The organism is Pseudomonas sp. WS 5410 (assembly GCF_012985645.1).
Lineage (GTDB): Bacteria > Pseudomonadota > Gammaproteobacteria > Pseudomonadales > Pseudomonadaceae > Aquipseudomonas > Aquipseudomonas shahriarae.
Genome location: NZ_JAAQWS010000004.1, coordinates 56701 through 112337 on the forward strand (window position 1 = coordinate 56701; position 55637 = coordinate 112337).

The window sequence follows — 55637 nt, forward strand, 5'->3', positions numbered from 1 at the left end:
CACACCGGCGTGGGCATGAGCGTGGGGCCGGCGCTGGCCGAGCGCAATATCACTGAACTGTGGGGGCAGGCGTAATGAACGCTGAGCAGGTGGTCGCTGAAGTCTTTGGCCTGTACGAGCAGCATGGCGCTGCCGATTACATTGGCGAGCCGGTGTCGCAGATCGAGCATATGTCCCAGGCCGCGCAACTGGCCATGGCTGAAGGCTTTGACGATGAAGTGGTGCTGGCGGCGTTCTTCCACGATATCGGGCACATCTGCGGCCAGGGTGAGGAGAACATGGGCGGCTACGGCGTGGTCAGTCACGAACGCCTGGGCGCCGATTACTTGCGGCGTGCCGGGTTCAGCGAGCGCCTGGCGAAACTGGTGGAGTATCACGTGCAGGCCAAGCGTTACCTGACCTTCAGCCAGCCGGACTACTATGCGCGCTTGAGCGAGGCCAGCCGCCGCACCCTGGGTTACCAGGGCGGGGTGATGACGGCCGACGAGGCCCGTGTGTTTGAGCAGGACCCGCTGTGTGCGGTGAGCCTGCGCATGCGCCACTGGGATGAGCAGGCCAAGGCAATGCACGTGCCGGTGCTCGACCTTGAGGTGTTGAAGGCCAAGGCCCGGCACCTGCTGGCGGCTTAAGCCTCGTCCAGGCGCTGGGCCAGGGCTTCGATCTGTTCCTGGCGCTCGGCCTGGCTCAACCGTGCATGGGGGTTGAGCGATGACCATTGCGGATGGGCACGCGCCTTGTGCAGGGCCTCGGGCAGTTTGCCTTCGCGCCAGCTCTTGTCCTGCGGGGTGTCGACCTTGATGCTGTGCATCGCCGCATGCCCCCGCAGGTTCAGGGCCTTGAGCAACTGGCGCTGGCGCAGGGCCAACAGGCGCAACACGCTGTCATCCACGGTCAGCTCGCGCTGGCCCTTGATCTTGCCCAGCAAACGGCTGCCGTAGCTGCGCGCGGTTTGCAGGGCGCCCCCGGCAATCGCCCCGGCCAGGGCGGCGGCGCCCAGGGTCAGGCCGCCGACCAGCAAGTCCACACCGGCACCGGCCGCAGCTCCCGCGGCAATCCCGCCGCCGACCCGCACCCCCAGTTGCTTGAGGGTTTCGGGGTTGAACAAATCATCGCCCCAACGTCCGTCCAGCAGCGGCAAGTCGCTGGCAGCGGCGTCTTGCGCACGGAAGCCGTAGAGTTTAAGCAGGGCCTCGACGCAACGCTGTTCGCGCTGGCGCACGGCTTTGCGCAGATCGCTGACGGCTTGCTGTTCATCCTCGATGACCACGCTGCGCCGGCACGCGGCGCAGTCGATCAGCAGCTCGGCGATCAGGCGTGCGGCGCTTTGCTGGCGCGCCTGGCGTTGGGCCTCCTGGTCGAGAATCAGCCGCTCCAACTGTGGCCGTGAGCTTTCCAGCAACAGGGCCAGGCTTTCATACAGCCGCCGCTCGCCATCTTCTGGGGGCGCCACGCTGTCAAAGCGCACCAACGCATGTAGGCCCAGGCGGGCCAGGGCTTCGCGCCAGTCCGGCTCGCGGTGTTCGGCGCTGCTGACAAAGTTGAGCACCGGCAGCAGCGGTTTGCCGCAACTGGCCAGCACTTGCAGCTCGTCGCGGTACTTGGCCAGCACCGGTTCCCGGGCGTCGATCACGTACAGACCGGCGTCGGACGCCAATAACTGGCGTAGCACCTTGGCCTCCTGCTCAAAGCGCTGGCGGGCTTCGCTGCCTTCGAGGAAGCGCGCCAGGCGGGCCGGGCCATCCAGGCGTTCGCCGGGGCGGTCGAGGCGCTCCAGGTAATCGAGCAGGGCGATGGCATCTTCCAGGCCCGGCGTGTCGTACAGCTCCAGCAAGGCTTCACCGTCCACCGACAGGCGTGCGCCTTCGACATGCCGGGTGGTGCTGGGGCGGTGGGACACTTCGCCAAAGCCCACGTCCCGGGTCAGGGTGCGCAGCAGCGAGGTCTTGCCGACGTTGGTGTGGCCGACCACGGCCAGTTTCAGGGGTTTAGTCATGGCCCGTCTCCAGCCAGGTGAGCGGCGCGCAGTCGGCGAAGGGGAGGTCCAGTTGCTGCAAGGCCGTGTGCCAATCGCCGAGGCGCTCGGCATCCAGCGCCTGGCCCGGTGGCGCTTGTAACAGCCAGACCCGGGTGGCGCTGGCGCTGCGGGCCAGCTCGCCAATCAGCGCGAGGCTGCCGCGATCCGGCGAGCGGCGCGGGTCGCAGGCGATCACCAGGCGTGCGGGCGGGAAGCGGGTCAGTTGCTCCAGCAGTTTGTGGCGAGACTCACGGCTGTCGAGGATGCCGGCGTCCTTGACCATGGCCGGAAGTTTGGGCGGCCAGGGGTGCTGGTCGTCGAGTTCGATGGCCACCAGCAGGGCGCCATCGCTGTGCAGTTCGCTGGCACCGCCGCTGACGTGGTGCAACTGCTCAGGCGCGGCATCGCTGACGCCAAGGCGTTCGCTGCTGGGCATCAAGGCATCGCGCAAGTGGCTGTAGCCGGGCAGGTTGAGGTCCAGGCCCAAGGCCGCGCGCCCGCGTTTCCAGCGCCATAGGCACAACAGGGCGAGAATCAACCGGGGCAGCAGGCCATAGACCAGCAACACCCCCACCAGCCATGCAGCCCAGGCCTGGCGGGCGCTTTCGATAGTCAGCGCCGAATCGCCGCTGGTGCGAATCATCTCCACGCTGGGCACGCTGAAGCCGAGCAGTGCGGGCAGGCTGCCCAGGGCCTGGGTCACGCTGACAAAGGTGTCGGCCCCGAGAATGGTGGTTTCCCAGACAAACCCGTAGCGCCGGGTGGCCATCAAGGTCAGCAGGATCACCAGCGCGCTGCACAGCGCCAGCAGCCACAGGCCATTGACCAGCACGCCGACCGCCCAGCGGTTGAGCTTCTGGCGTTGCAGCAGCAACAACAGCGCCGGCGCCAGTTGTGCGGCCTTGGCATCGCGGGCAAGTTTTTCGCTGAGCCACAACCACAGACGGCCGAGGCTGGCGCTGTGTTCTCCTGCAAACAACAGGCCCAGGGCCCAGCTCAGCAGCAGGATCAGGTTCAAGCCCAGCAGGCTGCCCAGGGCCCAGAACACATTGACCGGGGCCTGGCCGTTGCCCAGGGCGGCGAAGGCCAGGCCGGCGCCGCTGACGATGGCCAGCACCATCAGCACCATCAGCGCCAGGCGTGCGCCTTGCAGCCAGTGGAGCAGGGCGGCGCGCAGGCCGTCACGTTCGGCCAGCCACAGTGCGCGGTTTTGAATGCGCGTCGGCAGATCGCCGCCGTGGCTGCGGGCCAGGCGATTGGCTTCCTGGTCTTCCAGGGGGCCAGCGTGTTCTTCACGCAGGCGCACGGTTTCCGTCAGCCAGAGTGTGTGCAGAGGTGTAAGTGCAGTCACGCGCCATCCTGTTGTGTCAGTGAGCCTGGAGCATAACCGCTGGCCCGCGCCTCTGGTATTCTCGTCGCCATGAAAAAAACTCTCCCTTTAAGCCTGATCGCAGCCCTCGGTGAAAACCGCGTGATCGGCGTCGACAACAGCATGCCCTGGCATTTGCCGGGGGATTTCAAATATTTCAAGGCCACCACCCTGGGCAAGCCGATCATCATGGGGCGCAAGACCTGGGATTCCCTGGGTCGACCGTTGCCGGGTCGCTTGAACATTGTGGTCAGCCGTCAGACCGATTTGGTGCTCGAAGGTGCGGAAGTTTTTCCGTCCCTCGATGCAGCCGTTGCGCGGGCCGAGGCCTGGGCGTTGGAGCAGGGCGTGGATGAGCTGATGCTGATCGGCGGCGCGCAGCTGTATACGCAGGGGCTGGAGCAGGCGGATCGCCTGTATTTGACGCGGGTGGAGTTGAGCCCGCAAGGGGATGCGTGGTTTCCGCAGTTTGATACCCGCCAATGGAAGCTGGTGTCGAATGTGCAGAATCCGGCTGAAGGTGACAAGCCGGCCTATAACTTCGAAGTTTGGGAAAAAGCCTAAAAGCATCGCGGGCAAGCCCGCTCCCACCGTTGAACCGGTTTCTTCAGTAAAAATCGGTCAACTGTGGGAGTGGGCTTGCCCGCGATAGCGGTCTATCAGGCCTGCGCCAACTCAGCATGCTCATCGGCATTGAGCAGCTCTTTATCCGTCTGCTGCATGATCTGGCTGGTAATCGCCCCCGCCGTCATCGAACCATTCACGTTCAACGCCGTACGGCCCATGTCGATCAGCGGCTCCACGGAAATCAGCAGCGCCACCAACGCCACCGGCAAGCCCATGGCCGGCAGCACGATCAGCGCGGCAAACGTCGCACCGCCGCCCACGCCCGCTACACCGGCCGAGCTCAGGGTCACAATCGCCACCAGGGTGGCGATCCACAGCGGGTCCAGGGGGTTGATGCCCACGGTTGGCGCCACCATCACGGCCAGCATCGCCGGGTACAGGCCGGCACAGCCGTTCTGGCCAATCGTCGCACCAAACGAGGCGGCGAAGCTGGCGATGGACTGCGGGATGCCCAGGCGGCGGGTCTGCGCTTCGATGCTCAGCGGGATGCTCGCCGCGCTGGAGCGGCTGGTGAAGGCAAAGGTCAGCACCGGCCATACCTTGCGGAAGAAGCGCAGCGGGTTGATCCCGGCCAGGGACAGCAGCAGGCCGTGGACCATGAACATCAGCCCCAGCGCCAGGTAGGACACCAGCACGAAACTGCCGAGCTTGATGATGTCTTGCAGGTTGGAACTGGCGACCACTTTGGTCATCAGCGCCAGTACGCCGTAAGGGGTCAGCTTCATCACCAGGCGCACCAGGCGCATCACCCAGGCTTGCAGGGTGTCGATGGCGTTGATCACTTTCTGACCTTTTTCCACGTCGTCCTTGAGCAGTTGCAGCGCGGCAACCCCCAGGAACGCGGCGAAGATCACCACACTGATAATCGACGTCGGCTTGGCCCGGGCCAGGTCGGCGAACGGGTTTTGCGGGATAAACGACAGCAGCAACTGCGGGATATTCAGGTCGGCGACCTTGCCTGCGTAGTCACTCTGGATCACCTGCAGGCGCGCCAGCTCCTGGGTGCCGGCCACCAGGCCTTCGGCGGTGAGGCCAAACAGGTTGGTCAGGCCGATACCGATCAGCGCCGCAATGGCGGTGGTGAACAGCAGCGTGCCGATGGTCAGGAAACTGATCTTGCCCAGGGACGCGGCGTTATGCAGGCGGGCCACGGCGCTGAGGATCGAGGCGAACACCAGCGGGATCACGATCATCTGCAACAGTTGCACATAACCATTGCCCACCAGGTCGAACCAACTGATCGAGGCCTTGAGTACCGGGTGACCAGCACCATAAATGGTGTGCAGGATCACACCAAAAACCACCCCGAGCACCAGTGCCAGCAGGACCTTCTTGGCCAGGCTCCAGTGGGTGCGACGGGTTTGGGCCAGGCCTAGCAGTAACGCCAGGAACACCAGCAAATTGAGAATCAGCGGCAGATTCATTGAAGCTCCAATTAAATGGCTGCCAGTCGCCTGAGCGTGCGACTGCGAACCGGAAAGCCTAACAGCTTGAAATATATTGATTTAATACCTTTATGGAATGACTACTGTCGTTTTTGGAATAAGGCTTTGGCGCCCAGACGTACGCCGGTGGCGGTATCAGGACGCAGACGGTCGCGCTGGCGCCGGGAACGGTCATAAGGATTTGTTAGCGTTTATGCCTTTCACTCAGGGAGAAAACGCACATGAAGCTCGCGCCGAGACTGTTTGCCGCCGCGCTATGCCTGGGGCTTGTCAGCCAGGTCATGGCCGCCACCGAGTTGAAACACTGGCCGGCACCCGCCGCCAAGCAACTCAACGAAATGATTGCCGCCAACGCCAACAAGGGCAATTACGCGGTGTTCGACATGGACAACACCAGCTACCGCTTCGACCTCGAAGAGTCACTGTTGCCGTACATGGAAAACAAGGGCCTGATCACCCGCGACAGTCTCGATCCGTCGCTCAAACTTATGCCGTTCAAAGACACCGCTGACCATAAGGAAAGTCTGTTCAGTTACTACTATCGCCTGTGCGAAGTGGACGACATGGTCTGCTACCCGTGGGTTGCCCAGGTGTTTTCAGGCTTTACCCTCAAGGAACTCAAGGGCTACGTCGATGAGCTGATGGCCTCCGGTAAACCGGTGCCGGTCACCTACTTCGAAGGCGACGTGGTGAAGAACATGGAGGTGCAGCCGCCGAAAATCTTCACCGGCCAGACCGAGCTGTACAACAAGCTGATGGAAAACGGCATCGACGTGTACGTGATGACCGCTGCCTCTGAAGAGCTGGTGCGCATGGTCGCCTCGGATCCGAAGTACGGCTACAACGTCAAGCCGCAGAACGTCATTGGCGTCAGCCTGTTGCTCAAGGACCGCAAGACTGGCGAGCTGACAACCGCCCGCAAGCAGATCAGCGCCGGCAAATACGACGAAAAGGCCAACCTCGGCCTGGAACTGACCCCCTACCTGTGGACCCCGGCAACCTGGATGGCCGGCAAGCATGCGGCGATCCTCACCTACATCGACGAGTGGAAAAAACCGGTGCTGGTCGGCGGCGACACCCCCACCAGCGACGGCTACATGCTGTTTCACGATGTGGACGTGGCCAAGGGTGGCATCCACTTGTGGATCAACCGCAAGGACAAGTACATGACCCAGATTAACGGCATGATGGCCAAGCATGCGGCGGCCCAGGCCAAGGAAGGGTTGGCGGTGACGGCGGATAAAAACTGGGTGATCGTCAAGCCCGACGAAATCCAGTAACCCTGTGGGAGCTTGCCAGCTCCCACAGTTGATCTCCTGTGGTTTGGCGATTCAGGCAGGCAAAAAAATGCCCCGCACTTGGCGGGGCATTTTTATGGGTGGGGCTTACAGGCCGTCGAGCATGGCCTTGTTACGCACCGCACCCTTGTCGGCACTGGTGGCCAGCAGGGCGTAGGCCTTCAGGGCGGTGGTGACTTTGCGCGGACGCTTCTCCACCGGCTTCCAGCCTTTCTTGTCCTGCTCGACCCGGCGTGCCGCCAGTTCTTCATCGCTGATCAACAGGTTGATCGAGCGGTTCGGAATGTCGATCAGCACCTTGTCGCCATCCTGCACCAGGCCAATCGCGCCACCGGCAGCGGCTTCTGGCGAAGCGTGGCCGATGGACAGGCCCGAAGTACCGCCGGAGAAACGCCCGTCGGTCAGCAGCGCGCAGGCTTTGCCCAGGCCCTTGGACTTCAGGTACGAGGTCGGGTAGAGCATTTCCTGCATACCCGGGCCGCCTTTCGGGCCTTCGTAGCGGATGATTACGATGTCGCCTTCTTTCACTTCGTCGGCGAGGATGCCGCGTACCGAGCTGTCCTGACTTTCGTAGATCTTGGCGCGACCTTCGAACACATGGATCGACTCATCCACGCCAGCGGTCTTCACCACGCAGCCGTCGAGGGCGATGTTGCCGTACAGCACAGCCAGGCCGCCTTCTTTGGAGTAGGCGTGTTCGACACTGCGGATGCAGCCGTTTTCACGGTCGTCGTCCAGGGTGTCCCAGCGGGTCGACTGGCTGAAGGCCGTCTGGGTCGGGATACCGGCCGGGCCTGCCTTGAAGAAGGTGTGCACGGCTTCGTCGTCAGTCAGGGTGATGTCCCACTTGGCGATGCCCTCGGCCAGGGATTTGCTGTGCACGGTCGGCAGGTCGGTGTGCAACAGGCCGCCACGGGCCAGGGAGCCTAAGATCGAGAAGATCCCGCCGGCGCGGTGCACGTCTTCCATGTGGTACTTCTGGATGTTCGGCGCGACCTTGCACAACTGCGGCACGTGGCGGGACAGGCGGTCGATGTCGCGCAGGTCGAAGTCGATCTCGGCTTCTTGCGCTGCGGCCAGCAAGTGCAGGATGGTGTTGGTGGAACCGCCCATGGCGATATCCAGGGTCATGGCGTTTTCGAACGCCTTGAAGTTGGCGATATTGCGCGGCAACACCGACTCATCGTTCTCGGTGTAGTAACGCTTGCACAGCTCGACGATGGTGCGGCCGGCCTGCAGGAACAACTGCTCGCGGTCGCTGTGGGTGGCCAGGGTCGAACCGTTGCCCGGCAAGGCCAGGCCGAGGGCTTCCACCAGGCAGTTCATCGAGTTGGCGGTGAACATGCCGGAGCACGAACCGCAGGTCGGGCAGGCGCTGCGCTCGTATTCCGCGACCTTCTCGTCAGAAGCGCTGGAATCGGCGGCGATGACCATGGCGTCAACCAGGTCCAGGCCGTGGGAGGCGAGCTTGGTTTTGCCGGCTTCCATCGGGCCGCCAGAGACGAAAATCACCGGGATGTTCAGGCGCAGGGCGGCCATCAGCATGCCAGGGGTGATCTTGTCGCAGTTGGAGATGCAGACGATGGCGTCGGCGCAGTGGGCGTTGACCATGTATTCCACGGAGTCGGCGATGATCTCGCGGCTCGGCAGGGAATACAGCATGCCGTCATGGCCCATGGCGATGCCGTCATCCACGGCGATGGTGTTGAATTCTTTTGCTACGCCGCCAGCACGTTCGATCTCGCGGGCGACCAGTTGGCCCAGGTCCTTGAGGTGGACGTGGCCCGGTACGAATTGGGTGAACGAGTTGGCAATCGCGATGATCGGCTTCTTGAAGTCGTCATCTTTCATCCCCGTGGCACGCCACAGTGCGCGGGCGCCGGCCATGTTGCGGCCATGGGTGGATGTTTTCGAGCGGTAATCTGGCATTGGAGCACTCCGGGCGGCTAATCAAGTACTAAAGGGGAGTGAGCTTCTAATTGACGACTGGAACACCCGAAAAATGGCCGTGTGTCCGGAAGTTGCCACTCGCATCGCGGGATCGCCGCTTGCTTGGGCCTCGAGCTCATAAACCCGCCGGGGGATGACTGGCGATGAATAGGGTCGATTCTACACCGCTGGCGTCGGGAGGGAATGGCGAGAAGCATGTCCCGGGGCTTTATCGCCCGACCCTCGTATTTGTCAGCCAGCCCCAGAGGCTGAAGGCGATGAAGCTTGCGGCAATGGTCATCAGCAAATGCGTTCCGGTTTGCGCAAGGGCGGCACTGCTGATCGCGGCCGTGAGGAACATGATGCTGTTGCCCGCCGAGGCGGCCGTGCCCGCGCTGCTTGAGAACAACAGCATCGCCGCCGAAATCGCCGCCGGGCGCACCAGGGTCACGGCCAGGGCGCTGATCAGCATCGGGATCAGCAGGGTTATGGTGGTGATGGCGTCAAGGCTGACGATCAGCATCAGTAGCACACCGGCCACCAGCAGTAACCCCAGGCCGATATTGATTTGCCGGGACAGCGAGATGCGTTTTTGCAGAAACGAGGCCACCACGCCGCCTAGCAGATAGGCCACGCCGTAGACCATCAGCACCAGGGCGTACTGGTATTCGGAGAGTTTCAGCCCATCCATGAACATCAGGGGGGTGACACTGATCAAGGCGAAGTAGCAGGCGAACACCAGTGCTGCGATCCACCAGTAGCGCAGGAAGTCCCGGTTGCCGGCCACGGCTTTCAAGGTGGCGATGATCGACACCGGTGCGCGATGGGGGCTGGCGGACTTGGACGGCAGGATGCACAGCGCATGGATCAACATGCCCAATGCCATCACTGCGAACCCGTAGAAGCTGCCTTGCCAGTCAAAGGTGGTTTGCAGCCAGGAGCCGATCAGCGGCGAAAGGGCGACGAACGAGCCGCTCAGGGTCATGTAATACAGGCGCACGCGAGCCCGGTCCTGCTCCTCGAACAGGTCTTCCACCAGGGCGTGGCCCAGCACGAAGAAGCCACAGCCCATGGCCTGCACGCTGCGAAACAGCAGGAAGGTCAGGTAGTCCGATGCCAGCGTGCAGCCTATCGCCCCCAGGATCGACAGTGTGATGCAGCCAAGCAGGACTTCCTTGCGCCCCCATTTATCCGAGAGTGGGCCGGCGATCAGTTGGGAGACCGAAAAAACCAGGGTAAACAGGCTGATGGACAGCGCGACATTGGCGCTGGGCGTGTCGAACCTAGCGGCGAGGGCCGGAAATGAAGGCAGCAGGATATTGATCGGGAAGAAGCTGATCAGGGCAATGCAGGTGATGAGGATGAAGCGGGAAAGATACTGGCGTTTGGCTGGGCCATCGAGGACGGGCGAGCAGGTGGAATCAGACATTGTTTTTGTTTTCCGCAGTGAAGCCAGAAACCGATACTAGTCTGCAAAAAGTGGAATTCAATCAAAACCTTTGAAGGGAATTTCCTGGGGGGGCGCGTGGCTGGCGACGGTAGGAAAAATCTTTCTGACACTGCACAAAAAAAGGTGGGAGCTGGCAAGCCCACTCCCACCTTTGATCTGCATGTTACTTAGCTATTGGGCAACAACCGGCACGTAATGCTCTTGATATAGCGCGTCTCGGCAATCGCCGGGTGCACCGGGTGGTCCGGGCCCTGGCCACCACGCTCCAGCATCTGGATATTACGGTCCAGGTGGCGGGCGCTGGTCAGCAGGATGTTTTGCAGGTCGTCTTCCGGCAGGTGCATGGAGCACGAGGCGCTGACCAGGATACCGTCCTTGCTGAGCAGGCGCATGGCTTGCTCATTGAGGCGGCGGTAAGCGCCTTCGCCGTTTTTCATGTCTTTTTTGCGTTTGATGAAGGCCGGTGGGTCGGCGACGATCACGTCGAAGCGCTCCTCGCTGGCTTTCAATTCTTTCAACGCTTCAAACACGTCGCCTTCGATGCAGGTCATCTTCTCGGCAACGCCGTTCAGCGCGGCGTTGCGCTCTACGCCATCCAGAGCAAAGGCCGAGGCATCGACGCAGAACACTTCACTGGCGCCAAACGCGGCAGCTTGCACGCCCCAGCCGCCGATGTAGCTGTACAGATCGAGAACGCGCTTGCCTTTGGCATACGGGGCCAGGCGTGCACGGTTCATGCGGTGGTCGTAGAACCAACCGGTCTTCTGGCCCTGGATCACCGGGGCTTCGAATTGCACGCCGTTTTCTTCCAGGGCAACCCATTCAGGGACCAGGCCGAACACGGTTTCGACGTAGCGGTTGAGGCCTTCGGCGTCGCGCGCGGCGGAATCGTTCTTGAACAGGATGCCGCTGGGCTTGAGCACTTGGGTCAGCGCGGCGATCACGTCTTCTTTATGGGCTTCCATGGTCGCCGAAGCGATCTGCACCACCAGGATATCGCCGAAACGGTCGACCACCAGGCCCGGCAGCAGGTCGGAGTCGCCGTAGACCAGGCGGTAGAACGGCTTGTCGAACAGGCGGTCGCGCAGGGACAGGGCGACGTTGATGCGGTGCACCAGCAGCGACTTGTCCAGCGGCAACTTGATGTCGCGCGACAGCAGGCGCGCGCAGATCAGGTTGTTCGGGCTCATGGCCACGATGCCCAGGGTCTTGCCGCCGGCCGCTTCGAGGATGGCCTGGTCGCCTGCCTGGAAGCCGTGGAGTGGGGTGGCGGCCACGTCGATTTCGTTGCTGTAGACCCACAGGTGGCCGTTGCGCAAACGACGATCGGCGTTGGCTTTGAGACGCAGGCTTGGCAGGGACATGACGTCGCTCCGGAAAAAAGAGCGGGAGTATACCCTTTGCGCGCCCGTTCATGTGGGCGCTGGCTTGCCTGCGATGCAGACGGCGCGGTGTATCTGACGTACGGCGGCGATGCAATCGCAGGCGAGCCAGCTCCCATATTGGATCGGGGTCCGGTTCGGGTTTTTGAGGTGTCGGTCAGCTTTGCTTAGAGGTTAGAATTCGCGCCTAGTCCAGAGTATGTACCTATGTCCCAAGAGCTTTCCGCCGAACAGATCCAACAGGCCCTGCAAGGCATCAGCGTGCCGCCCCAACCGCAAATCATGGTGGATTTGCAGATGGAGCAGTACATGCCCGATCCGGACCTGGAGGTGATTGCGCGGCTGATCTCCCAGGACCCGGGCCTCTCCGGCTCGTTGCTGAAAATCGTCAACTCGCCGTATTACGGCCTGAGCAACAAGATTGCCTCGATCCAACGCGCGGTGAACCTGTTGGGCAGCCGCTCGATCGTCAACCTGATCAACGCCCAGTCGATCAAGGGCGAGATGAGCGATGACACCATCGTCACCCTCAACCGGTTCTGGGACACCGCCCAGGACGTGGCGATGACCTGCCTGACCCTGGCCAAGCGCACCGGCTCCCAGGCGGTAGACGAAGCCTATGCCCTGGGGCTGTTCCACGATTGTGGCGTGCCGCTGATGCTCAAGCGTTTCCCGGACTACATGAGCGTGCTGGAAGATTCCTACGCCAAGGCGGGGCCCGATTGTCGGGTGGTCGACACCGAGAACAGCGCGTTCCACACCAACCATGCGGTGGTGGGCTATTACACCGCCAAGTCCTGGCGCCTGCCGGAGCATGTGACCAACGCCATCGCCAACCACCACAATGCCCTGGCGATTTTCAGCGATGAGTCGGCGCGTAACAGCCCGCTGAAAAACCTGCTGGCGATCCTGAAGATGGCCGAGCATATCTGCGCGTCCTATCGGGTACTGGGCAACCAGACGGTGGACCATGAATGGGACAGCATCGGCCACCTGGTGCTGGATTACGTGGGCCTGTCGGACTACGACTTCGAGAACCTGAAGTTGTCGATCCGCGAGTTGGGCGCGCACTAACCTTTCTATCGCGAGACGAATATGCCTGAGCTGCCAGAAGTCGAAACCACCCGGCGCGGAATTGCGCCGCACCTGGAAGGCCAGCGGGTCAGCCGCGTGGTTGTGCGTGAACGGCGCCTGCGCTGGCCGATCCCCGAAGACCTGGATGTGCGCCTGTCCGGGCAGCGCATCGTGCTGGTGGAGCGGCGGGCCAAGTACCTGCTGATTAACGCCGAAGTCGGCACCTTGATCAGCCACTTGGGTATGTCGGGCAATTTGCGCCTGGTGGAAGTCGGTCTACCGGCAGCCAAGCATGAGCATGTGGACATCGAGCTGGAGTCGGGCCTGGCCCTGCGCTACACCGACCCCCGGCGCTTTGGCGCGATGCTCTGGAGCCAGGACCCGCACAACCACGAACTGCTGCTGCGCCTGGGGCCGGAGCCGTTGACCGACCTGTTTGATGGCGAGCGCCTGTTCCAGCTGTCCCGTGGGCGCTCGATGGCGGTCAAGCCGTTCATCATGGACAACGCGGTGGTGGTGGGGGTGGGCAATATCTACGCGACCGAGGCGCTGTTTGCCGCCGGGATCGACCCGCGCCGGGAGGCCAAGGGCATTTCCCGTGGGCGTTACCTGAAGCTGGCGATCGAGATCAAACGCATCCTCGCGGCCGCCATCGAGCGCGGCGGTACGACATTGCGCGACTTTATCGGTGGCGATGGGCAGCCGGGGTATTTCCAGCAGGAACTGTTCGTCTACGGCCGGGGTGGCGAGGCGTGCAAGGTCTGCGGGAGCGAATTGCGCAATGTGATGTTGGGGCAGCGGGCGAGTGTGTTTTGCCCCAAGTGCCAGAGCTGATTGTGTGTGACGGCGGCTGCCGTCATCGCGGGCAAGCCCGCTCCCACATTTTGCTTTGTGAATACCTTCAAGTGTGGGAGCTGGCTTGCCTGCGATGAGGCCCGCCCAGCCACCACAAGGTCTCAGGCCTTGCCGGTAATCAACCGGTACTTCTCCATCAACTGCTCTTCAGTCTCAGGGTGTGCCTCATCCAGCGGGATGCAATCGACCGGGCACACTTGCTGGCACTGGGGTTCGTCGTAGTGGCCGACACACTGGGTGCACAGGTTGGGGTCGATCACGTAGATCTCTTCACCCTGGGAAATGGCAGCGTTCGGGCACTCGGGTTCGCAGACGTCGCAGTTGATGCAATCGTCGGTGATGATCAGGGACATGGAAACTCCTGCCAGGGCGCTCTGCCAAGGCATCTGAAAAACTAATGCGCGCAATTGTGCCGCATTGGCGCCCGCAGTGCGAGCGGGCGCCGGTCGAGCGGTCTTACTTCTTGAAGCGCAGCGTCAGCGCATCGGCGACCGCAGGGTGCACAAACTTGGTGATATCACCGCCCAATGCCGCGATTTCCCGGACCAGGGTCGAAGAAATGAACGAATAACGTTCCGACGGCGTAAGAAACAGGCTCTCAACGTCCGGCGCCAGTTGGCGGTTCATATTGGCCAGCTGGAATTCATACTCGAAGTCCGACACCGCCCGCAGCCCGCGCAGGAATACATTGGCGTTCTGCTCCTTGGCGAAGTGTGCCAGCAGCGTCGAAAAGCCCACCACTTCCACGTTAGGCAGGTGCTTGGTGACCTCACGGGCCAGCTCCACGCGCTGTTCCAGGGGAAACAGCGGGTTTTTCTTGGGGCTGGCCGCGACCGCGATGATCACATGGTCGAACAAGCGCGATGCGCGTTCGACCAGATCGCCATGGCCTTTGGTAATCGGGTCGAAGGTACCTGGGTACAACACTCGGTTCATCGCGTCGTCCTGGCGGAGTCCGTTGGGGAACCGGATGGTATCGCAGCCATCCCGGTCGGCCAAGTCAACTTATTCAGAAGAAAGCACTATAGACACCGCGAATACCTGGTTTTTTCATGCTGTTTTCAGACGTTCGGCCAGCGCCGTCGCCAGTTGCGCGGTCAGGCCGTACACCGAAAGCTGGGGGTTGGCGCCGATACTGGTGGGGAACAGCGAGCCATCATGGATCGACAGGTTGCGCAGTTGGTGATGCCGGCCAAGGCTGTCGGCCACGGCATTTTTCGGCTCTTCGCCCATGGCGCAACCGCCCATCACATGGGCGCTGCCCAGGCAGGTGCGATGCAGCTCCAGGTTCAGGCCGTCGATCAGGCTGCGGGCCTCGGCCAGTGTGCTGACGTAGCGCGCATCGTGGTGCAGTGGCTTGACCGACTTGGCGCCGGCGGCGAACTGGATCTCGGCCATGCTATGAAACGCCCGGCGCAGGCCGTCCCAGGCGTAGGGCGAGACCTCATAGTCGAGCACCGGCGTGCCATCGCCGCGCAGGCCGACGCTGCCGCCCTGGCTGTCGGGGTGGAAGCCGTCCCGCAGCAGCGCCAGCATCGCGTGGGTCTTGGGCAACTGGCTCATGTCCAGGGCGTTTTGCGTGCCATACCCCCCGAACAACGTGCTGGCCAGCGCCGGGTGCAAGGGTGGCGCTTCGAGCTTGTAGGACATTTTACCGGTGGTGCCGTCCTGCCATTGGAAGTGGTCGGAGTAGATCGACTGCGGCGCGCCGTAGAACGGGTTGATCACCTCATCGAACAGCCCCGCGGAAAAATTCACCAGATGCAGGAAGGTGCGCTTGCCCAGGCGCGAATGCGGGTCGGGTGCGTCCGAGCGCATCAACAGCGCCGGGCTGTTGATGCCGCCGCCGGCCAGCACGTAATGCTTGGCTTTGACCGTGATCTTGCGGCCGGTGGGCGCGACGCAACGGGAGTCCATGGCCACGCATTCGAGGCTGGTGATGGTATCGCCACTGAACTTCAAGCGCTCGGCGCGGGCCAGGTAGAGCAACTCGCCGCCTTGCTCCAGGGTCGAGGGAATGGTGGTCACCAGCATTGATTGCTTGGCGTTGACCGGGCAGCCCATGCCGCAATAGCCCAGGTTGAAGCAGCCGCGCACGTTGCGCGGGATCACATGCCAGCTGTAGCCGAGCTTTTCGCAGCCTTTGCGGATCACATCGTTGTTGGGGTTGGGCGGCAGGGCCCAGGGTGCGATGCCCAGGCGCTGCTCCATCTTTTCAAACCACGGCGCCATCTCGGCGCTGCTGTGGCCCTTGACCGCGTACTCGCTGGCCCAGTGAGCCAGGGTCGGGTCGGGCGTGCGAAAGCTCGAGGTCCAGTTGATCAGCGTGGTGCCGCCCACGGCGCGGCCCTGCAGGATGGTGATGGCGCCGTCCTTGCTCATGCGCCCGATGCCTTCCTGATACAGGCTGGCGTAGGCCTCGTCTTCCAGCAGCTTGAAATCGCTGCTGGTCTTGAGCGGGCCTTCTTCGATCAACAGCACTTTGTAGCCAGCGGCGCTGAGGATTTCTGCGGTGGTGCCACCGCCTGCGCCGCTGCCGATGATCGCGACATCGGCCTCCAGCACCAGGTCCTGGTCGAGGGCGGCGCCGTTATGGGTCTTCCAGCCGCGGGCCATGCCATCGCGGAACACATCAGGTACGGGCATCAGCTTGTTCTCTTATTGTTTTGGCTACGGAGTGGCTATCAACGTGGGTTACCCAGGCTAGATCCTCGGTGGCCCGGGGTACCCGCAATGGGCCCAGGACTCGGGCCGGAAGTACCAGGCCATGATCACCAGCTTGAGCAGCGAGCCCTGGCCCATGCGCAGCAGGTTGAGGAAGCTGTTTTCCCAGCGATGCAGGAAGTTGCGGATCTGCTCGCTGCTGGCGTTTTCCCAACTGCCCCAGATGCCGGTCAGCGGGCCACGGGTGACGGCCATGCCCAGTACGTCGAACAACTGTTGGGTCAGCTTGAACATCTCCGGCGACAGGTGCTGCAGGCTGTAATCGAGTTTTTTCAGGGTGTCTTCAATGCCTGCCGCCACCACCTCGGCGCTGGCCGCGCCTTCGAGCAACACCGGGATCACTGCGCGCAAAAACGGCAGGTCGCTGTTGCGCAGCATGGCAAAGCCGCTGGCGGGGGTACTGCTGGAGCAGCCGCTGAGGCTGGCGCCAAGGCCGGCGGTGGCCAGGAAGGCGCTGGCGCACAGGCCGATTTTCAAGACGCCGCGCCGCGACAGCGTGGGTGATTCAGTCAGGCTAGGGTTCATTTTTATTGTTGTCCCGGTGGTAACGGTTTTAGCGCACGAACAGCTTCTGGATCAGTTTCTGGATGGCTTTGCCATATGGCGGGTAAATCAGCTTGGCCGCATTCAGGCGCTGTTTGATCAGCACCCCCTTGGCCTTGCTGAAGGTGAGAAAACCCTCATGCCCATGGTAGTGGCCCATACCCGACGGGCCGATGCCGCCAAACGGCATATCGTCCTGGGCCACATGCAGCAGGGTGTCGTTCAGGCACACGCCGCCGGAATGGGTTTCGTGGAGTACGCGATTCTGTTCGGCCTTGTTGTAGCCGAAGTAATACAACGCCAGCGGGCGGGGGCGCTGGTTGATGTAGGCAAAGGCCTGGTCGATGCCGCGATAGGGCACGATGGGCAGCACCGGGCCGAAAATCTCGTCCTGCATTACGGTCATCTCATCGCTGACATTCAGCAGCAGGCTATGGGCCATGCGCCGGGCCTGGCCCTGGTCGTAGAGCGGCAACAGGGTCGCACCCTTGTCGGTGGCGTCCTTGATGTAGGCATTGAGCCGGGCGAGTTGTCGCTCGTTGATGATTGCGGTGTAGTCCGGGTTGTCGGCCAGGGTCGGATAAAACCCGCGTACCGCCTGGGTGTAGGCCTCGACGAAACCGTCCACCCGCTCTTCGGGAACCAGCACGTAGTCTGGCGCCACACAGGTTTGCCCGGCATTCAGCGCCTTGCCGAATGCGATCCGTTCGGCGGCGTCCTTGAGTGGCACATCGGCCGAGACAATGGCTGGGGATTTGCCGCCCAGCTCCAGGGTGACTGGGGTCAGGTGCTCGGCGGCGGCGCGCATCACATGCTTGCCGATGCTGGTGGCCCCGGTGAACAGCAGGTGATCGAACGGCAGCTTGGAGAACGCCATGCCCACTTCGGCTTCGCCGAGCACCACGCACACCAGGTCTTCGGGGAAAATTTGCGCCAGCAGGGTCTTGAGCAGTTGGCCGGTGGCGGGGGTAGATTCGCTGAGCTTGAGCATCACCCGGTTACCCGCCGCCAGCGCGCCGACCAACGGCCCTATGGCCAGGTACAGCGGGTAGTTCCAGGGCACGATCACCCCGATAACGCCCAGGGGCTGATAGATCACTTTGGCAGATGCCGGCTGGAAGGCTATACCTACAGCGCGGCGCGATGGTTTCATCCAGCCTTTGAGGTGTTTGCTGGCGTAGTGAATGCCGTGCAGGCTGGGCATCAGTTCGGCGAATAGGGTTTCATCGGCGCTGCGATGGCTGAAATCGTTGCTGATGGCCTCGATCAGCGCCTGGCGCTCATCGCTGAGCAGGTCACGCAATGCCTTGAGCCACTGCTGGCGCTGCGCCGCTGGCGGCATCGGGTTGGCCGCGTAGGCGCGGCGCTGGGCAGCGAACAGGTCCTGGAGCTGGTCCAGCGCCTGGGAATCTTGCAGGTAGGCAACATTGGCAGACATGGCGCAGTTCCCGAATATTATTGGAGTACCTGGGTTTTTAGAGTCATTGCTCTAATTTGTCAAATGCCTTCGCAGTAACATGCAGTTTTATCCTGGCAAGGATAGACCGTAAGATGTTTGCATCAGGATTCAAGAAGCCGATACCCCATGGCACCACGAGTAAAGACCAGCGAACGCATCGTGCAAACCAGCCTGGAGTTGTTCAACCAGCAGGGCGAGCGCAGCATCAGCACCAACCATATTGCCGCCCATATGGAAATATCCCCGGGCAACCTGTACTACCACTTTCCGAACAAGCAGGCGATTATCGCGGTGCTGTTTCGCGAATATGAAGCCCTGGTGGACAGCTTCCTGCGCCCGCCCCAGGGGCGCGCCATGGTGGTCGAAGACAAGCGTTTCTACCTGCAGGCGGTACTGGCCGGCATGTGGCGCTACCGTTTTTTGCACCGTGACCTTGAGCATCTGCTGGAGAGCGACCCGGAGCTGGCCACCGGCTACCGGCGTTTTTCCCAGCGCTGCCTGATTCAGGGCGGCGCGATTTACCGGGGGTTTGTCGAGGCCGGGATCCTGAACATGGACCCGGTGCAGACCGAAGCCCTGACCCTCAATGCCTGGATTATCCTCACCTCCTGGGTGCGCTTTTTGTGCACCACCAACGAGAACTCCGCACACCTGAGCGCCGAGGCGATCAAGCGCGGGGTGTACCAGGTGCTGGTGCTGGAGGCGGGGTTTATCACGCCACAGGCCAAAGAAGCCGTGGACGCGCTGTTCAAGGAATTTTACGTGCCGTTAAGTCAGGCACTGGAAGAAGTGAAGTAGGCCCTTTCCCGAACGTATTTCCAGGAGTCCGTTATGCCGCTTGCACAACTGATCAGCCCGCAACAACTGGCCGAGCGCCAGCAGCACGCAGGCTTAGTCATCCTCGATTGCCGGTTTGCCCTGGAAGACCCGGATTACGGGCGTTGCAGCTATGCCGAAGGGCATATCGAGGGGGCACAGTATGCCGATCTGGAACGCCACCTCAGCGGGCCGGTGACTAAAGGCGTGACTGGACGCCATCCGCTGCCGGCACCCGAGGCGCTGGTCCAGCAGTTGCGGGCCTGGGGCATCCATGCCGACAGCGAAATCGTGCTGTATGACGATGGTCCTGGCGCGTATGCCGCCCGTGCCTGGTGGCTGCTGGCCTGGTTGGGCAAGCGCGACGGGGTGTCGATCCTCGATGGTGGCCTGAAGGCCTGGCACAGCGCCGGTTTCCCTTTGAGCCTGGATGCGCCGGGCACCGAGCCGGGGACCTTTGCGGGCACTGCGGACTACGACCTGCTACTGGACGCAGAGCACCTGCAAAAACGCCTGGGCCAGCCGGGCCTGACACTGATCGACGCCCGGGCCTTGCCGCGCTTTCGCGGTGAGGTGGAACCCATCGACCCGATTGCCGGGCATATTCCCGGCGCGCAATGTGCGGCGTTCAGCGAGAACCTGGGCAGTGACGGGCGCTTCTTGCCGGTGGAGCAGCTCAAGCAGCGGTTTGCCGACAAGCTGCAAGGTCGTTCGCCGAATGAGTTGGTGGCGTATTGCGGCTCGGGCGTGACGGCGTGTCACAACCTGTTTGCTCTGAGCCTGGCGGGGTATCCGTTGGGCAAGTTGTATGCGGGGTCGTGGAGTGAGTGGATCAATGATCCGCAGCGGGCAATTGCTACTGGCGACTGATTCACCAGGCATGCAAACCCAATCCCATGTGGGCGCAGGCAAGCCAGCCACATTATTTATCGAGTTGAGACAGCAGCCATTGCGGGATCCGCCGCTCCAGGTAGTACCCGGGCTGTTTCAGCGAACCATCGACAAACCCCACGTGCCCGCCCTTGGCCTGCAATTCAAACTCGATGCAGTCCGACAGTTCACTGGCCTGGGGCAGGCTGTGGGCAAACACAAAAGGATCATCTGCCGCCTGGATGATCAGCGTCGGTGTGCGAATCGCCCCGAGGAAGTAACGGCTCGACGCCCGCCGGTAATAGTCCTCGGCACTCAGGTAGCCATGCAGTGGCGCAGTGACGCGCCCATCGAAATCCCAGAACGTGCGCATCTTTTCCAGGGAGCCCAGCTCGGCCAGGGTTTTCAGTGCTTCTTCGCGACCATCCTGTAGGAATTGGCGCTGCTTGACCCGGATATAGCCGAGCATCTCGCGCATGAAGTGCTTCTGATAGACCCGTGAAAAGCCCAGGCCGATACGGTCGGCGCACTGGTCCAGGCGAAATGGTACCGAGACCGCGGCCGCGCCTTGCAGGCCGGAGTTGTCGCCGGTTTCGCCCAAGTGCTTGAGCAGTACATTGCCGCCCAGGGAGTAACCCACGGCATACAGCGGCGCCAATGGTCGCTTGGCCCGCAGGTGTGCGATGGCGGCCGCCAGGTCTTCACTGGCCCCGGAGTGATAACTGCGGGCCAGCAGGTTGGGTTCGCCGGAACAACCACGCCAATTCAACGCGACACTGGCCCAGCCCTGACTGGCCAGGGCTTTTTGCAGGCCGGCGACGTAGGGCGAATTGGACGAGCCGGTCAGCCCATGCAGCACCAGCACCAAGGGCGCATGCGGGTCGTGGGGGCCGTGCCAGTCAAGGTCGAGGAAGTCGCCATCCTCCAGCCATAGGCGCTCGCGTTGGCGTTCGAGGTGGGTGGTGGGGCGCCAGAGCGGGCCCCACAACGTTTGCAGGTGAGGGTTGCCGAGGCCGAAGGCGGGGGTGAAGCGGTGGGAGGGTTGCGGCACGATGGGTGGTCTCGACACTGCTTTAATGTTGGCTGCGTATTTTGTGGCTGTGACTTGTGACTTGTGGCTTGTGGCTATGGGTGTGGCTGTGGGTGTGGCTGTGGCGAGCGGGCTTGCCCGCGTTGGACTGCGCAGCAGTCCCATTTTCTAGGGTCGCTGCGCAACCCAACGCGGGCAAGCCCGCTCGCCACAGTAAAGCGGTTTGCCACGTTATTTAGTCAGCGGTCTGGACCGTACGTTGCCACAACGCGTAATACACCCGCCCGGATTTTTGCTCGCGGTGCAGGCGCCAGTTGCCCGGCAGGCCCAGGGTCGACGGCGCGGTTTCGCTTTCGGTGTAGACCCAGGCCTCATCGGCCAGCCACTGGCGCTCTTCCAGCAGCGCGCAGACGGTTGGCAACAGGTTCTGGTTGAACGGCGGGTCGAGGAACACCACGTCGAATGCACTGGCTGGCTGGGTTTCCAGGTAGCGCAGGGCATCGGCGGTTTGGACGTGACCGGTGGTGCAACGCAGGGTGCCCAGGTGTTCGCGCAGGCTGGAAACCGCCACGTTGCTCGCGTCCAGCGCCTGGCCCAGGGCGGCGCCACGGGACAGGGACTCGAGGAACAGCGCGCCGCTGCCGGCGAACGGGTCAAGCACCTTGGCCCCTTCGATATACGGCGCGAGCCAGTTGAACAGGGTCTCGCGGACCCGGTCCGGAGTCGGGCGCAGGCCCACGACATCGGGGAAGCTCAGCTTGCGGCTGCGCCATTGGCCGCCAATGATGCGCAGCTGGCCCACACCGTTATGCACGTTATGGACAGGTTTTTTAGGGCGGGATGGACTAGCCATTAATGCTCCGGAACCCCGAGCGGCTGCTCGGCAGGTTTATCAGTGGGGGGCGGTAGTGGCTTTTGCGCGGTGGTGGGACCAGCGGTCACGATCACCATTTTATCGCTGCTCAAGTGCTTGTTCAGTGCGGCCTTGACCTGTTCGGTAGTCAGGGCCTGGGATTGCTTCATGAAATCTTCCAGGTAGTTGAGCGGCAGGTTGTAGAAACCCATGGCGCCCAGTTGCCCGACGATATCGGCGTTGCTCGCAGTGGACAGCGGGAAGCTGCCGGCCAGTTCGCGCTTGGCGTCATCCAGTTCTTTTTGCGTCGGCCCGGTCTTGAGGTAGTCGGCCAGCACTTGCTCCACCAGGCGCAAGGTGCCGCCGCTCATCTCGGCGCGGGTCTGCAGGTTGATCATGAACGGACCACGCACCTGCATCGGCGAGAAGCCCGAGTACACGCCATAGGTCAGGCCGCGCTTCTCGCGCACTTCGCTCATCAAGCGGGTGCCAAAGCCACCGCCGCCAAGGATCTGGTTGCCCAGGGACAGGGCCGCGTAGTCCGGATCGGCGCGGTTGATGCCCAGTTGTGCGAACAACAGGTGCGTCTGCTTGGAGGGAAACTCGATATGCCCCAGGCCGGCCTTGGGCTCGGTCGGCTCGGCGATCTTCGCCAGTGCCGGGCCCTTGGGCAGGGATGCGGACACCTTGGCTGCCATGGCTTCGGCGTCGGCACGGGACAGGTCGCCGACCATCGCGATCACCGCGTTACCGGCGGCGTAGGCCTTGGCGTGGAATGCCTTCAGCTGTGCCTGGGTAATGGCCGGAACGCTCTCGGGCGTGCCTTCGCTCGGGTGCGCATAGGGATGGTCGCCGTACAGGCGCTTGAACAGCTCGATGCTCGCCAGCTTGCCCGGGTTCTGCTTCTGGTACTCGAAGCTGGCCAGCAACTGGTTCTTGATCCGCGCCAGGGAGTCGGCGGGGAAGGTCGGCTGGCCGATCACCTGGTCAAACAGCGTAATGGCGGCCTCGCGCTTGTCGGCGGCACTGAGGCTGCGCAGCGACACCAGCGCCATATCGCGGTAGGCGCCGTTGCTGAAATCCGCCCCCAGGCCTTCAAAACCGGCGGCAATCTGCCCCACATCCTTGCCCGGCACGCCTTCGTTGAGCATGGCGTTGGTCAGCAGGGCCAGGCCCGGCGTGTTGCCGTCCTGGCTGCTGCCGGCAGCGAACAGGATGCGCATGTCGAACATCGGCAGTTCGTGGGCTTCGACGAACAGCACCTTGGCGCCTTCGGCGGTGTTCCAGGTCTGCACGTTGAGCTGGCGGTTGGTCGGGTTCTTGCCGTCCAGTTCTGCCAGGGATTGCAGGGTCTTGCTGGACTTGGCCTGCTCCAGCGCCGGGCTGGCAACGGAGTCGTCCGGGCGACCGATATACACCGCGACTGCCGCCACCAGAGTCACGACGATCAGGCCAGGCAGCACCAGGCGGTTGTTTTTGCGATCACTCATGAGTGCTCTCCTGTGGCATGACATGGGCGACACTCAGGCGTTCGCGGGTGAAATACGTGCGCGCGGCCTTCTGGATGTCTTCGGGCGTCACGCTTTGCAGCTCGGCGAGCTCGGTGTCCATGAGTTTCCACGACAGGCCGACCGTTTCCAGGGAGCCAATGGCTGTGGCCTGGCTGGTGATGGAGTCACGCTCGTAGACCAACCCGGCAATGACCTGGGCGCGAATACGCTCCAGTTCCTCGGCGGTCGGTGGCTTGGCCTTGAGTTCATCCAGCAGGCGCCAGAGCCCGGCTTCGGCCTGGGCCACGGTTTTCTTCTTCTGCTGGTTGGGGGTGGCGCTCAAGGTGAACAGGCTGTCGCCGCGGGTGTAGGCGTCGTAGCTGGTCGAGGCAGCCGACACCAATTCTTCACCGCGTTCCAGCTGGCTCGGGATGCGCGCGCTGTAGCCGCCATCGAGCAGTGCCGAGATCAGGCGCAGGGCGTTGACCGAGCGCTTGTCTTCGGCGGTGGCCAGGCCCGGTACGTTGAAGCCGAGGATGACGCTCGGTAGCTGCGTCTGCACATGCATGGTCAGCAGGCGTTCGCCCGGCTCGGCCAGTTCCAGGGGCTTTTTCGCCGGTGGTACGTCACGCTTGGGGATCGGGCCGAAGTAACGTTGGGCCAGGGTTTTCACCTCGTCCGGGGTCACGTCGCCGACCACCACCAGGGTGGCGTTGTTCGGCACATACCAGGATTGGTACCAGTGGCGCAGTTCCTCGACCTTCATGCGGTCCAGGTCGGCCATCCAGCCGATGGTCGGCGTGTGATAGCCGCTGGCCGGGTAGGCCATGGCCTTGAAGCGTTCGAAGGCCTTGGACATCGGGTTGTCATCGGTGCGCAGGCGGCGCTCCTCCTTGATGACTTCGATCTCGCGGCTGAATTCGTCGGCCGGCAGGCGCAGGGTGGCCATGCGGTCGGCTTCCAGCTCCAGGGCCACGCCCAGGCGGTCGCGGGCCAGCACTTGGTAGTAGGCGGTGTAGTCGTCGCTGGTGAAGGCGTTCTCTTCGGCGCCCAGGTCGCGCAGGATCAACGAGGCTTCGCCGGGGCCGGTCTTGGAGCTGCCCTTGAACATCATGTGTTCCAGGGCGTGGGACAAACCGGTCTGGCCAGGGGTTTCATAGCTGGAGCCGACCTTGTACCAGACCTGCGAGACCACCACCGGGGCGCGATGGTCTTCGCGCACGACGACCTTGAGGCCGTTGTCCAGGGTGAATTCATGGGTGGGTTGTGGGTCGGCAGCCAAGGCTGAAAGGGGCAGACAAACTGTGCTGAGCAGCAGGCCTGCGGCGCGGCGGGCTAGAGCATTCATTCGTTTTTAAACCTGTTGGGCTGCCCGCTTGGTCTTAGCGTCGGCGGGCGAGGAGGTGCTAGGATACTGATCCGTATTAGCGGCGGCCACTGCGGCTGTCATATCGTTTCGGATCCAGTCGTCGTAAAGATGGAGTTATCCGTGGGTTTCCCCGGTTTTAATTCGCTTTTCGCCGATTTTATCGCTTCAGTCCTATATTGAATCGATTTGTTGAGGCTGTATTCACGCCTCACAAAATGCTGCGCATGAACAAGCTGGCTAAAAAACAGTCTGTTGCGCATCGAATATTATTTACCGAGGCGCCTCCTTGGCGCGTCGCTACCGTGAGATAGCCGTCCTCCATGTTTGGTTCCAACGACGACAAGAAGAGCCCAGCTGCGGCTGGCGAGAAAAAAGGCCTGTTCGGATGGCTGCGCAAAAAGCCGCAGGAAACCGTCGTCGAACAGCCGCAAGTCCAACCTGAGCCGGTGCCTGAGCCTGTTCTGCAAGCGGAACCGGCGATTGAGCCCGTGGCCGAGCCTGTCGTCGAGACGCCAGCGCCGGTGGTGCTGCCTATCGCCGAGCCGGTTTTGCAGCCGGAGGTGGAGGCTGCGCCAGAGCCAGAGCCAGAGCATAAGCCGTGGCCGCCATTGCCGGTGGCTGAAGAGCCTGTTGCGTTGGTCGAGGATGTGCAGGCCGAACATGTGACGCCGCCGATCCCTGTGGTGGTGGAGCCGGTCCAGGTCGCCGTCGAGCCACAGCCCGTTGTCGTTGAGCCGGCGCCGTTGGTGGTCGAGCCAGTGGTTGCCGAGCCCGTTGCGGTGGTTGCCGAACCCGTCGCTGCACCTGCTGAAACCAGTAAGACCGGCTTCTTCGCCCGCCTCAAGCAAGGCCTGAGCAAGACCAGCGCGAGCATCGGCGAAGGCATGGCCAGCCTGTTCCTGGGCAAGAAGATCATTGATGACGAGTTGCTCGAAGATATCGAGACCCGCCTGCTGACCGCTGACGTGGGCGTCGAAGCCACTGCCGTGATCATCCAGAGCCTGACCCAGAAGGTGGCGCGCAAGCAGCTCACCGACGCCGACGCGCTTTACAAGTCATTGCAGGCCGAACTGGCCGCCATGCTCAAGCCGGTGGAAGCACCGCTGGTGATTACCGAGAAAAAACCCTTTGTGATCCTGGTGGTCGGCGTCAACGGCGCCGGCAAGACCACCACCATCGGCAAGCTGGCGAAGAAGCTGCAACTGGAAGGCAAGAAAGTCATGCTCGCCGCCGGTGACACCTTCCGCGCCGCCGCCGTAGAGCAATTGCAGGTGTGGGGCGAGCGCAACAAGATCCCGGTGATCGCCCAGCATACCGGCGCCGATTCTGCCTCGGTGATCTTCGACGCCGTGCAGGCCGCCAAGGCCCGCAACATCGACGTACTGATTGCCGATACCGCTGGTCGCCTGCATACCAAAGACAACTTGATGGAAGAGTTGAAGAAAGTCCGCCGGGTGATGGGCAAGCTCGACGCCGACGCGCCGCACGAGGTGCTGTTGGTGCTGGACGCCGGTACTGGGCAGAACGCCATCAGCCAGGCCAAGCAATTCAACCAGACAGTCCAACTGACTGGCCTGGCGTTGACTAAGCTCGATGGCACGGCCAAGGGTGGGGTGATTTTCGCCCTGGCTAAACAATTCGGGCTGCCGATTCGTTATATCGGTGTAGGCGAAGGTATTGATGACCTGCGCACGTTTGAGGCCGAACCCTTTGTCCAGGCACTGTTTGCCGAGCGGGAGCGTTCATGATTCGTTTTGAACAGGTGGGCAAGCGCTACGCCAACGGGCATGTCGGCTTGCATGAGCTGAGTTTCCGGGTGCGCCGTGGCGAGTTCTTGTTTGTCACCGGTCATTCCGGGGCCGGCAAAAGTACGTTGCTGCGCCTGCTGCTGGCCATGGAGCGCCCGACCACCGGCAAACTGCTGCTGGCAGGCCAGGACCTGGCCACCATCAGCAATGCGCAGATCCCGTTCCTGCGTCGGCAGATCGGCGTGGTGTTCCAGAACCACCAGTTGCTGTTCGATCGCACGGTGTTCAACAACATCGCCCTGCCATTGCAGATCCTCGGGCTGTCCAAGGCCGAGATCGTCAAGCGTGTGGATTCGGCCCTGGAGCGCGTGGCGCTGTCGGACAAGACCGACCTGTATCCCGGCGACCTGTCCACCGGCCAGCAACAGCGCGTCGGCATTGCCCGCGCCATCGTCCATCGCCCGGCCTTGCTGCTGGCGGACGAACCCACCGGTAACCTCGACCCGCGCCTGGCGGCGGAGATCATGGGTGTCTTTGAAGACATCAACCGCCTGGGCACCAGTGTGCTGATTGCCAGTCACGACCTGGCATTGATCGCGCGTATGCGCCATCGCATGTTGACCCTGCAGCGCGGGCGCCTGATCGGTGACGGGGAGGCCGGCGTATGAGTGCCACACGCAGCCCTAAAGTTTCCGAGCGCGTGGCGCCGAAAGCCGCCGACCCGCAACCGCAGAAAAAGAAACGCGACGATGATGACGGTCCTGACTTCAGCACCTTGCTGCACGCCTGGATCGAAAGCCATCGCGCCAGCCTGGTGGACAGCCTGCGCCGCCTGGGCAAGCAGCCGATTGGCAGCTTCTTCACCTGCCTGGTGATGGCCGTGGCGTTGAGCCTGCCGATGGGTTTGTCGTTGCTGCTGAATAATGTCGAGCGCCTGGGCGGTTCCTGGCAGCGCGCGGCGCAGATTTCCCTGTACCTGCAACTGGATGCCAGCGCCACTGAAGGCGAGGCCCTGCGCGAGCAGATCAAGAACCTGCCGGGTGTGGCGGATGCCGAGTACATCAGTCGCGACCAGGCGCTGGAAGAGTTCCAGCAACAGTCCGGCCTGGGTGAGGCGCTCAAGGAGCTGCCGCAGAACCCGCTGCCGGGGGTTGTGCTGGTCACGCCCAATGAAATCGACAAGACGGCCCTTGAAGCATTAAGACAAAAATTGGCTGAACTGCCCAAGGTGCAACAGGCGCAGCTTGATTTAGTGTGGGTCGAGCGTCTGGCGGCGATTCTCAAGCTGGGCGACCGGTTTGTCTTCGGCCTGACGGTGTTGCTGGTTTCTGCATTACTTTTGGTGATAGGCAATACCATTCGTCTTCATATTGAAAACCGCCGCACCGAGATAGAAGTGATTAAACTGGTCGGCGGCACAGACAGCTATGTGCGTCGTCCTTTTCTATATATGGGCGCGCTTTATGGCTTCGGTGCGGGGATTCTGTCCTGGGGCGTCCTGGCGTTTGGCCTGGATTGGCTGAACGACGCGGTAGTCGGCCTGGCCGGATTGTATGGCAGTGACTTTGCCCTGGCTGGCGTACCTGCGGCCGATGGTCTATCACTCTTGCTTGGCGCGGTGTTGTTGGGGTATATCGGTGCTTGGATTGCGGTCGCACGGCATCTGCGTGAGCTGGCGCCGAAGTAGTTAATGTCAGATTAATGTGGTTTCGTTTGTATTGACCGTATCAGTGGTTTAGGGAACTTGTCCTACGGTTCCCGGTCAATTTTCGCAGTGCTGAACTGCACGAGTTATGTGAGTCGGAGGTTTTTTCGTATGACCACTTCTTTGCAACCTGCTTATGCTCTGGTCCCGGGTGCGAACCTGGAGGCTTATGTGCACACGGTCAACAGCATTCCATTGCTGACGCCTGAGCAGGAGCGTGAACTGGCCGAGAGTCTCTACTATGAGCAGGATTTGGGGGCGGCTCGGCAGATGGTGCTCGCCCACCTGCGTTTTGTCGTACATATCGCCCGTAGCTATAGCGGCTACGGCCTGGCCCAGGCTGACCTGATCCAGGAAGGCAACGTCGGCCTGATGAAGGCTGTAAAACGCTTCAACCCGGAAATGGGTGTGCGCCTGGTGTCGTTCGCTGTGCACTGGATCAAGGCGGAAATCCACGAGTTCATCCTGCGCAACTGGCGCATCGTGAAAGTGGCGACCACCAAGGCCCAGCGCAAGCTGTTCTTCAACCTGCGCAGCCAGAAGAAACGCCTGGCGTGGCTGAACAACGAGGAAGTCCACCGTGTGGCGGAAAGCCTCGGTGTGGAGCCTCGGGAAGTGCGCGAGATGGAAAGTCGCCTGACCGGCCATGACATGGCCTTCGACCCGGCCGCCGAAGCGGACGACGACAGCGCTTTCCAATCGCCGGCCAACTACCTGGAAGACCACCGGTACGACCCGGCGCGTCAACTGGAAGATGCCGATTGGAGCGACAACTCCAACCACAACCTGCACGAAGCGCTGGAAGTGCTGGACGACCGCAGCCGTGACATCCTCTACCAGCGCTGGCTGGCAGAAGAAAAAGCCACGCTGCACGACCTGGCGCAGAAGTACAACGTGTCGGCCGAGCGTATTCGTCAGCTTGAGAAGAGCGCGATGAATAAGCTGAAACTGTCGATCGCCGCCTAACACGCTGCGAACGACCAAAAAAATGCCCCGATCGAAAGATCGGGGCATTTTTGTTCGTGCCCGAAAAACCTCAAGCCTTACGCGGTCCAGGGTGTAGGCGCTGGCTGGCCTGCGATCGCGGTGGGTCAGCCAGCCCTATTGGGTGGTGTCAGTTGGCCCACGGCGCCTGCCGCGTACTGTTCAGCTCATTCAAATAGCCGGTACCACCCAACTGCCCCATCTGCTGACGAATCCAAGCCGCCCGCCGCGCCACATACGCCGTCGGATGGCTGGCACTCCACACCCGTGGATTAGGCAGTACAGCGGCCAGATAGCTGGCCTGCTGCCGCGAAAGCCCCTTGGCACCCACGCCAAAATGATGCCGCGCCGCCGCCTCTGCGCCAAACACCCCTTCATCCCACTCCACACTGTTGAGGTACACCTCAAGGATCCGCTGCTTGGGCCACAGGATCTCGATCAACCCGGTAAACCAGGCTTCCAGGCCCTTGCGCAAGTAACTGCGGCCGGCCCACAGGAACAGGTTCTTCGATACCTGCTGGCTCAGCGTACTGGCACCGCGAATCGAACCACCGCGCTCGTTATGCAGCAAAGCGGCCTGGATCGCACCAAAGTCAAAGCCCCAATGCTGCGGGAAGCGCTGGTCCTCGCCGGCCATCACCGCGACTTTCAGGTCATCGGAGATCTCATCCCACGGCACCCAGGTCCGTTGCAGGTCAATGGGCTCGCTGTCGATCCAGGATTCGATCTTGCGCTCGACCATCAGTGCGGTGAACGGCGGCGGGACGACACGAAACAGCAGCACCAGCAAAACACTGCCGATGACAAACCATTTCACGACTTTGAGAAAACGACTGAAGAGGACACGCAGCATAGAGATGGCTTGGCCGAACCCGTTGAGCGGGCCATTATACAGACCCTGCCCAATGAGTCTGACTGGAGTTCCTCATGTTGCGTGGCTTTCTGATGCTGGCTGCTTTTTTCGGTTTTACCGGTGTTGCCCTCGGCGCATTTGCCGCCCATGGCCTGAAAAAGAGCCTGAGTGCTGAGTACCTGGCGATTTTCCACACCGGTGTGACCTACCAGTTGGTGCACGCCCTGGCGTTGTTTGGCGTGGCCTTGCTCGCCGCGCATATGCCTGGGCGGCTGGTGCTGTGGGCCGGAGTGTCGTTCAGCATCGGTATCCTGTTGTTCTCCGGCAGCCTGTACCTGTTGACCACCATCGGCATCGGCAAACTGGGAATCATCACGCCGTTTGGCGGCCTGGCGTTCCTGATTGGCTGGCTGTGCCTGGGGCTCGCCGCCTGGCGCCTGCAACTGACCGCCTGACGCTTGTAGCTGACCTTCAGGTCACGATCAGGCTAGAATGCTGGCCCCTAAAAACGATGGCGGCCCGTGGCATGCGCATTCAATTGAACGGCGAATCCTATGAACTGCCCGACGGTGAAACCGTCGCGGCCCTGCTGACCCGTCTGGAACTGACCGGACGTCGCGTCGCAGTGGAGCTCAACCAGGATATCGTCCCGCGTAGCCAGCACACCGAAACCGCCCTCACCGAAGGCGACCAGGTCGAAGTGGTCCACGCCATCGGCGGCGGCTAGGCCCGGGGCAACTACCCGAATTCTGCAGAACCTCACCCCAACTCGAGGATTTCCCATGAGCATCGTTCGTAGCGACAAGCCCTTCGTCCTGGCCGGTCGTACTTACCAGTCGCGTTTGTTGGTAGGCACCGGCAAGTACCGCGACATGGAAGAAACCCGCCTGGCTATCGAAGCCTCGGGCGCCGAAATCGTGACAGTGGCCGTGCGCCGCACCAATATCGGCCAGAACCCGGGCGAACCGAACCTGCTGGATATCCTGCCGCCGGATCGCTACACCATCCTGCCGAACACTGCCGGTTGCTACGACGCCATCGAAGCCGTGCGCACCTGCCGCCTGGCCCGTGAGCTGCTCGACGGCCACAACCTGGTGAAGCTGGAAGTGCTGGCGGACCAGAAAACCCTGTTCCCCAACGTGATCGAAACCCTCAAGGCCGCCGAAACCCTGGTCAAGGAAGGTTTCGACGTGATGGTCTACACCAGCGATGACCCGATCATCGCCCGCCAACTGGCCGAGATCGGCTGCATCGCGGTGATGCCACTGGCCGGCCTGATCGGCACTGGCCTGGGGATCTGCAACCCGTACAACCTGCAGATCATCCTCGAAGAAGCCAAGATCCCGGTGCTGGTGGATGCCGGCGTCGGTACCGCGTCCGATGCCACCATTGCCATGGAGCTGGGCTGCGAAGCGGTGCTGATGAACTCGGCCATCGCCAACGCACAACAGCCGATCATGATGGCCGAAGCCATGAAACACGCGATTGTCGCCGGCCGCCTGGCGTACCTCGCCGGGCGTATGCCGAAAAAACTTTACGCCAGCGCCTCCTCGCCGCTGGATGGTCTGATCAAGTAAGAGCCATTGATGACTGAATCAAACGAAACGCCGAACCCCGTGGAAGAAGGCGACGAGTCCAAGCACCGCCGCATCAAGAGTTTTGTGATGCGTGCCGGGCGCATGACCGAAGGCCAGCAAAAGGGCCTCGACCAGGGCGCGCCGCTGTTCGTCCTGCCCCTGGCTGACGCGCCGGTGGACTTTGACCAGGTGTTTGGCCGTTCTGCCCCGCGCTCCCTGGAGATCGGCTTCGGCATGGGCCATTCCCTGCTGGAAATGGCTGCAGCGTCGCCCGAGCAAGACTTTATCGGTGTGGAAGTGCACCGTCCGGGCGTAGGCGCACTGCTCAACGGCGTGCTGACCCAGGGCCTGAAAAACCTGCGGGTCTATGACTGCGACGCGATCGAAGTGCTCAACCGCTGCATCGCCGATAACAGCCTCGACCGCCTGATGCTGTTTTTCCCGGATCCATGGCACAAGAGCCGTCACCACAAGCGCCGTATCGTCCAGGCGTCCTTCGCGGAGCTGGTGCGCAGCAAACTCAAGGTCGGCGGCATCCTGCACATGGCCACCGATTGGGAACCGTATGCGGAGTACATGCTGGAAGTGATGAACGTCGCCCCTGGCTACCGCAACCTGGCCGAAGATGGTCAGTGCGTACCACGCCCGGCCGAGCGTCCGATCACCAAGTTCGAACGCCGTGGCGAGCGATTGGGGCATGGGGTTTGGGATTTGAAGTTCGAAAAGCTGGCGTAATCAGCTAGCAAGCTGAAATGCGATTAACTGTGGGAGCTGGCTTGCCGGCGATAGCATCACTTCGGTGTCACTGATACACCGAGGTGCTTGCATCGCAGGCAAGCCAGCTCCCACAGTTGTTTTGTGGTGGGCTTTGAGTCAGCGGCGGTCGGCAACCACGCCAATCAACACCAGCACCACCAACAGCACCGGTGCCAGGCTGTAGTTATTGAACTGGCTCAACCCCCGCACAATCCAGGGTGTGGCGTAGATCAGCGCAGCACCGCTGCCGATCATGCACAGCAGGGCCATCAACGGTACGCGCAAGGCGCCGGCGATGTTGCCCAGGCGTGCTTCGACCCAACCCTTGATATCGGCGCCGAATAGCACCAACAGGCAGCCTACCAGCGCCAGGGAGATTTCCGACAGGTTGCTACGGCTCCAGCGGGATACGGTGGCGAGCAGGTCGAGTACCAGATCCATTCGATTTCCTTAGAGCGATCAGCTCAAAAACTTCTGCAGCAGGTCATTGAGAAAGAGTTGCCCACGGTCCGTGGCCGTCAGGCGTGACGGTTCGACCTGCAATAAGCCACTTTGTTCGGCATCCCTGCGGGCTTGTTCCAGGCTGGCCAAGTCCAGGCCGGTGCGCTCGGCATACAGCCTGGCTTCGACGCCCTCGGTCAGGCGCAGGGCGTTCATCAGGAACTCAAAGGGCAACTCTTCATTGCTCAGCTCTTTCGACCCGGCCTGGAAGGTTTTTGCCGGGTTGAGGTAGTCCTTCGGTGCGCGGGTCTTCCAGGTGCGCACGATGCGCCCGTCTGGATGGCTGAGCTTGCCGTGGGCGCCGGCGCCGATGCCGATAAAGTCGCCAAAACTCCAGTAATTGAGGTTATGCCGCGCGGGCCGGCCCGGCTGGGCGTAGGCCGAGACTTCATATTGCGCGTAGCCGTGTTCGGCGAGCAGGGCCTGGCCGGCTTCCTGGATATCCCACAGGGTGTCGTCTTCCGGCAGCGTCGGCGGCTGGTTCCAGAACACAGTGTTGGGTTCCAGGGTCAGTTGGTACCACGACAGATGGGTCGGCTTGAGCGCAATCGCCTGGCGCAGGTCGCCCAGGGCGTCGTCCAGGGATTGGTCGGGCAAACCGTGCATCAGGTCCAGGTTGAAGTTATCGAAGCCGGCCTGGCGTGCCATGCCGGCGGCGCGTACGGCTTCGTCGCCGTTGTGGATGCGGCCCAGGGCCTTGAGCTTGTCCTGCTGGAAGCTCTGGATGCCAATCGACAGGCGATTGATCCCCAGCTTGCGGTAGGCGACGAACTTCTCTTGCTCGAAGGTACCGGGGTTGGCTTCCAGAGTGATCTCGATGTCGCGGGCAAACGGGATACGTTGCTCCACGCCCTCCAGCAACCGGCCCAGCGCCGCAGCACTGAACAGGCTTGGCGTGCCGCCGCCAAAGAAGATCGAACTCAGCTCGCGGCCATACACCGCGTGCAGGTCCTGATCCAGGTCCGCCAGCAACGCGTCGACATACTCTTCTTCCGGCAGCACCTTGCTGGCGGTGTGGGAGTTGAAGTCGCAATAGGGGCATTTACGCACGCACCACGGGATGTGGATGTACAGCGCCAGGGGCGGCAGTACTGGCAGGGCCGCCCGAGGTGTTTGCGCGCCACCGAGGATCAGGGGCTGCGCGGAGGTGTTCTGGGTCATTTCAAGCCCAGACGCTGGCGCAGCAAATCCATTGCGCGGGCGCGGTGGCTGATCTGGTTCTTGTCGGCGGGGCTCAGTTCGGCGCTGGACACATTGCGCTCCGGCACCCAGAACAGCGGGTCATAGCCAAACCCGTGCTCGCCGCTGGCCGCGTGCAGGATGCGCCCGTGCCACAAGCCTTCGCAGAGAATCGGCAGCGGGTCGTCGGCATGTCGCACCAGGGCCAGCACACAGACAAACTGCGCGCCGCGCATCGCGTCCGGCACGTCCTTGAGGGCGTCCAGCAGCTTGGCGTTGTTCGCCGCGTCGCCTTTGCCGTCGGCATAGCGCGCCGAGTAGATGCCGGGGGCGCCGCCGAGGAAGTCCACGGCCAGGCCGGAGTCGTCGGCCAGTGCCGGCAGCCCGGAAATGCGCGCGGCATTGCGGGCCTTGAGGATGGCGTTCTCGACGAACGACAGGCCGGTTTCCTCCGGCTCCACCTGGCTGAACTCGCCAATCGAGCGCAATTGCACCGATTCGCCGAGCATGGCCTGGAGTTCCTTGAGTTTGCCGGCGTTATGGCTGGCCAGTACGAGTTGTGTCAGGTTCATTATTCGGCCGGGAACAGTTCTTGGGTGAAACTGAAGCCGTGGGCTTTGCCGCCGGTTTCAACATTGATGGTAAAGGTGCGGAATTCCTGTTGCGGCACCGAGTAGGGGGCGAGGTAGTAGATAGCGCCTTTTTCGGTGATTTGCTTGAAGGTCAGCATTTCACTCTTGCCGGTCAAGTCCTTGATCGTGCCGGTCACTTGGGCCGCCACGGGCTCCACGCCCTTGATCACCGAGACATTGATCATGCCCTTGTTCTTGCTGCGCACCACGCCCACGGCCTGGGCCGTCTCGGGTTGCAGGAAGCTGGAGGTGAAGGTGCTGTAGTGCACGGTGATATCACCAAACGCCTTCTGCCGATTGCTGTCGATAGGGCCGGCAGCCATGGCGCTGGCGCCCAGGCAGGCGGTGAGTAGAAAAATAGCCAGGCGACTCATGATCGTCCTCCTCGAAAATGGTTAGACGGCAATCTGATGATCGGTCAGGCCAGGACTGCTGACCCGATAAATCCCGATTTCACCTAAAAGATTAGGCCATAGCTTACTTGCCCAGCCGTGGCGATGCTGTTGATCGACGGCAAGGCGATTGATCACCTTGGCTTCGCGCCCGCTGCACAGCGCTTCGAAGTCCTCGAAGGTGCAGAAGTGAATATTGGGCGTGTTGTACCAGGTGTACGGCAGGAAGTCCGATACCGGCATCCGGCCCTTGGTGGCCAGGTACCAGCGGCAGCGCCAGTGGCCGAAGTTGGGGAAGGTGATGATGCACTGGCGGCCGACGCGCAGCATTTCGTCGAGGATCCGGTCCGGGTAATGCACAGCCTGCAGGGCCTGGGTCATCACCACGATATCGAAGCTGTTGCTGGCAAAGTTGCCCAGGCCCTTGTCCAGGTCCTGCTCGATTACGTTGATGCCCTTGGCCACGCACTGGGCGATGTTGTCCGGGTCGTTTTCCAGGCCATAGCCGGTGACTTGCTTGTTGTCGCGCAGCCAGCTCAGCAGTTCGCCATCGCCGCAACCCAGGTCGAGCACGCGGCTGCCGGCGGGGATCCAGTCTTGGATGATTTCCAGGTCGGCTCTCATGGCGTTCTCACAAAGTTATGCGGTTCATGTAATTGCTGAAGGCCTGCAGATAGCGCGGGATCGGGATCAGGAAGGCATCGTGGCCCTGCGGTGCGTCGATCTCCAGGTAGCAGACGTCTTTGCGCGCAGCCATCAGCGCATCCACCAGCTCCCGCGAACGGGCCGGCGAGAAGCGCCAGTCGGTGGTGAATGACATCACGCAGAACTTGGCCGTGGCGCCTTCGAAGGTCTTCGCCAGGTCGTCATCAAAGTTTGCCGCCGGGTCGAAGTAGTCCAGGGCCTTGGTCATCAGCAGGTAGGTATTGGCGTCGAAACGCCCGGAAAACTCCTCGCCCTGGTAACGCAGGTAGCTTTCGACCTGGAATTCGACGCTGTGGAAGTCGTAGTTGAGCTTCTCGCTCTTGAGCCCACGGCCGAATTTTTCGCCCATGGAGTCATCCGACAGGTAGGTGATATGTCCGACCATCCGCGCCAGCATCAAGCCGCGCTTGGGGATCACCCCGGCTTCCTGGAATGAACCGCCGTGGAACTCGGGGTCGGTGAGGATCGCCTGGCGCGCCACTTCGTTGAAGGCGATGTTCTGTGCCGACAACTTCGGGGCCGAGGCGATGGCCAGGCAATGGCGCACGCGGTCGGGGTAGGTAATGGTCCATTGCAGGGCCTGCATGCCGCCCAGGCTGCCGCCGATCACCGCTGCCCATTGCTGGATGCCCAGCCGGTCGGCCAGGCGTGCCTGGCTGTGCACCCAGTCTTCCACGGTCAGTACCGGGAAGTCGGCGCCAAACGGCTTGCCGGTTTCCGGGTTGAGGCTGCTGGGGCCGGTGGAGCCGTTGCAGCCGCCGAGGTTGTTCAGGCTGACCACAAAGAACTTGTTGGTGTCGATGGGTTTGCCAGGGCCGATGCAGCTGTCCCACCAGCCGGGCTTGCGCTCGTCGGCGCTGTGGTAGCCGGCGGCGTGATGATGGCCCGACAGGGCGTGACAGATCAGCACGGCGTTGCTGGCCGTGGCGTTCAACGCACCGTAGGTTTCATAGATCAGGTCATAGGCCGGCAGCGACCGCCCGCAGGCCAGGGCCAGGGGTTCGCTGAAGTGCGCCACTTGGGGCACGACCAGTCCAACAGAATCGGGGGGAAAGGCAGTTGGCATCGACCCTGCTCTCGTTTAAATGAGGCGTAAGTCTAAAGAGCGGGGGGCCTAGCGGCAAGCGAAGGCCTGCATGGATTCACTTCAAGACACAGTTACAAAAATGTGGGGGCTTGCCTGCCCCCACATGTTGTCCCGCGCAGCCCGCAAACAGTCGTCAGATCAGCAGGCGCAGGATGTCCGGCATCATGGTCATTGCCGCCAGGTTGTTGATCACCAGCATGTCCAGGAGCTTGAGCACCATGAACGCGAGGATCGGCGAGATATCCAGGCCGCCGAGGTTCGGCAGGATCTTGCGGAATGGCGCCAGGGCCGGTTCGCAGATCTGGTTGACCAGTTCGGCGCCAGGGTTATGGCTGCCCGGTGCGACCCAGGACAGGATCACGCTGATGATCAGTGCAAAGAAGAAAATCTTCAGGAACAGCGCGGTCACGCCGATCAGGGCCCAGACCAGCAGTTGCAGGAAGTTGCCCATGGTGCCGTAGGTCAGCAGCAGCGTCAGGGCCATCAGCGCCAGTTGCACCAGGATCGCCAGCACCAGCGACGACATGTCCAGGCCGAACAAGCTCGGGATTACCCGGCGCAGCGGCTTGAGCAGCGGCTGGGTGGCCTTCACGGCGAATTGGCAGAGCGGGTTGTAGAAGTTGGCGCGTACCAGTTGCAGGACAAAGCGCAACAGCACGATCAGCAGGTAAAGGCTGCCGAGGGTTTGCAGTACATAGACGGCAGCGGTGTTCAAACCAATCATATTGGCTCCTTATTGACCCAGTTGTTCGGCAAGTTCAGCCGAGCGGTGCGCGGCGGCACCCAGTGCTTTTTCGACCAGGGCTTCAAAGCCCCCGGCCTGGAATGATTCGATGGCCGCCTGTGTGGTGCCATTGGGCGAGGTCACGCGACGACGCAATTCGGCCGCATCCACATCGCTGGAGACCACCATATGTGCGGCGCCGAGGGCGGTTTGCTGGGTCAGTTGCTCAGCGATTTCCCGTGGCAGGCCCAACTTCACGCCGGCGGCGGTCATGGCTTCGACCAGCAGGAAGAAATACGCCGGGCCACTGCCGGACACGGCGGTGACGGCGTCCAGTTGCTGCTCTTCTTCCAGCCACAGGGCCACACCCACGGCCGACAACAGCTCCTGGGCCTGCTCACGCTGGGCGGCGCTCACTTGGGCGGTGGCGTACAGGCCGCTGACACCCTGGCGCAGCAGCGATGGGGTGTTGGGCATGCAGCGCACGATGGGCTGGGCGCCGAGCCAGTTGTTCATGCTGGCGCAGTTGATACCGGCGGCAATCGACACCACCAGTTGCTGCGGCGCCAGGCTTGGGCGCAAGGCTTCGCACACGGCTTTCATGGCCTGTGGCTTGACCGCCAGTACGATCACGTCGACGCCCTGGATGGCTTCGGCGTTGTCGGCGAAGGTTTCGATACCGTGTTCTGCGCTCACCCGGGCACGGGTCTCGGCGCCCGGATCGCTGGCGCGAATCTGCGAGGCTTGCAGGCCCTTGGCCCGCAGGCCACCGATCAGGCTGGCCGCCATGTTACCGGCGCCGATAAAGGCTATACGCGTGCTGCTCATGACAGGTCCTTACTCAGATGGAAGTCAGCCATTTCATGGCTGGCCGTAGTCGCGGGCACCAAACAGCGCGGTACCGATCCGCACCCAGGTGGCCCCTTGGGCAATGGCCGACTCAAGGTCATGGCTCATGCCCATGGAAAGTGTGTCGAGCCCCAGGTCCAGGCTCACTTGCAAGTCACGCACAGCGGCAAACGCCGCATCTTGCTGTGCCCGGTCGTCGGTGGGCTCGGGGATCGCCATCAGGCCACGCAGCTTCAAGCGGGGCAGGGCCTGGATCGCCTCGGCCAGCGCTGGCAGGTCGGCGGGTGTACAGCCGGACTTGCTGGCTTCGCCACTGACATTGACCTGAATGCAGATATTGAGCGGCGGCAGGTCGGCCGGGCGTTGTTCGGACAGGCGTTGGGCAATTTTCAGGCGGTCCACGGAATGCACCCAAGCGAAATTCTCGGCGATAGCGCGCGTCTTGTTCGATTGAATGGGGCCGATGAAGTGCCAACTCAAGGGCAGGTCGGTTAAATCGGCCTGTTTGCCCAGGGCTTCCTGCAAGTAGTTCTCGCCGAAGTCGCGCATCCCGGCGGCGTAGGCTTCGCGCACGGCTTGCGCGGGTTTGGTCTTGCTCACGGCCAGCAAGTGCACGCTGGTTTCATCGCGTTGCACGGCCTGGGCCGCGGCACGGATCCGCTCGGTAACCAGGCCGATATTGTCTGCTATGGTCGACATTAAAGTTGCGCCCGCGGATATGGAGTCCGCGGCATTCTACTGGAAATGGATAGCCCTATGGACATCACTGAACTGCTGGCCGCAAGCGTCAGCCAGGGCGCCTCCGACCTGCATCTGTCGGCAGGCTTGGCGCCGAGGATGCGCGTCGATGGCGAGGTACTGCCACTGGATTGGCCGGTGCTGAGTGCTACGCAAGTAGCGGACTTGCTCAGCCCGATCCTCCATAAACACCAGCAAAAGGATTTCGAAACATCTCTTGAAACGGATTTTTCCTTCGATTTGCCTGGCGTCGCGCGCTTTCGCGCCAACGTGTTCTGCCAGCACCGTGGGCTGGGGGCGGTGTTCCGTGCGATCCCCTCTCGGGTCCAGAGCCTGGAAGCCCTGGGGCTGGGGGACATATTCCGGCGCATCGCCGAATTGCCCAGAGGGCTGGTGCTGGTGACTGGTGCCACGGGCTCGGGCAAGTCCACCACCCTGGCGGCGATGGTCGATTACCTCAACAGCACCCGTCAGCAGCACATCCTGACCCTTGAAGACCCTATCGAGTTTGTCCACGAACCGCGTAAAGCGCTGATCAGCCAACGCCAGGTGCACCGCGACACCCACAGTTTCTCGACGGCCCTGCGTTCGGCGCTGCGCGAAGACCCGGATGTGATCCTGGTTGGCGAGTTGCGCGACCTGGAAACCATCCGCCTGGCCCTGACGGCGGCGGAAACCGGGCACTTGGTGTTTGGCACCCTGCACACCAATTCGGCGGCGAAAACCGTGGATCGGCTGGTGGATGTGTTTCCGGCGGGGGAAAAGGCCATGGTCCGCTCGATGCTCTCGGAATCGCTGCAGGCGGTGGTGTCCCAGGTGTTGCTGAAGAAAGTCGGCGGCGGGCGCGTGGCGGCCCATGAAATCATGCTCGGTACACCGGCGATCCGCAACCTGATCCGTGAGGACAAGGTGGCGCAGTTGTATTCGGCGATTCAGACGGGCGGGGCGCTGGGGATGAAGACGTTGGATATGAGCTTGAAGGGGTTGGTCAGTCAGGGACTGGTCAGGCTTGAAGAGGCCCGGGAGCAGGCGAGGGTGCCCGCAGATATATAGGATGTGGGAGCTGGCTTGCCTGCGATGCAGGCAACTCGGTGTGTCAGTCACACTGAGGTGATGCTATCGCACGCAAGCCAGCTCCCACACAAGCCAGCATTCACATTTGCATTTACTGTCAGCGCTGCACAATCCGCAGGTTGTTCTGCTCTTTGGGCAGCACGCGCTTGGCAATCACGTAGTTCTTGTTCCAGAACGGCTTTTTCAGGGTGTCGATGCTGACCGACTTGCCACGGCGCGGTGCGTGGATAAAGCGGTCGTTGCCCAGGTAAATGGCAACATGGTTGACCTGGCGGCTCTTGAGCTTGAAGAACAACAGGTCGCCGGGCTTCAGATCCTTGCGATCAACCTTCTGCCCGTGGCCGCTGGCCATGGCGTTGGAGGTGCGTGGCAAATCCACTGCAGCCACATCATTGAAGGCGTATTTCACCAGGCCGCTGCAATCAAAGCCTTTACTTGGGCTGCTGCCGCCCCAACGATAAGGGGTACCGAGCACGTTGACGGCACGGCTCAAGACTTTGCTGCTTTGCTGGTTATTGCTCGCTACCAGGCCCGGAACTGCTTTAACGTTGGCCTTGCTCAGCTGAGTCGGGCGCTTGACGGTGAGCTTTGCCGATTTGGCGGAGGTGGTAGTGGCGTGAACTTTAGGGGTAAAACCATTAACGTTCGGAAGTCGTTGCTCACGATTGGTGGCGTGGGCGGCCAGTGGCATCAATAGGCAAATGGTTAGCCATGTCTTTAAAAATGGTCGCATAAGGCAGGCTCTTGTTGGTTTGCGCGCAACTTTATAACAGCTTTTAGTGTCTTTCTCAGGCCGTCTGTCGACTGAACCTTGACGTCAAAATCAGGAAAACCGCGACGAACTGTCGCAATTGTCCTACACAAGTCAGGCGGTATAAGGCTTTGAGGGAAGCGACGATAACATTTGCCGTACGTCGGGTGCCTGTAAAAAAGTCACAAAGAAACCAGAAATATTTATCTATCGAGGCTTAAGAGGTCATTCATGAACACCTATCGACAGGATGTTTCGCAACAGGACACCCATAGCAAGGTGATCGGTTACCTGCTCTGGATCTTCGGTTTTACCGGGGCGCACCGCTTTTACTACGGCAAGCCGGTGACCGGGACGATCTGGTTCTTCACCTTTGGTTTGCTGGGTATTGGCTGGCTGATCGACCTGTTCCTTATCCCGGCGATGGACCGTGAAGCCGACCTGCGTTTTACCGCCGGGCCGATCGAGTACAACGTGGCCTGGATTCTTCTGACGTTTCTTGGGGTGTTTGGCTTGCACCGCATGTATCAGGGCAAATGGCTCACCGGCCTGTTGTATCTGGTAACGGGCGGCTTGTTCCTGGTCGGCGTGCTGTATGACTTCTGGACGCTGAATACGCAGGTTTCGATCCGCAATGCCGAGCGGCTGGGCGGGCGCTAAGCCTGGCTAGGCTCATGTGGGCACGGTCAAATGTGGGAGCTGGCTCCTACATTTTTGACCGTGCCCAGTTTAGAGCGGATCAGGCCTGGTAGCTGATCCGTCCATCCACCAGGGTGTAGCGCACAGTCGCCGGCAAGCTATGGCCGATGAATGGGCAGTTTTCACCCCGAGACAGCCACTGCTCGCCAGCCACGGTGGAGCTGGCCGGATCAAACAGCACCAGGTCCGCCGCAGAACCCACCGCCAGCTTGCCCGCCGGCAGGCGCAGCGCTTGGGCCGGACCTGAGCTCAGGCGTGCCAGCAGCGTTGGCAAGTCCAGCAACCCATCTTCCACCAGGGTCATCGCCAGCGGCAGCAGCAACTCGACGCTGCTGATCCCAGGCTCTGTCGCGCCAAATGGGGCCAGCTTGGCATCCCGCTCGTGGGGTTGGTGATGGCTGGAGATCGCCGAAACCACCCCGGACTTCACCGCTGCGCGCAAACCGTCGCGGTCGGCGCGGGTGCGCAGTGGCGGTTGCACGTGGTACAGGCTGGAGAAGTCGATCAACGCCTCATCGGTCAGAATCAACTGGTACAACGCCACATCGGCGGTCACCGGCAAGCCGCGGGCCTGGGCCTGGGCGATCAGGGCCACGCCCCGGGCGCTGGTCAGTTGGCTGAAGTGCGCACGCACCCCGCTTTGTTCCACCAGCAGCAGGTCACGGGCCAGGGCTACGGTTTCTGCGGTTTCCGGGATGCCTGCCAGGCCGAGGAAGCTGGCGGTAGGGCCTTCATGGGCCAGGCCGCCTTCAGCCAGGTCGTGGTCCTGGGAGTGGAAGATCACCGTCAGGTCGAAGGTGGCTGCGTATTCCAGGGCGCGGCACAGGGTGCGGGTGCTGCGGAAACTTTCCAGGCCATTGCCGAAGGCCACGCAACCCGCGTCGCGCAAGGCAATCAGCTCGGCCAGTTGTTCGCCATCCAGGCCTTTGCTCAGGGCGCCGATGGGGAACACTTTGCAATTGCCGGCCTCGCGGGCACGGTCGAGGATCAGCTCGGCCACGGCCGAGGTGTCCAGTACCGGCTTGGTCTGCGGCGGGCAGCACAGGCTGGTGACACCGCCGGCAGCGGCGGCGCGGGTTTCGCTGGCGATGCTGCCTTTGCGGCTGTAGCCCGGCTCGCGCAGGGCGACGTTCAGGTCTACCAGGCCGGGAGCAGCCACCAGGCCTTTGGCGTCGATGCTCTGAACCGGGCTGAAACCGCTGGGGGCGGCGCCAATGGCAATGATCTTGCCGGCTTCCAGGTGCAGATCAGTGACTTGATCCAGGCCGCTGGCCGGATCGATGACTCGGGCGCCGAGAATGCTGAGCTTCACTGGGCGTTCTCCTGCTCGAATTGACGTTGGGCGGTTTGCCCGCTCATGGCCATGGACAGCACGGCCATGCGTACGGCGATGCCGTAGGTAACCTGGTTGAGAATCACCGAGTGCGGCCCGTCGGCCACCGCCGACTCAATCTCCACCCCGCGGTTGATCGGGCCGGGGTGCATGACAATGGCATCCGGCTTGGCACCGGCCAGGCGCGCGGTGGTCAGGCCGAACAGGCGGTAGAACTCGCCTTCGCTGGGCAGCAGGCCACCGGCCATGCGCTCGCGTTGCAGGCGCAGCATGATCACCACGTCCACATCCTTCAGGCCCGTGGCCATGTCGGTGTAGACCTTCACCCCGTATTGCTCGATGCCTACCGGCAGCAGGGTTTTCGGTGCAATCACGCGGATATCCGGGCAGCCCAGGGTTTTCAGGGCCAGCATGTTCGAGCGCGCTACCCGCGAATGCAGGATATCGCCGACGATGGCCACCGAGAGGTTTTCAAAGCCACCCTTGTGCCGACGGATGGTAAGCATGTCGAGCATGCCCTGGGTCGGGTGGGCGTGGCGGCCATCGCCGCCGTTGATGATCGCCACCTGCGGGCACACGTGCTCGGCGATAAAGTGCGCCGCGCCCGAGTCGCCATGACGCACCACGAACATGTCGGCCGCCATGGCCTCCAGGTTACGCAGGGTGTCGAGCAGGGTTTCGCCCTTGCTCGCCGACGAGGTGGAGACGTTCAGGGTGATCACGTCGGCTGACAGGCGCTGGGCCGCCAGTTCGAAGGTGGTGCGGGTGCGCGTCGAGTTCTCGAAGAACACGTTGCAAATGGTTTTGCCGCGCAGCAGCGGGACTTTCTTCACCGCTCGGCCGCCGACTTCAAGGAACGAGTCGGCAGTGTCGAGGATTTCGGTGAGCAATTCGCGGGGCAGGCCGTCGAGGGACAGGAAGTGTTGCAGCTGGCCCTGAGCGTTGAGCTGCAGCGGGCGCTTGGCATCTAGAGGCGTCATCGCGGGGACTCTTTACAAGGCGGTTTAAAGGGCGAGGTCTTGCAGTTCGAGTTCGAGCGGCGTGGGACCGGACAATTTTACCCGCTGCTGGGCTGAAAGCGACAGGGTCGCGCCCACCACATCCGGGCTGATCGGCAGTTCGCCAGCCTCGAGGTCGAGCAGGCAGACCAGGGTGATGCTGGCCGGGCGGCCGTAGTCGAACAGCTCGTTCATGGCGGCCCGGATGGTGCGGCCGCTCATCAGCACGTCATCAATCAGCACCAGGTGCTGGCCTTCGATCTCGAACGGCAGGGCTGACGGGCGCACTTGCGGGTGCAGGCCGTTCTGGCTGAAGTCATCGCGGTAGAAGGACACGTCCAGGGTGCCCAGGGGCGAGTCACTGCCCAGCTCTTGCAGCAACGCCTGGGCGACCCACACACCGCCGGTGCGGATGCCGATGAAGCGCGGCTCGCTGATGGCGCGGTGTTGCAGGTGGGCCTTGAGGCGAATCGCCATCTGGCTGATCAGTTCGGCGGGATTGGGCAGGCTCATGGTGGCTCCTTCAAGGGCTCGGCCAGCGTGACGCTGACAAAGTCCGGGCTCAAACGTAAGAAGACGCGGCAAGCCGCGTCAGTCAGGATTCAAATAAAGCAGTGTTTTCATCCAGCCAGCCCTGCAACAGCAAGGCGGCGGCAATGGCGTCGACCGGGTTGTCGCGGTAGCTGCCTTTCTGCCCGCCACGGTCGCGGCGCTCACCCTTGGCCTCGAAGGTCGTCAGGCGCTCATCGTGGGTATAGAAGGGCAGGTTGTAGCGGCCATTGAGGCGACGGGCGAACTTCTCGGCGCGCAGGCACATGTCGCTGGGGGTGCCGTCCATGTTCAGCGGCAGGCCGACCACCACCGCGTCGGGCTTCCATTCCTTGATCAGGGCTTCGACCTGATTCCAGTCCGGAATGCCGTTTTGCGCCTTCAAGGTACACAGCTCGCGGGCCTGGCCGGTGATGACCTGGCCCACGGCCACGCCGATCTGCTTGGTGCCGTAGTCAAACCCGAGGATCAGTCGCAAGGCCATCAGGCGTGCCCCGCCTGGCTGGTCAGCAGGTTGAGGTTGACCCCCAACTGCTTGGCCGCGGCATTCAGGCGCAGTTCGCTGGCGGTATTGAACAGAATGTCGGCATCGAACGGGCAGGTCAGCCAGGCATTGTTGGCCAGTTCTTCTTCCAGTTGCCCGGCTTCCCAGCCCGCGTAGCCCAGGGTAATCAGGCTCTGCTGCGGGCCGACGCCATCGGCGATGGCAAACAGCACGTCCTGGGAGGTGGACAGCGACACGCCCTCCAGGTCGACAGTGGCCTGGAACGTCGGGCCGCTGGGATGCAGCACGAAACCCCGGTCCGTCTGCACCGGGCCGCCGAAATAGATCGGCACTGCCTGGCAACTGGCGGGCGGGTCGATCTCCGGGCGCAGTTGCTCAAGGATATCTGCCAGGTTCAGGCTTTGCGGGCGGTTGACCACCAGCCCCATGGCGCCATCGGCCGTGTGCTCGACGATATAGGTCAAGGTGTGCGCAAAGTTCGGGTCGGCCATATGGGGCATGGCGATCAGGAATTGGTGCTTGAGGTAAGTCGGGCTGACATTTTTCATGTCCGCTAGTGTGGCGTTGGAGGGGCGAACTGACAAGCTGGGGATGTGTAGGAATACGGTTAGCGGATTTGTTTCCCGTGTAGGCGCGAGCTTGCAGAGGTCAGTTGCTGGAAAGCCGGTCGCCTTTGGCAAAACGCCAGGTGCGGATGATTTCCAGGCGGTCGATATCGTTCAGGTCGCCGGTAAACGGGGCGAACGGTGCAGCCAGGCGCACGATGCGTTGCGCCGCCTGGTCCAGCAATGGCTGGCCGGAGGACTCCAGCACCAGCACTTCATACAGGGAGCCGTCGCGGTTGATCGACACCAGCAGGCGCAAGTTGCCGTAGATCTGCTGGCGACGGGCCTCGTCCGGGTAGTTCAAGTTGCCGATGCGCTCGACCTTCTTGCGCCATTCGTCCTTATACCAGGCGCCTTTGTCGCGCATGGTGGAGGCGGCATTGAGCCGGTAGATGCGCGGGCGCTTGGCGTACAGTTGTTGTTCGTTGGCCAGTTCGGCTTCCAGGCTGGAGATTTCGCTGGAAAGCTGCGAGCTGTCAAATGTGGGGGCGGGTTTGCTTGGCGTAGGCTCGGTCTTCACGGCTTCGCGCTGGGTCACGGCCTTCTGGGGTTTTGGCGCAACGGTGGCGACGGCGGCCTTGGGCGCGGCCTGCTTGACCTCAGGCTTGGCCGCTGGAGGCGGGGTGACCTTATTGATCTTGTTGTCCTGGAAGGGCGCCACTTCGGTGGTCTTGGGCACTGCCTTTTTATCCAGGGTGCCGCTGCCCTGCTGATTGTCCTGGGCCAGGAAGTCAGCCTTTTCGGGCTTTTTTTCACTTTTGAAGGTGGCGAGGGTGATTTCCAGGGTTTTGCTGATCTGTTGGGGTTCGACGAAGGTGAAGCCCAGGCCAAGGATCAACGCCAAATGAATCAGCGCTGCCAGGAACAGGGTAAATCCGAGCCGATCAGCCGGGCGTACGCCGCTATGGGTGAATTGGGGGGGCAGGTCGGACGGAAGCGTCATAACAGGAAAACCAACATCGCGCGTCTCACGGGTGGCGCATGATAGCGCAATGTTGGTTTACATCTGGCTGTTCTATGTCACTTGGCTTGTAGCTTGTCGGCAATCGCTGCCATGAGCATTTCGCCGATATTGGTGCCGAACGCGTTGTCTATTTCGCGGATACAGGTGGGACTGGTCACGTTGATTTCGGTCAGGTGCTCGCCAATTACGTCAAGGCCTACAAACAGCAGGCCCTTTTCCCGCAGGGTCGGGCCAACCTGGGCGGCGATCCAGCGGTCCTTGTCGCTCAGCGGTCGGGCTTCGCCACGACCACCGGCCGCGAGGTTGCCACGGGTCTCGCCGGCCGCCGGGATGCGTGCCAGGCAGTAATCCACCGGCTCGCCGTCGATCATCAGGATGCGCTTGTCGCCGTCCTTGATCGCTGGCAGGTAGGCCTGGCCCATGATCTGCTGGGTGCCGAGGGCGGTCAGGGTCTCAAGGATCACCGACAGGTTCGGGTCGCCCGCGCGGTGACGGAAGATCGAGGTGCCGCCCATGCCGTCCAGCGGCTTGAGGATCACATCGCCATGCTTGGCGGCAAATTCACGCAATACATCGGCGCGGCGGCTGACCACGGTCGGTGGCGTGCACTGCGGGAACAGGGTGGCGAACAGCTTTTCGTTGCAGTCGCGCAGGCTCTGCGGCTTGTTGACGATCAGCACGCCGGCGCGCTCGGCCTGCTCCAGCAGGTAGGTGGAGTAGACGAACTCCATGTCGAACGGCGGATCCTTGCGCATCAGGATCACGTCCAGGTCGCTCAGGGGGCTGTCGATCTCGTCTTGCAGCTCAAACCACTTCTCTGGGTTGGCGAACACCTGCAAGGGGCGCATCCGCGCCCGCGCCTCGCCGTCGCCCTGGTAAAGGTCGCGCTGCTCCATATAGAACAGGGTCCAGCCGCGGGCCTGGGCGGCGAGCAGCATGGCCAGCGAGCTATCCTTTTTATAGGAGATGCTGGCGATAGGGTCCATGACAATGCCGACGCGAACGCTCATGGGGAATTCCTCTAACAAATAAGGGCGCATAAAAGTGGCGTCAGAGTGGCGCTGCGGCTGTTGTGGGTCAAGGAAAAACCACCTTGCCGGTCGGCCGATAGATTGCCTTCCCAGTCTGTGCTAAAAAGGCTGCCATGGCGTGTCGGCCCTTGCACGGCAAGGGTTTTGGCGCTGGTCCCAGGCCGCACCCGGCAGTACACACCGAAAACCGATTCGCTGTGGCGATGGTAGAGCAGATATGGAACAGCATTCCAACGCCTTGAAAGTGATGGTGATCGACGATTCGAAAACGATTCGCCGCACCGCTGAAACGCTGTTGAAGAACGTGGGGTGCGAAGTCATCACGGCCATCGACGGTTTTGATGCCCTGGCCAGGATCGTTGACCATCACCCGCACATTATCTTTGTCGACATCATGATGCCGCGCCTGGATGGCTATCAGACCTGCGCCCTGGTCAAGAACAACCCGGCGTTCAAGGCCATTCCGGTGATCATGCTCTCGTCCAGGGACGGCCTGTTCGACAAAGCCAAGGGGCGCATCGTCGGCGTCGATCAATTTTTGACCAAGCCTTTCAGCAAGGAAGAACTGCTGAGTGCGATCAAGGCCTATGTGCCGGGTTTCGCTGCAGTAGAACAAGCACATTGACCCAGCCCCCGGGGCTTGCGTCAACCAATGTAGTGGGGAAAACCATGGCACGTGTTCTGATCGTCGACGATTCGCCGACTGAAATGTACAAACTGACCGGCATGCTGGAAAAGCACGGTCACCAGGTCCTCAAGGCCGAAAACGGTGCCGATGGCGTCGCCCTGGCCCGCCAGGAGAAGCCCGACGCCGTCTTGATGGATATCGTCATGCCCGGCCTCAATGGCTTCCAGGCTACGCGCCAATTGTCCAAGGAGCCGGAAACCAGCGGTATCCCGATCATCATCGTCACCACCAAGGACCAGGAAACCGACAAGATCTGGGGCGCGCGCCAAGGGGCCAAGGCATACCTGACCAAGCCGGTGGAAGAAGACAAGCTGATTGAAGTCCTGAACGCGGTGCTCAAACCCTGACGGCACGTTCCCATGACCGAGTCGCAAACCGCCTTTGAGCTGCTGCTGGACATCGATCGCCGCTGCCGCCTGCTGGCCGCTGATTTGCCGTCCCAGGAAACCCGGTCGCACAGCTGGAGCGGCATCGGCTTTCGCCTGGGCGGGCACTGGTATGTGGCGCCCATGGGCGAAGTCGCCGAGGTGCTGCATGAACCGCGCTGCACCTTGATGCCGGGGGTCAAGCCCTGGGTCAGGGGCGTGGCCAACCTGCGCGGGCGCTTGCTGCCGGTGATCAACCTGTGTGGGTTTTTCGGCTATGAGCTGTCGGCGGCGCGCAAGCAGCGCCGGGTGCTGGTGATCGAGCACGAAGACACCTTTGTCGGCCTGCTGGTGGATGAAGTGGTCGGCCTGCAACACTTTGCCCAGGACCTGCTGCTTCCGGCATCGGCCAGCGTGCCCGCCGCCAGCGCCGCGTTTATCCAAGGCCAGTTCAGCGGCGACCCGCTGTGGCAGGTCTTCAGCCCCTTCGCCCTGGCCCAGGCCCCGGGCTTTCTGGATGTTGCCGCATGAGCACCGCCACCCCCGTCAAACCGCAGGAAGCCTCCCGTAGCCGTTCGCAGATCATCGTGCTGTTTATCGCGCTGATCATCTTCATCATGCTGCTGTTCGCCAACTTCGCGTACCTCAACACCCAGTCCACCTACGACAAGCAGTACATCGGCCACGCCGGCGAGCTGCGGGTGCTGTCCCAGCGCATTGCCAAGAACGCCACGGAGGCCGCCGCCGGCAAGGCCGCCGCGTTCAAGCTGCTGAGTGAGGCGCGCAATGATTTTGCCCAGCGCTGGGGTTACCTGAAAAAAGGCGACCCGGCCACCGGCCTGCCCGCTGCACCCGCTGCCGTGCGCAGCGAAATGCGCGCCGTGCAGCATGACTGGGAAGCCTTGCTGAAGAACACCGACGTGATCCTGGCCAGCGAGCAGACGGTGCTGTCCCTGCATCAAGTGGCGGCGACCCTGGCCGAAACCGTGCCGCAATTACAGATCGAGTCGGAAAAGGTCGTCGAGATCCTGCTGCAACGCGGCGCGCCCGCCAGCCAGGTGGCGGTGGCCCAGCGCCAGTCGCTATTGGCCGAGCGCATCCTGGGAGCGGTCAACACGGTGCTGGCGGGAGATGACACGGCGGTCAAGGCCGCCGACGCCTTTGGCCGCGACGCCAACCGTTTTGGCCAAGTCCTGGCCGGTATGCTCCAGGGCAGTGCCGGCCTGAAGATCAGCGAGGTGCAAGACTCGGACGCCCGGGCGCGCCTGGCGGAAATTGCCGAGCTGTTCGAGTTTGTCTCCGGCTCCGTGGATGAAATCCTCGAAACCTCGCCACAACTGTTCCAGGTGCGCGCCTCGGCGAGCAACATCTTCAGCCTCTCGCAGACCCTGCTCGATGAAGCCTCGCAACTGGCCACCGGCTTTGAAAACCTGGCCGGCGGGCGCACCCTCGACACCATCGGCGGCTATGCCCTGGGCTTGCTGGCGCTGGCCTCGATTATCCTGATCGGCCTGGTGATGGTGCGCGAGACCAATCGTCAGTTGCGCGAAACCGCCGAGAAAAACGAACGCAATCAGAACGCGATCATGCGCCTGCTGGACGAAATCGAAGACCTGGCCGACGGCGACCTCACCGTGACCGCCTCGGTGACCGAAGACTTTACCGGCACCATCGCCGATTCCATCAACTACTCGGTGGACCAGTTGCGCGACCTGGTGGCGACCATCAACCTCACCGCCGGTGAAGTGGCCGGTGCGGTGCAGGAAACCCAGGCCACCGCCATGCACCTGGCCCAGGCCTCGGAGCACCAGGCCCAGCAGATCGCCGAAGCTTCCACGGCGATCAACCAGATGGCCCAATCCATCGACCAGGTATCGGCCAACGCCGCCGAGTCCTCGGCCGTGGCCGAACGTTCGGTGGAGATTGCCAACAAGGGCAACGAGGTGGTGCACAACACCATCCACGGCATGGACAACATCCGCGAACAGATTCAGGACACTGCCAAACGCATCAAGCGCCTGGGGGAATCGTCCCAGGAAATTGGCGATATTGTCAGCCTGATCGACGATATCGCCGACCAGACCAACATCCTTGCCCTCAACGCCGCGATCCAGGCGAGCATGGCCGGTGACGCCGGGCGCGGCTTTGCGGTGGTGGCCGACGAGGTGCAGCGCCTGGCCGAGCGCTCGTCGGCCGCCACCCGGCAGATCGAGAACCTGGTGCGGGCGATCCAGACCGACACCAATGAAGCCGTGATTTCCATGGAGCAGACCACCACCGAAGTGGTGCGCGGCGCGCGGCTGGCCCAGGACGCCGGGGTGGCCCTGGAAGAAATCGAAGGGGTGTCCAAGACCCTGGCCGCGCTGATCCAGAGCATCTCCAACGCGGCGCAGCAGCAAACCTCGTCGGCGGGGCAGATCTCCCTGACCATGAACGTGATCCAGCAGATCACCAGCCAAACCTCATCGGGCTCCACGGCCACCGCCGAAAGCATTGGCAACCTGGCCAAAATGGCCAGCCAGTTGCGCCGCTCGGTATCGGGCTTCACCTTGCCGCCCGTGCGCAAGACCGATGAATGACATGCCCCCCCAAAACCACCGCAATCTAAATGTGGGAGCGGGCTTGCTCGCGAAAGCGGTGTATCAGTCACCTAATGTGCCGACTGACCCAGCGCTTTCGCGAGCAAGCCCGCTCCCACATGGATTCTCACTTTTCACCCATTCAGACGGGAGTCGTTATGGTTGACCGGCACGACTACGTCGCCCTCGAATGGGTCAAGGGCGAGATCGCCGACACCCTGAAGCAGGCCCGTGCGGCACTGGACGCCTTTGCCGACGATGCCAGCGAGCAAGCCCTCGCGCAGTGCCTGGAGGGCATTCATCAGGTCCACGGCGCCCTGCAGATGGTCGAGTTCTACGGCGCGGCACTGCTCGCCGAAGAAATGGAGCACCTGGCCCAGGCCCTGCAAGCCGAGCACGTCAGCCAGCGCGAAGAAGGCATCCGCCTGCTGCAACAGGCCCTCGGGCAACTGCCGTTGTACCTGGACCGTGTGCACAGCGCCCGGCGCGACCTGCCCCTGGTAGTGTTGCCGCTGCTCAACGACCTGCGCAGCGTGCACGGCAAAAGCCTGCTCTCGGAAACCAGCCTGTTCAGCCCGCAACTGCTGGTGATCGCCCCGCTGTCCGATGACGCCCTGGCCCAGCGGGCACCGGCGGACTTTGCCGAGCAACTGCAGCACTGGCGGCAAATGCTGCAACAGGGCCTGGCCGGGCTGCTGCGTGAAGATCACGGCCCGAGCAACTTGGAAGACATGGCACGGGTCTTCGCCCAACTGGAAGCACTGTGTCATGGCGCGCCATTGCTGCCGTTGTGGCAAGTCACCTCGGCGCTGGCCGAAGGCATGCTCACTGGGGTGATCGCCAATAGCCCGGCATTGCGCAGCCTGCTCAAGAGCTGCGACAAGGTGCTCAAGCGCCTGCAAACCCAGGGCATCGAAGGGATCAACAGCCCGGCGCCGGACCAGTTGCTCAAGAGCCTGCTGTTTTATATCGCCAAAGTCACCCGGCCGACGCCGCGCATGCAAAGCCTCAAGGAACGCTACGGCCTGGATGAAGCCTTGCCCGACAGCACCGTGGTTGATGCCGAGCGCGCGCGCCTGGCCGGGCCGGACCGCAATGCCATGGGCTCGGTGCTCGGCGCGTTGTGTGAGGAGTTGGTACGGGTCAAGGAACGCCTGGACCTGTTTGTGCGCAGCGACCGCCAGCACATCGCGGACCTCGACAGCCTGTTGGCGCCCTTGCGCCAGATCGCCGATACCCTGGCGGTGCTTGGCTTTGGCCAGCCGCGCAAAGTCATCATCGACCAGTTGGCGGTGGTCCAGGGCCTGGCCCAGGGGCAGCGCGAGCCCAACGACGCGGTGTTGATGGATGTCGCCGGGGCCCTGCTTTATGTCGAAGCGACCCTGGCCGGGATGGTCGGCACTGTCGAGCCGCAAAACCGTGAAGACAGCCGCCTGCCCACCACCGACCTGACCCAGATCCACCAGTTGGTGATCAAGGAGTCGTGCCAGTGCCTCAAGCAGGCGCGGGAGCTGATCATCGACTGCCTTGAGGCGCAATGGGATACACAACGCCTGGAATCCCTGCCAGAGCTGCTGACCCAGGTGCGTGGCGCCCTGGCAATGATTCCGCTGCCCCGTGCGGCGAGCCTGATGCGTGGTTTTAATGACTACGTGGATGAGCAGTTGATGGTCCAGGACACTGCGCCCTCTGCGGCACAACTCGAGCATCTTGCCGACGTGCTCACCAGCCTGGAGCACTACCTCGAACGCATGCTCCAGGATCCGGATGCGCCCGGCGAACGTGTCTTGGACATCGCTTACGAAGGCCTCGCGGCGCTGGGTTACGCGCCGCTGCAGGCCCAGCAGACCTGGCGCCAGGAGCGCTCGGCGTTGAGCGATGAAACCACGGATAACACCCAGACGCTGGCACAGGCGCTCGCCAGCCCGACGCCGCGCCTCAACCCGCCGGCACTGCAACGCCCGGGCAGCCTGTTGCCGCCACCGGCCGACGAAGAGTCGGTGGATGATGAACTGCGCGAAGTGTTCCTGGAAGAAACCGCCGAAGTGCTGGAAGTACTGCAGCGCTTGATACCCCAAGGCGCTGCCAGCCTCGAAGACAAGACCGCCCTGAGCGATATGCGCCGTGCCTTCCATACTCTCAAGGGCAGTGGGCGCATGGTGCGAGCCCTGGTGCTGGCGGAGCTGGCGTGGGCCGTGGAAAACCTGCTGAACCGCGTGCTCGAGCGGGTGGTCGCGCCGGGTGCCGAGGTCCAGGCCGTACTGGATGATGTGCTGGTGCTCTTGCCGGCGCTGATCGCCGAGTTCGCCGCTGACGCCCAGCGCCAGCGCGATGATGTCGACCTGCTTGCCGCGCGCGCCCATGCCCTGGCCAGTGGCGCTCCGTTACCCGAAGCCATGGAGCCGGACGACAGCGCACTCGACCCGCTGCTGCTGGAAATTTTCCGCAACGAAGCGCAGAGCCACCTGGACAGCCTCAACCAGTTTTTGCACCAGGCCACCGAACAGATGCCGCTGCCCGTCAGCGATGAGTTGCAACGCGCCCTGCATACCCTCAAGGGCAGCGCCTACATGGCGGGGGTGCTGCCCATCGCCGAACTGGCGCGGCCGTTGGACCACCTGACCCGTGAATACAAGGCCCATCGCTTGCCGTTGGACCTGGATGAAATCGAACTGCTGCTGGAGGGCGAAGCCTTGTTCCAGCGCGGCCTGCGCCAGTTGGACAGCGATCCTCTGGTGCCCATCAACGGCGCGGCCGACTTGATCAAGCGCACCCAGGCGCACCTCGACAGCCATCTCGAAGCGGTGCTCAATGCGCCGAGCGCCGGCCTGCGGGTCAAGCGCGACCCACACTTGATCAGCAACTTCCTGGCCCAGGGCATGGACATCCTGCTCGACGCCGAAAGCCTGCTGCGGCGCTGGCAGCAACACCCTGGCGAGCGCCAGGAACTCAGCGCATTGCTGGACGAGCTGACCACCCTGGGCGAGGGCGCGCACCTGGCCGACCTGCACCCGATGGATGAGCTGTGCGAAGCCTTGCTCGACCTCTATGGCGCAGTGGAAGAGAGCAGCCTGGCGGTCAGCGAGCGGTTTTTCCAGGAGGCCGAGCAGGCCCATGAAGCCCTGATCAACATGCTCGACCAACTGGCCGCCGGCCAGGAAGTCAGCCCGGCACCGGCGCGCATGAAAGCCTTGCGCGAGTTGCTCGATGAAGGGCTGGACCCCAGCGCCACCGGCCTGATCAAAACCGACGGCAGCCGCGCATTGAGCATTGCCGAACTGGGTGCGGCCACCACGCAGTTGCAACAGGACTGGGCGGTGGACGATGAAATCGTCGAGATTTTCCTTGAGGAAGCGGTGGATATCCTCGACAGCGCCGGGCAATCCCTCAAGCGCTGGTTGCTGGAGCCCGACGGCGTGGCGCCGCTGTCGTCCCTGCAACGGGACCTGCATACCCTGCGCGGCGGCGCGCGCATGGCCGAAATCGGCCCGGTGGGCGATCTGGCCCAGGAACTGGAAAGCCTTTACGAGGGCCTGGTGGACCGGCGCTACAGCTACTCCGGTGAAATAGCGCAAGTGTTGATGGACAGCCACGAACACCTGGCCTTGCAGTTGGAGCAGTTGCAAGAGCAGCAACCCCTGAGCGACTCCAACGCCCTGATCAGCCGCTTGCGCGAGGTGCGCCAGAACGCTGCGCCCGTCGCGGCGCCCACTGCACCCGAGGCGCAGGGGGCCGGCAGTGATCCCGAGCTGCTGGATATCTTTCTTGAAGAAGCGGCCGACATCCTCGACAGCTCCGGCGCCGCGCTGTTGCGCTGGCAGGCCGAGCCCCAGGGCCGTCAGGAAGTCGAGACCCTGCTGCGCGACCTGCACACCCTCAAGGGCGGCGCGCGCATGGTCGAAATCGGCCCGATCGGTGACCTGGCCCATGAGCTGGAGTTTCTCTACGAAGGCCTGTCGGCGGGCTTGCTGGCGCCCACCAGCGAGCTGTTCGCGCTGCTGCAAGGCTGCCATGACCGTCTGGCGCAGATGGTCGAGGCGGTGGCGGCGGGGTTGCCGGTCGGCTCGGTGGAACGCCTGATCGAACGCATCAAAAGCCTGGTCCAGCCCAGCGAAGACCAGGCGGTACCGGTCGCCATGGTCGCCAGCAAACCGGAAGCGCCGGCAGCCAGCGAGCCGGGCGCGGACATGGTGAAAATCTCTGCCGAGCTGCTGGATGATCTGGTCAACCTGGCCGGTGAAACCTCGATTTTCCGTGGGCGTATCGAGCAGCAGGTCAACGATGCCCGCGCCGCCCTCAGCGAGGTGGAAACCACCATCGAGCGTATGCGCGACCAACTGCGCCGCCTCGATACCGAGACCCAGGGGCGCATCCTCAGCCGTCAGCACGCCGAAACCGAGCGCCTGGGCTACGAAGAGTTCGACCCGCTGGAAATGGATCGTCATTCCCAGTTGCAACAGTTGTCCCGT

General features: G+C 62.4%; 56 protein-coding genes (2 of these 56 only partly in view). 23 read left to right on the top strand and 33 right to left on the bottom strand.

The features are described 5' to 3' along the window. Together HBO24_RS07840 and HBO24_RS07845 are read left to right on the top strand one after the other, a co-directional pair. Nucleotides 1–75, top strand: the 3' portion of a protein-coding gene (locus tag HBO24_RS07840; RefSeq protein WP_115129217.1) for a TIGR03364 family FAD-dependent oxidoreductase. It extends 1059 nt beyond the left edge of the window; only the last 75 of its 1134 coding nucleotides appear in the window; its start codon lies beyond the left edge, outside the window; the stop codon is at nt 73–75. Further along, nucleotides 75–629 (top strand): phosphonate degradation HD-domain oxygenase, encoded by a 555-nt coding sequence (locus HBO24_RS07845; RefSeq protein WP_057960904.1) that lies wholly within the window; start codon nt 75–77, stop codon nt 627–629. Before HBO24_RS07840 ends, HBO24_RS07845 begins: the two co-directional genes overlap by 1 nt. On the opposite strand, the gene HBO24_RS07850 is transcribed toward HBO24_RS07845, so the two are convergent. Together HBO24_RS07850 and HBO24_RS07855 are read right to left on the bottom strand one after the other, a co-directional pair. Then, nucleotides 626–1993 (bottom strand): DUF3482 domain-containing protein, encoded by a 1368-nt coding sequence (locus HBO24_RS07850; RefSeq protein WP_057440398.1) that lies wholly within the window; start codon nt 1991–1993, stop codon nt 626–628. The genes HBO24_RS07845 and HBO24_RS07850 overlap by 4 nt on opposite strands. Continuing rightward, nucleotides 1986–3365, bottom strand: coding sequence for a DUF2868 domain-containing protein (locus HBO24_RS07855; protein ID WP_170059526.1), 1380 nt, complete (start codon nt 3363–3365; stop codon nt 1986–1988). The genes HBO24_RS07850 and HBO24_RS07855 overlap by 8 nt, the downstream gene beginning before the upstream one ends. 69 nt (nt 3366–3434) lie before the next feature. Here HBO24_RS07855 and HBO24_RS07860 point away from each other — a divergent pair, with 69 nt between their 5' ends. Continuing rightward, nucleotides 3435–3947 (top strand): dihydrofolate reductase, encoded by a 513-nt coding sequence (locus HBO24_RS07860; protein WP_057440396.1) that lies wholly within the window; start codon nt 3435–3437, stop codon nt 3945–3947. A 95-nt stretch (nt 3948–4042) separates the two neighbouring features. Here the strand turns inward: HBO24_RS07860 and HBO24_RS07865 are convergent, their stop codons facing one another. After that, on the bottom strand, nt 4043–5434 hold the full coding sequence (locus HBO24_RS07865; protein ID WP_170059527.1) for an L-cystine transporter: 1392 nt from the start codon (nt 5432–5434) through the stop codon (nt 4043–4045). A gap of 302 nt (nt 5435–5736) precedes the next feature. On the opposite strand from HBO24_RS07865, the gene HBO24_RS07870 reads away from it, so the two are divergent. Further along, a complete protein-coding gene (locus HBO24_RS07870; RefSeq protein WP_170059575.1) occupies nt 5737–6735 on the top strand; it encodes a haloacid dehalogenase-like hydrolase in 999 nt (332 codons plus the stop codon). A 105-nt stretch (nt 6736–6840) separates the two neighbouring features. On the opposite strand, the gene ilvD is transcribed toward HBO24_RS07870, so the two are convergent. From ilvD to HBO24_RS07885, 3 genes are all read right to left on the bottom strand, one after another. Next, the gene (gene ilvD / locus HBO24_RS07875; protein WP_057440393.1) at nt 6841–8682 is read right to left on the bottom strand and encodes a dihydroxy-acid dehydratase; all 1842 of its coding nucleotides are present in this window, start codon (nt 8680–8682) and stop codon (nt 6841–6843) included. A 229-nt stretch (nt 8683–8911) separates the two neighbouring features. Further along, entirely contained in the window at nt 8912–10111 is a 1200-nt protein-coding gene (locus tag HBO24_RS07880; protein WP_057440392.1) for an MFS transporter, read from the bottom strand. A 188-nt stretch (nt 10112–10299) separates the two neighbouring features. Continuing rightward, entirely contained in the window at nt 10300–11496 is a 1197-nt protein-coding gene (locus tag HBO24_RS07885) for a class I SAM-dependent rRNA methyltransferase (protein ID WP_057440391.1), read from the bottom strand. 279 nt (nt 11497–11775) lie between these two features. On the opposite strand from HBO24_RS07885, the gene HBO24_RS07890 reads away from it, so the two are divergent. Beyond that, nucleotides 11776–12588 carry an HDOD domain-containing protein gene (locus HBO24_RS07890; RefSeq protein ID WP_169960163.1) on the top strand — a complete coding sequence of 271 codons (813 nt, stop codon included), beginning with the start codon at nt 11776–11778 and terminating at the stop codon, nt 12586–12588. Between the two features lie 21 nt (nt 12589–12609). Then, nucleotides 12610–13422, top strand: a complete 813-nt coding sequence (mutM, locus tag HBO24_RS07895) for a bifunctional DNA-formamidopyrimidine glycosylase/DNA-(apurinic or apyrimidinic site) lyase (RefSeq protein ID WP_057440389.1) — start codon at nt 12610–12612, stop codon at nt 13420–13422. 122 nt (nt 13423–13544) lie between these two features. Here the strand turns inward: mutM and HBO24_RS07900 are convergent, their stop codons facing one another. From HBO24_RS07900 to HBO24_RS07920, 5 genes are all read right to left on the bottom strand, one after another. Further along, nucleotides 13545–13796, bottom strand: coding sequence for a YfhL family 4Fe-4S dicluster ferredoxin (locus HBO24_RS07900; RefSeq protein WP_003213796.1), 252 nt, complete (start codon nt 13794–13796; stop codon nt 13545–13547). A 103-nt stretch (nt 13797–13899) separates the two neighbouring features. Further along, nucleotides 13900–14379 carry a pantetheine-phosphate adenylyltransferase gene (coaD, locus tag HBO24_RS07905; RefSeq protein WP_003176711.1) on the bottom strand — a complete coding sequence of 160 codons (480 nt, stop codon included), beginning with the start codon at nt 14377–14379 and terminating at the stop codon, nt 13900–13902. A gap of 114 nt (nt 14380–14493) precedes the next feature. Then, on the bottom strand, nt 14494–16089 hold the full coding sequence (locus tag HBO24_RS07910; protein WP_057960897.1) for a GMC family oxidoreductase: 1596 nt from the start codon (nt 16087–16089) through the stop codon (nt 14494–14496). Between the two features lie 57 nt (nt 16090–16146). Beyond that, nucleotides 16147–16692, bottom strand: coding sequence for a twin-arginine translocation pathway signal protein (locus HBO24_RS07915; protein ID WP_169960102.1), 546 nt, complete (start codon nt 16690–16692; stop codon nt 16147–16149). Nucleotides 16693–16720: 28 nt separating this feature from the next. Next, nucleotides 16721–18148: a coniferyl aldehyde dehydrogenase gene (locus tag HBO24_RS07920; protein WP_170045723.1), complete on the bottom strand. Its 1428-nt coding sequence runs from the start codon at nt 18146–18148 to the stop codon at nt 16721–16723. Between the two features lie 147 nt (nt 18149–18295). Here HBO24_RS07920 and HBO24_RS07925 point away from each other — a divergent pair, with 147 nt between their 5' ends. After that, nucleotides 18296–18967: a TetR/AcrR family transcriptional regulator gene (locus HBO24_RS07925; protein WP_029300622.1), complete on the top strand. Its 672-nt coding sequence runs from the start codon at nt 18296–18298 to the stop codon at nt 18965–18967. Nucleotides 18968–19000: 33 nt separating this feature from the next. Continuing rightward, on the top strand, nt 19001–19855 hold the full coding sequence (locus HBO24_RS07930; protein WP_057440387.1) for a sulfurtransferase: 855 nt from the start codon (nt 19001–19003) through the stop codon (nt 19853–19855). Nucleotides 19856–19907: 52 nt separating this feature from the next. On the opposite strand, the gene HBO24_RS07935 is transcribed toward HBO24_RS07930, so the two are convergent. The 4 genes from HBO24_RS07935 to HBO24_RS07950 all read right to left on the bottom strand — a co-directional run bounded on the left by HBO24_RS07935 (nt 19908) and on the right by HBO24_RS07950 (nt 24576). Continuing rightward, entirely contained in the window at nt 19908–20906 is a 999-nt protein-coding gene (locus tag HBO24_RS07935) for a hydrolase (RefSeq protein ID WP_057960894.1), read from the bottom strand. 214 nt (nt 20907–21120) lie between these two features. Then, nucleotides 21121–21738, bottom strand: a complete 618-nt coding sequence (gene rsmD / locus HBO24_RS07940; RefSeq protein ID WP_170059528.1) for a 16S rRNA (guanine(966)-N(2))-methyltransferase RsmD — start codon at nt 21736–21738, stop codon at nt 21121–21123. Next, nucleotides 21738–23228 carry a pitrilysin family protein gene (locus tag HBO24_RS07945; protein WP_057960892.1) on the bottom strand — a complete coding sequence of 497 codons (1491 nt, stop codon included), beginning with the start codon at nt 23226–23228 and terminating at the stop codon, nt 21738–21740. The genes rsmD and HBO24_RS07945 overlap by 1 nt, the downstream gene beginning before the upstream one ends. Next, entirely contained in the window at nt 23221–24576 is a 1356-nt protein-coding gene (locus HBO24_RS07950; protein ID WP_057440385.1) for a pitrilysin family protein, read from the bottom strand. The genes HBO24_RS07945 and HBO24_RS07950 overlap by 8 nt, the downstream gene beginning before the upstream one ends. A 341-nt stretch (nt 24577–24917) precedes the next feature. On the opposite strand from HBO24_RS07950, the gene ftsY reads away from it, so the two are divergent. The 4 genes from ftsY to rpoH all read left to right on the top strand — a co-directional run bounded on the left by ftsY (nt 24918) and on the right by rpoH (nt 29016). After that, the gene (gene ftsY, locus HBO24_RS07955; RefSeq protein WP_169960105.1) at nt 24918–26345 is read left to right on the top strand and encodes a signal recognition particle-docking protein FtsY; all 1428 of its coding nucleotides are present in this window, start codon (nt 24918–24920) and stop codon (nt 26343–26345) included. Next, on the top strand, nt 26342–27013 hold the full coding sequence (ftsE, locus tag HBO24_RS07960; protein ID WP_003213784.1) for a cell division ATP-binding protein FtsE: 672 nt from the start codon (nt 26342–26344) through the stop codon (nt 27011–27013). The genes ftsY and ftsE overlap by 4 nt, the downstream gene beginning before the upstream one ends. After that, nucleotides 27010–28032, top strand: coding sequence for a permease-like cell division protein FtsX (gene ftsX / locus HBO24_RS07965; RefSeq protein WP_057440383.1), 1023 nt, complete (start codon nt 27010–27012; stop codon nt 28030–28032). The genes ftsE and ftsX overlap by 4 nt, the downstream gene beginning before the upstream one ends. A gap of 129 nt (nt 28033–28161) precedes the next feature. Beyond that, nucleotides 28162–29016 carry an RNA polymerase sigma factor RpoH gene (gene rpoH, locus HBO24_RS07970; RefSeq protein ID WP_003176698.1) on the top strand — a complete coding sequence of 285 codons (855 nt, stop codon included), beginning with the start codon at nt 28162–28164 and terminating at the stop codon, nt 29014–29016. A gap of 148 nt (nt 29017–29164) precedes the next feature. On the opposite strand, the gene mtgA is transcribed toward rpoH, so the two are convergent. Further along, the gene (gene mtgA / locus HBO24_RS07975) at nt 29165–29887 is read right to left on the bottom strand and encodes a monofunctional biosynthetic peptidoglycan transglycosylase (RefSeq protein WP_057440382.1); all 723 of its coding nucleotides are present in this window, start codon (nt 29885–29887) and stop codon (nt 29165–29167) included. A 74-nt stretch (nt 29888–29961) separates the two neighbouring features. Here mtgA and HBO24_RS07980 point away from each other — a divergent pair, with 74 nt between their 5' ends. The 4 genes from HBO24_RS07980 (at nt 29962) to trmB (ending at nt 32199) form a co-directional block, all read left to right on the top strand. Beyond that, nucleotides 29962–30342: a DUF423 domain-containing protein gene (locus HBO24_RS07980; protein ID WP_057440381.1), complete on the top strand. Its 381-nt coding sequence runs from the start codon at nt 29962–29964 to the stop codon at nt 30340–30342. Between the two features lie 71 nt (nt 30343–30413). Beyond that, a complete protein-coding gene (gene thiS, locus HBO24_RS07985) occupies nt 30414–30614 on the top strand; it encodes a sulfur carrier protein ThiS (protein ID WP_162947777.1) in 201 nt (66 codons plus the stop codon). A gap of 55 nt (nt 30615–30669) precedes the next feature. Then, nucleotides 30670–31464: a thiazole synthase gene (locus tag HBO24_RS07990; protein WP_017845016.1), complete on the top strand. Its 795-nt coding sequence runs from the start codon at nt 30670–30672 to the stop codon at nt 31462–31464. A gap of 9 nt (nt 31465–31473) precedes the next feature. Next, nucleotides 31474–32199 (top strand): tRNA (guanosine(46)-N7)-methyltransferase TrmB, encoded by a 726-nt coding sequence (gene trmB / locus HBO24_RS07995; RefSeq protein ID WP_057440379.1) that lies wholly within the window; start codon nt 31474–31476, stop codon nt 32197–32199. A gap of 138 nt (nt 32200–32337) precedes the next feature. Here trmB and HBO24_RS08000 read toward each other — a convergent pair whose 3' ends face one another. The 9 genes from HBO24_RS08000 to HBO24_RS08040 form a co-directional block, all read right to left on the bottom strand. After that, on the bottom strand, nt 32338–32661 hold the full coding sequence (locus HBO24_RS08000) for a DUF3392 domain-containing protein (RefSeq protein WP_029300493.1): 324 nt from the start codon (nt 32659–32661) through the stop codon (nt 32338–32340). Nucleotides 32662–32679: 18 nt separating this feature from the next. Next, nucleotides 32680–33882, bottom strand: a complete 1203-nt coding sequence (gene hemW / locus HBO24_RS08005) for a radical SAM family heme chaperone HemW (RefSeq protein WP_233092132.1) — start codon at nt 33880–33882, stop codon at nt 32680–32682. Then, entirely contained in the window at nt 33879–34475 is a 597-nt protein-coding gene (gene rdgB, locus HBO24_RS08010; RefSeq protein ID WP_027606096.1) for an RdgB/HAM1 family non-canonical purine NTP pyrophosphatase, read from the bottom strand. The genes hemW and rdgB overlap by 4 nt, the downstream gene beginning before the upstream one ends. Continuing rightward, the gene (locus HBO24_RS08015; RefSeq protein WP_029300487.1) at nt 34472–34906 is read right to left on the bottom strand and encodes a DUF4426 domain-containing protein; all 435 of its coding nucleotides are present in this window, start codon (nt 34904–34906) and stop codon (nt 34472–34474) included. Before HBO24_RS08015 ends, rdgB begins: the two co-directional genes overlap by 4 nt. Before the next feature lie 21 nt (nt 34907–34927). After that, nucleotides 34928–35548, bottom strand: a complete 621-nt coding sequence (gene metW / locus HBO24_RS08020; RefSeq protein ID WP_029300485.1) for a methionine biosynthesis protein MetW — start codon at nt 35546–35548, stop codon at nt 34928–34930. A gap of 7 nt (nt 35549–35555) precedes the next feature. Further along, on the bottom strand, nt 35556–36695 hold the full coding sequence (locus tag HBO24_RS08025; protein WP_120734289.1) for a homoserine O-acetyltransferase: 1140 nt from the start codon (nt 36693–36695) through the stop codon (nt 35556–35558). A 154-nt stretch (nt 36696–36849) separates the two neighbouring features. Next, the gene (locus tag HBO24_RS08030) at nt 36850–37440 is read right to left on the bottom strand and encodes a YggT family protein (protein WP_057440376.1); all 591 of its coding nucleotides are present in this window, start codon (nt 37438–37440) and stop codon (nt 36850–36852) included. A gap of 9 nt (nt 37441–37449) precedes the next feature. Next, entirely contained in the window at nt 37450–38268 is an 819-nt protein-coding gene (gene proC / locus HBO24_RS08035; protein ID WP_057440375.1) for a pyrroline-5-carboxylate reductase, read from the bottom strand. A 33-nt stretch (nt 38269–38301) separates the two neighbouring features. Beyond that, a complete protein-coding gene (locus HBO24_RS08040; RefSeq protein ID WP_170045719.1) occupies nt 38302–38988 on the bottom strand; it encodes a YggS family pyridoxal phosphate-dependent enzyme in 687 nt (228 codons plus the stop codon). A 57-nt stretch (nt 38989–39045) separates the two neighbouring features. Here HBO24_RS08040 and HBO24_RS08045 point away from each other — a divergent pair, with 57 nt between their 5' ends. Next, entirely contained in the window at nt 39046–40080 is a 1035-nt protein-coding gene (locus HBO24_RS08045) for a type IV pilus twitching motility protein PilT (protein WP_170059529.1), read from the top strand. A gap of 118 nt (nt 40081–40198) precedes the next feature. Here HBO24_RS08045 and HBO24_RS08050 read toward each other — a convergent pair whose 3' ends face one another. Continuing rightward, complete coding sequence (locus HBO24_RS08050) at nt 40199–40834, bottom strand: C40 family peptidase (RefSeq protein ID WP_057440373.1); 636 nt, start codon at nt 40832–40834, stop codon at nt 40199–40201. A 249-nt stretch (nt 40835–41083) separates the two neighbouring features. Between HBO24_RS08050 and HBO24_RS08055 the strand changes: the two genes are divergently transcribed. Further along, complete coding sequence (locus HBO24_RS08055; RefSeq protein ID WP_057440372.1) at nt 41084–41512, top strand: TM2 domain-containing protein; 429 nt, start codon at nt 41084–41086, stop codon at nt 41510–41512. Nucleotides 41513–41591: 79 nt separating this feature from the next. Here the strand turns inward: HBO24_RS08055 and HBO24_RS08060 are convergent, their stop codons facing one another. The 7 genes from HBO24_RS08060 to gshB all read right to left on the bottom strand — a co-directional run bounded on the left by HBO24_RS08060 (nt 41592) and on the right by gshB (nt 47515). Beyond that, the gene (locus HBO24_RS08060; RefSeq protein ID WP_057440371.1) at nt 41592–42863 is read right to left on the bottom strand and encodes a dihydroorotase; all 1272 of its coding nucleotides are present in this window, start codon (nt 42861–42863) and stop codon (nt 41592–41594) included. After that, nucleotides 42860–43864: an aspartate carbamoyltransferase catalytic subunit gene (locus HBO24_RS08065; RefSeq protein ID WP_057440370.1), complete on the bottom strand. Its 1005-nt coding sequence runs from the start codon at nt 43862–43864 to the stop codon at nt 42860–42862. Before HBO24_RS08065 ends, HBO24_RS08060 begins: the two co-directional genes overlap by 4 nt. Before the next feature lie 24 nt (nt 43865–43888). Then, complete coding sequence (gene pyrR, locus HBO24_RS08070) at nt 43889–44395, bottom strand: bifunctional pyr operon transcriptional regulator/uracil phosphoribosyltransferase PyrR (protein WP_057444186.1); 507 nt, start codon at nt 44393–44395, stop codon at nt 43889–43891. 82 nt (nt 44396–44477) lie between these two features. After that, a complete protein-coding gene (ruvX, locus tag HBO24_RS08075; RefSeq protein WP_005792259.1) occupies nt 44478–44915 on the bottom strand; it encodes a Holliday junction resolvase RuvX in 438 nt (145 codons plus the stop codon). Next, complete coding sequence (locus HBO24_RS08080) at nt 44915–45484, bottom strand: YqgE/AlgH family protein (protein ID WP_057440369.1); 570 nt, start codon at nt 45482–45484, stop codon at nt 44915–44917. Before HBO24_RS08080 ends, ruvX begins: the two co-directional genes overlap by 1 nt. A gap of 100 nt (nt 45485–45584) precedes the next feature. Further along, complete coding sequence (locus HBO24_RS08085; RefSeq protein WP_115129202.1) at nt 45585–46484, bottom strand: energy transducer TonB; 900 nt, start codon at nt 46482–46484, stop codon at nt 45585–45587. 77 nt (nt 46485–46561) lie between these two features. Beyond that, nucleotides 46562–47515, bottom strand: coding sequence for a glutathione synthase (gene gshB, locus HBO24_RS08090; RefSeq protein ID WP_029300457.1), 954 nt, complete (start codon nt 47513–47515; stop codon nt 46562–46564). A 238-nt stretch (nt 47516–47753) separates the two neighbouring features. On the opposite strand from gshB, the gene pilG reads away from it, so the two are divergent. The 5 genes from pilG to HBO24_RS08115 form a co-directional block, all read left to right on the top strand. After that, nucleotides 47754–48161, top strand: coding sequence for a twitching motility response regulator PilG (gene pilG, locus HBO24_RS08095; protein WP_032858786.1), 408 nt, complete (start codon nt 47754–47756; stop codon nt 48159–48161). 44 nt (nt 48162–48205) lie between these two features. Further along, nucleotides 48206–48571, top strand: a complete 366-nt coding sequence (gene pilH / locus HBO24_RS08100; protein WP_170059530.1) for a twitching motility response regulator PilH — start codon at nt 48206–48208, stop codon at nt 48569–48571. 12 nt (nt 48572–48583) lie between these two features. Beyond that, on the top strand, nt 48584–49120 hold the full coding sequence (locus HBO24_RS08105; RefSeq protein WP_057960881.1) for a chemotaxis protein CheW: 537 nt from the start codon (nt 48584–48586) through the stop codon (nt 49118–49120). Further along, nucleotides 49117–51168: a methyl-accepting chemotaxis protein gene (locus tag HBO24_RS08110; protein WP_057960880.1), complete on the top strand. Its 2052-nt coding sequence runs from the start codon at nt 49117–49119 to the stop codon at nt 51166–51168. Before HBO24_RS08105 ends, HBO24_RS08110 begins: the two co-directional genes overlap by 4 nt. 158 nt (nt 51169–51326) lie before the next feature. Next, on the top strand, nt 51327–55637 hold the 5' portion of the coding sequence (locus HBO24_RS08115; protein WP_170059531.1) for an Hpt domain-containing protein. Its footprint extends 1545 nt past the window's final position; only the first 4311 of its 5856 coding nucleotides appear in the window; its start codon is at nt 51327–51329; its stop codon lies beyond the right edge, outside the window.

Coding starts and splice junctions, on each gene's coding strand:
- HBO24_RS08105 (WP_057960881.1), top strand. CDS start 48,584: ATGACCGAGTCGCAAACCGCCTTTGAGCTGCTGCTGGACATCGATCGC.
- HBO24_RS07900 (WP_003213796.1), bottom strand. CDS start 13,796: ATGTCCCTGATCATCACCGACGATTGCATCAACTGCGACGTCTGCGAA.
- HBO24_RS07920 (WP_170045723.1), bottom strand. CDS start 18,148: ATGTCTGCCAATGTTGCCTACCTGCAAGATTCCCAGGCGCTGGACCAG.
- rpoH (WP_003176698.1), top strand. CDS start 28,162: ATGACCACTTCTTTGCAACCTGCTTATGCTCTGGTCCCGGGTGCGAAC.
- hemW (WP_233092132.1), bottom strand. CDS start 33,882: ATGACCCAGAACACCTCCGCGCAGCCCCTGATCCTCGGTGGCGCGCAA.
- HBO24_RS07950 (WP_057440385.1), bottom strand. CDS start 24,576: ATGAATGCTCTAGCCCGCCGCGCCGCAGGCCTGCTGCTCAGCACAGTT.
- ruvX (WP_005792259.1), bottom strand. CDS start 44,915: ATGGCCTTGCGACTGATCCTCGGGTTTGACTACGGCACCAAGCAGATC.
- pyrR (WP_057444186.1), bottom strand. CDS start 44,395: ATGAGCCTGCCCAATCCCGCCGAACTGATCAGCCAGATGGCGATTCGC.
- ftsY (WP_169960105.1), top strand. CDS start 24,918: ATGTTTGGTTCCAACGACGACAAGAAGAGCCCAGCTGCGGCTGGCGAG.
- rsmD (WP_170059528.1), bottom strand. CDS start 21,738: ATGGCTAGTCCATCCCGCCCTAAAAAACCTGTCCATAACGTGCATAAC.
- thiS (WP_162947777.1), top strand. CDS start 30,414: ATGCGCATTCAATTGAACGGCGAATCCTATGAACTGCCCGACGGTGAA.
- HBO24_RS08025 (WP_120734289.1), bottom strand. CDS start 36,695: ATGCCAACTGCCTTTCCCCCCGATTCTGTTGGACTGGTCGTGCCCCAA.
- HBO24_RS08050 (WP_057440373.1), bottom strand. CDS start 40,834: ATGCGACCATTTTTAAAGACATGGCTAACCATTTGCCTATTGATGCCA.
- HBO24_RS08040 (WP_170045719.1), bottom strand. CDS start 38,988: ATGTCGACCATAGCAGACAATATCGGCCTGGTTACCGAGCGGATCCGT.
- HBO24_RS08065 (WP_057440370.1), bottom strand. CDS start 43,864: ATGACGCCTCTAGATGCCAAGCGCCCGCTGCAGCTCAACGCTCAGGGC.
- HBO24_RS08015 (WP_029300487.1), bottom strand. CDS start 34,906: ATGAGTCGCCTGGCTATTTTTCTACTCACCGCCTGCCTGGGCGCCAGC.
- gshB (WP_029300457.1), bottom strand. CDS start 47,515: ATGAGCGTTCGCGTCGGCATTGTCATGGACCCTATCGCCAGCATCTCC.
- ftsX (WP_057440383.1), top strand. CDS start 27,010: ATGAGTGCCACACGCAGCCCTAAAGTTTCCGAGCGCGTGGCGCCGAAA.
- HBO24_RS08045 (WP_170059529.1), top strand. CDS start 39,046: ATGGACATCACTGAACTGCTGGCCGCAAGCGTCAGCCAGGGCGCCTCC.
- HBO24_RS07945 (WP_057960892.1), bottom strand. CDS start 23,228: ATGAGTGATCGCAAAAACAACCGCCTGGTGCTGCCTGGCCTGATCGTC.
- HBO24_RS07910 (WP_057960897.1), bottom strand. CDS start 16,089: ATGCCCGTACCTGATGTGTTCCGCGATGGCATGGCCCGCGGCTGGAAG.
- HBO24_RS07930 (WP_057440387.1), top strand. CDS start 19,001: ATGCCGCTTGCACAACTGATCAGCCCGCAACAACTGGCCGAGCGCCAG.
- proC (WP_057440375.1), bottom strand. CDS start 38,268: ATGAGCAGCACGCGTATAGCCTTTATCGGCGCCGGTAACATGGCGGCC.
- metW (WP_029300485.1), bottom strand. CDS start 35,548: ATGAGAGCCGACCTGGAAATCATCCAAGACTGGATCCCCGCCGGCAGC.
- HBO24_RS07885 (WP_057440391.1), bottom strand. CDS start 11,496: ATGTCCCTGCCAAGCCTGCGTCTCAAAGCCAACGCCGATCGTCGTTTG.
- HBO24_RS07990 (WP_017845016.1), top strand. CDS start 30,670: ATGAGCATCGTTCGTAGCGACAAGCCCTTCGTCCTGGCCGGTCGTACT.
- HBO24_RS07850 (WP_057440398.1), bottom strand. CDS start 1,993: ATGACTAAACCCCTGAAACTGGCCGTGGTCGGCCACACCAACGTCGGC.
- HBO24_RS08110 (WP_057960880.1), top strand. CDS start 49,117: ATGAGCACCGCCACCCCCGTCAAACCGCAGGAAGCCTCCCGTAGCCGT.
- HBO24_RS07980 (WP_057440381.1), top strand. CDS start 29,962: ATGTTGCGTGGCTTTCTGATGCTGGCTGCTTTTTTCGGTTTTACCGGT.
- HBO24_RS08030 (WP_057440376.1), bottom strand. CDS start 37,440: ATGATTGGTTTGAACACCGCTGCCGTCTATGTACTGCAAACCCTCGGC.
- HBO24_RS08055 (WP_057440372.1), top strand. CDS start 41,084: ATGAACACCTATCGACAGGATGTTTCGCAACAGGACACCCATAGCAAG.
- coaD (WP_003176711.1), bottom strand. CDS start 14,379: ATGAACCGAGTGTTGTACCCAGGTACCTTCGACCCGATTACCAAAGGC.
- HBO24_RS07845 (WP_057960904.1), top strand. CDS start 75: ATGAACGCTGAGCAGGTGGTCGCTGAAGTCTTTGGCCTGTACGAGCAG.
- HBO24_RS08000 (WP_029300493.1), bottom strand. CDS start 32,661: ATGGATCTGGTACTCGACCTGCTCGCCACCGTATCCCGCTGGAGCCGT.
- pilH (WP_170059530.1), top strand. CDS start 48,206: ATGGCACGTGTTCTGATCGTCGACGATTCGCCGACTGAAATGTACAAA.
- mutM (WP_057440389.1), top strand. CDS start 12,610: ATGCCTGAGCTGCCAGAAGTCGAAACCACCCGGCGCGGAATTGCGCCG.
- ftsE (WP_003213784.1), top strand. CDS start 26,342: ATGATTCGTTTTGAACAGGTGGGCAAGCGCTACGCCAACGGGCATGTC.
- mtgA (WP_057440382.1), bottom strand. CDS start 29,887: ATGCTGCGTGTCCTCTTCAGTCGTTTTCTCAAAGTCGTGAAATGGTTT.
- HBO24_RS07915 (WP_169960102.1), bottom strand. CDS start 16,692: ATGAACCCTAGCCTGACTGAATCACCCACGCTGTCGCGGCGCGGCGTC.
- HBO24_RS07865 (WP_170059527.1), bottom strand. CDS start 5,434: ATGAATCTGCCGCTGATTCTCAATTTGCTGGTGTTCCTGGCGTTACTG.
- HBO24_RS07870 (WP_170059575.1), top strand. CDS start 5,737: ATGGCCGCCACCGAGTTGAAACACTGGCCGGCACCCGCCGCCAAGCAA.
- pilG (WP_032858786.1), top strand. CDS start 47,754: ATGGAACAGCATTCCAACGCCTTGAAAGTGATGGTGATCGACGATTCG.
- HBO24_RS07925 (WP_029300622.1), top strand. CDS start 18,296: ATGGCACCACGAGTAAAGACCAGCGAACGCATCGTGCAAACCAGCCTG.
- ilvD (WP_057440393.1), bottom strand. CDS start 8,682: ATGCCAGATTACCGCTCGAAAACATCCACCCATGGCCGCAACATGGCC.
- HBO24_RS08085 (WP_115129202.1), bottom strand. CDS start 46,484: ATGACGCTTCCGTCCGACCTGCCCCCCCAATTCACCCATAGCGGCGTA.
- HBO24_RS07860 (WP_057440396.1), top strand. CDS start 3,435: ATGAAAAAAACTCTCCCTTTAAGCCTGATCGCAGCCCTCGGTGAAAAC.
- trmB (WP_057440379.1), top strand. CDS start 31,474: ATGACTGAATCAAACGAAACGCCGAACCCCGTGGAAGAAGGCGACGAG.
- HBO24_RS08080 (WP_057440369.1), bottom strand. CDS start 45,484: ATGAAAAATGTCAGCCCGACTTACCTCAAGCACCAATTCCTGATCGCC.
- HBO24_RS07880 (WP_057440392.1), bottom strand. CDS start 10,111: ATGTCTGATTCCACCTGCTCGCCCGTCCTCGATGGCCCAGCCAAACGC.